Genomic DNA, 56,757 nt, shown 5'->3' with positions numbered 1-56,757 from the left:
GCAGAGCTGGAAGAGCATCCTGCCCCTGGTCGAGGACACCGGGGCCGATGGCATCGAACTGAACTTCGGCTGCCCGCACGGCATGAGCGAGCGCGGCATGGGCGCCGCCGTGGGCCAGGTGCCCGAGTACATCCAGATGGTCACGGCCTGGTGCAAGCACTACAGCCGCCTGCCGGTGATCGTCAAGCTCACGCCCAACATCACCGACGTGCGCCACCCCGCGCGCGCGGCCAAGGCGGGCGGGGCCGATGCGGTGTCGCTGATCAACACCATCAACTCCATCATGGGCGTGGACCTGGACCGCATGACCATGAGTCCCAGCACCGACGGCTGGGGCTCGCACGGCGGCTACTGCGGCCCGGCAGTCAAGCCCATCGCCCTGAACATGGTGGCAGAGATCGCGCGTGACGCGCAGACCGCAGGCCTGCCCATCAGCGGCATCGGCGGCATCACCACCTGGCGCGACGCGGCCGAGTACATCGCGCTGGGCTGCGGCACGGTGCAGGTGTGCACGGCGGCCATGGTGTACGGCTTCAAGATCGTGCAGGACATGTGCGACGGGCTGTCCAACTTCATGGACGAGCGCGGCTACAAGACCATTGAAGACTTTAAGGGCCAGGCCGTGCCCACCGTCAAGGACTGGAAGAACCTCAACCTCGACCACATCGACAAGGCCGTCATCAACCAGGACGCCTGCATCCAGTGCGGCCGCTGCCACGTGGTCTGCGAGGACACCTCGCACCAGGCCATCACTTTCACCAAGGAAGGTGGCGTGCGCAAGTTCGAGGTCAACGATGCCGAGTGCGTGGGCTGCAATCTGTGCGTCTCCATCTGCCCCGTGCCCGAGTGCATCACGCTGCGCAGCCTCGCGCCCGGCGAGGTGGATGCGCGCACGGGCAAGGTGGTCACAGGCGAGTACGCGAACTGGACGACCCACCCCAACAACCCCCAGCGGGTTGCTGCGTGATGCAGTGCCTGGCGGACAGCGCACCCCGGTGCTGCGCTGCATCTGGCGCAGTGCGCTGTGCGCCGGTAGCATCGCTCGCTTCCCCTGGAGCGTGAACTTGCTCCGTCCCGCCATCTGCCTCCCACCGGAACGCCGGATCCGGCAGCGGCTTGTGTGCAACCCCAAGAAGTAAATATTTCACAGAGGAGTAAAGGCATGAACCACAGTACCGGCAGCGCCGCCCATGGGGCGGGGCACCTGCCCGGCGCAGCGTCCAATCCGCTGGCCAACGAAGATCTGCTCCCCACCACGCAGGCGCAGCGCCACTGGGCGTGGAAGGACTATGCCGCCCTGTGGGTGGGCATGGTGGTCTGCGTGCCCACCTACACCATGGCCAGTTCCATGCTGGACCAGGGCTTCACCTGGCAGATGGCGGTGTGGCTGGTGTTTTTGGCCAATTGCATCGTGCTGATTCCCATGGTGCTCATCGGCCGCGTGGGGCCGCGCTACGGCGTGCCGTTTCCGGTGCTGGCGCGTGCCTCCTTCGGCGTCAAGGGCGCCAACCTGCCGGCCGTGCTGCGCGGGCTGGTGGCCTGCGGCTGGTTCTCGATCAACTGCTACTTCGGCGCGCTGGCGCTGCACGGCTTCCTGAACATCCTGGGCATGGGGCTCGCGGGGCCGGCCGAGGGGCAGACCATCAGCACCTCGCAGTTCATGTGCTTCCTGGCGTTCTGGGCGGTGCACCTCTGGTTCATCTGGAAGGGGCCCGAATCCATCCGCCTGCTGGAGGTGATCGCCGCGCCGCTGATGGTGGGCGCCTCGCTGCTGCTGGTCGTGGTGCTGATGATGAAGGTGCCCGCTGGTCAACTGTTCAACCTGCCCGCCAAGGTGGTGGAGGGCGGGCCCAAGACCTGGGCGGCGCTGACCGGGCTGGTGGGCTTCTGGGCCACGCTGGCCCTGAACATCCCCGACTTCACGCGCTTTGCGCGTTCGCAGAAGGACCAGGTCATCGGCCAGGCCATCGGCCTGCCCATTCCCATGGCTCTCTTCTCCATGGTGGGCGTCATCGGCTTCTCGGCCTCGGCCATCCTCTACGGCAAGGCGCAGTTGTTCCCTGACGGCCTGCTCACGCAGATGGGCAGCGTGGCCGCCGGCATCGGCCTGCTGGTCATCCTGCTGGCCAACCTCACCACCAACGTGGCGGCCAACCTGGTCTCGCCCTCGTACGACTTCAGCCAGATCGCGCCATCGAAGATCAGCTTTCGCATGGGCGGCATGATCGCCGCGCTCATAGGCCTCTTGTTCATGCCCTGGAAGCTGCTGGCCACCTCGGGCGGCTACCTGTTCACCTGGCTGGGCGGCTACGGCACGCTGCTGGGCGCCATCGCCGGCATCCTGCTGGTGGACTACTACCTGGTGCGCAAGGGCGAGCTCAAGGTGGACGACCTGTACCGCCGTGGTGGCGAGTACGAGTACAGCAATGGCTGGAACATCCACGCCCTGGTGGCCTTCTTCCTGGGCGTGCTGCCCTGCCTGCCCGGTTACCTGGCGGTGTCGGGCGTGCTTGACAAGGGCTCCGTCCCGGGCCTGCTGCAGTCGCTGTTCGACTTTGGCTGGTTCTTCAGCCTCGCCGTCGCCGGCACCTATTACTACCTGACCGCGAAGAAGAAATGACGACCCGCCCTGCAGCGGCCTCACCCGGCCTGCTGCGGGCCTGCGGCCTCGGCCACCCCAGCAACCCCTGAAGGAGAACCCCATGAGCCAAGCCCTTGTGATCCGCGGTGGCACCGTGGTCAATGCAGACCGCGAGCAGCGCGCAGACGTGCTGTGTGTGGATGGCCGCATCGTGGCCGTCGGGGAGGGGGCGGCCGCGCAGGCGCCTGCGGGCGCGCAGGTGCTCGACGCCAGCGGCCAGTACGTGCTGCCCGGCGGCATCGATCCGCACACCCACATGCAGCTGCCGTTCATGGGCACCGTCACCATGGACGACTTCTTCACCGGCACGGCCGCGGCCCTGGCGGGTGGCACCACGAGCATCATCGACTTCGTGATCCCCGACCCGCAGGAGTCGATCATGGACGCCTACCGCAAGTGGCGCGGCTGGGCCGAAAAGTCGGCGGCCGACTACAGCTTCCACGTCGCCATCACCTGGTGGAGCGAGCAGGTGCGCGCCGACATGGGCACGCTGGTGCAGGAGGAGGGCGTGAACAGCTTCAAGCACTTCATGGCCTACAAGAACGCCATCATGTGCGACGACGAAACCCTGGTGAACAGCTTCAAGCGCGCGCTGGAGCTGGGCGCCATGCCCACGGTGCATGCCGAGAACGGCGAGCTCGTGTACCTGCTGCAGCAGGAGGTGGCCAAGATGGGCATCACCGGCCCTGAGGGCCATCCGCTGTCGCGCCCACCCATGGTCGAGGCCGAGGCCGCCAACCGCGCGATTGCGATTGCCGACGTGCTGGGGGTGCCCATTTACGTGGTGCATGTGAGCTGCATGGAATCGGCTGACGCCATTGCCCGTGCCCGCGCGCGCGGCCAGCGGGTGTATGGCGAAGTGCTGGCCGGCCATCTGTTGATCGACGACAGCGTGTACCGCGACCCCGACTTTGCCAAGGCCGCCGCCTATGTGATGAGCCCGCCGTTTCGCCCCAAAGGGCACCAGGAGGCGCTCTGGCGCGGTCTGCAGTCGGGCCAACTGCACACCACGGCGACGGACCACTGTACCTTTTGCGCCGCTCAGAAGGCCATGGGCAAGGAAAGCTTTGCCAAGATCCCCAACGGCACGGGCGGTGTGGAAGAGCGCATGGCCGCCATCTGGGATGGCGGCGTCAACACCGGGCGCTTGACGCCCAGCGAGTTCGTGGCCATCACCTCGGCCAACGCGGCCAAGCTGTTCAACATCTACCCGCGCAAGGGCTTCATCGGCGAGGGCGCCGACGCCGACCTGGTGCTGTGGAACCCCGAGGGCACCAAGACCTTCTCGGCCAAGACCCAGCACAGCAAGGGCGACTTCAACATCTTCGAGGGTCGCACCGTGCGCGGCATTCCGAGCCACACCGTGAGCCAGGGCCGCGTGGTGTACGCCAACGGCGACCTGCGCGCCGAGCAGGGCCAGGGCCGTTACCTCAAGCGCCCGGCCTTCGGCGCCAACTTCCAGGCCGTGCAAAAGCGCGCCCAGGACCTGGCACCCACTGCGGTGGCCCGCTGACAGAACCGATCCGGAGAACACCATGGACACCAAAGTCAAGACTGACATCGACAGCCTGCGCATCAACGGCGAGCGCCTGTGGGCCTCGCTCATGGAGCTGGCGCAGATCGGCGCCACGCCCAAGGGCGGCGTGTGCCGCCTGACGCTGACCGACTTGGACAAGCAGGGCCGCGACCTCGTCACGCGCTGGGCGCGCGAGGCCGGCATGGCGGTCACCATCGACCAGATCGGCAACGGCTTCATGCGCCGCCCGGGGCGCAACAACAGCCTGCCGCCCATCATGACCGGCAGCCACATCGACACCCAGCCCACGGGCGGCAAGTTCGATGGCAACTACGGCGTGCTGGCCGGCATCGAAGTGGTGCGTACTTTGAACGACCACGGCATCGAGACCGAGGCGCCGATCGAGGTGGCCTTCTGGACCAACGAAGAAGGCTCGCGCTTCGTGCCGGTGATGATGGGCTCGGGCGTGTTCGCCAAGGCCTTCACGCTGGAGCATGCCTACGCCGCCACCGATACCGAGGGCAAGACCGTCAAGGGCGAGCTCGAACGCATCGGCTACATCGGCGAGCAGGTACCAGGCGACCACCCCATCGGCGCCTACTTCGAGACCCATATCGAGCAGGGCCCGGTGCTGGAGGACCACGACAAGACCATCGGCGTGGTCACCGGCGTGCTCGGCATCCGCTGGTACGACTGCACCGTGACCGGCATGGAGGCCCATGCCGGCCCCACGCCCATGGCCCTGCGCAAGGATGCGCTGCAGGTCGCCACGCACCTGATGCAGGAGGTGGTGGCCTGCGCCCACCGCCACCCGCCGCACGGGCGCGGCACCGTGGGCATGGTGCACGTGCACCCCAACAGCCGCAACGTGATCCCGGGCCAGGTCAAGTTCAGCATCGACCTGCGCAACGCCACCGATGCGCTGTGCGAGAGCATGGACCAGGACATCCGCGCCGTGGCCGCCAGGCTCAGCGCCGACACCGGCCTGCCGATCGTGATCGAGCAGGTCTCGGCCTACCCGGCGCAGGTGTTCCACGCCGACTGCGTGGACGCCGTGGCGCGCGCTGCCGCCAAGCTGGGCTACTCCAACATGCCTGCCGTTTCGGGCGCGGGGCACGACGCCGTCTACATGGCGCGCCTGGCGCCCGCCGGCATGGTGTTCATTCCGTGCAAGGACGGCATCAGCCACAACGAGATCGAGGATGCCAAGCCGGAACACATCACGGCAGGGTGCAACGTGCTGCTGCATGCCATGCTGGAGCGCGCAGGCACCTGAGCATGCCCACCCTCGCCCGCGTTGTGGCTGCGCGACACGCCGGGCGGGTTTTACATTTGTCGTTGGAGCGGGCCCCGGTGGGAGGCTGCCTGGCCTCCTGCCCCGGTGCCAGCGGCTTGCGCAGGCAGAGGCGCCTGCCGTGCAAATGTGACAAAACCGTGACAAATCGAGGTTTTGATTAAAAATCGGGCAGCGCGGGTGTATCTTCTGGTTACGTCTTGTTCCGTATCCTGAGAGAGAAAGCCTGCCCATGAAATTGCGAACCCGAATCCTATGGCTGTGCGCGGCCACCCTGCTGGGCCTGGTCGTGCTCTCCGCCGTGGCCTTGACCACGCTGTACCAGTCGATGATGAAGGAGCGCACGGCGCAGCTGTCCAACCTGGTGGTGCTGGCCCATGCGGCGGCGCAAAATGCCCATGACCAGGAAAAGAGCGGGGCCCTTTCCAAGGAGGACGCGCAGAAGGAAGCCAAGCGCAACATCGGCAGCTTCGTCGACAAGGACAAGTACTTCTTCGTGCGGGGCTTCACCGACGACGTGAATTACGTGCACCCCAACCCCAAGCGCATCGGCATCGTCGATGAAAAGGGCGGCAAGGAAGCCGGCGTGCGCTACCGCGCCGCGTTGCAGGGCAAGACCATCGGTACGGTGATCGCCAAGGGCACGCGCCCCGGTGCCAAGGACGAGGTGGAAAAGCTCTACGCCATCATCAAGTTCGAGCCCTGGGACTGGACCATCGGCTTTGGCGACTACATCGACGACATCGACCAGGCCTTCTGGCGCAACACGGCCATCCTGCTGTCCATCGGCGCGGTGCTGATGCTCATCGTCGCGCTCATGGCCTGGCAGATGCTGCGCACGCTGGTGCACCAGCTCGGCGGCGAGCCGCAGTATGCGGCCGACGTGGTCACGCAGATCGCCGAGGGCAACCTGGCCGTGGAGGTCATCACCCAGCCAGGCGACCAGACCAGCATCCTGCACGCCATCCGCGCCATGCGCGACAACCTGGCCCACTTGGTGCGCCAGGTGCGCGACAGCACCGATTCGATCAACACCGCCTCGGCCGAGATCGCTGCCGGCAACGGCGACCTCTCGGGCCGCACCGAATCACAGGCGAGTGCCTTGCAGGAGACGGCGGCATCGATGGAGCAGCTGACCTCCACCGTGCAGCAGAACGCGGCCAACGCACGCCGCGCCGATGAGCTGGCACGCGCCGCCTCCGACATGGCTGTGCGTGGTGGCGACGTGGTGCAGCAGGTGGTGGGCACCATGGGCTCCATCGACCAGTCCTCGCGCAAGATCGTGGACATCATCAGCGTCATCGACGGCATCGCCTTCCAGACCAACATCCTGGCGCTCAACGCCGCAGTGGAAGCGGCCCGAGCCGGTGAGCAGGGCCGGGGCTTTGCCGTGGTGGCCAGCGAAGTGCGCAGCCTGGCGCAACGCAGTGCCGCCGCCGCCAAGGAGATCAAGGGCCTGATCGACGACTCCGTGGCCAAGGTCGGTGTGGGCACCCAGCTCGTGGAGCAGGCCGGCTCCACCATGCGCGAGGTGGTCGACGGTGTGAAGAACGTGACCACCATGGTGGCCGAGATCAGCGCTGCCAGCGCCGAGCAGAGCGCCGGTATCGCCCAGGTGAACCAGGCCATTTCGCAGATGGACCAGGGCACGCAGCAGAACGCGGCGCTGGTCGAGGAGGCCCTGGCGGCGGCCCAGTCGCTGAGCCAGCAGGCCGTGGCGCTGGCGCAGACCGTGGGGCAGTTCCGCGTGGCCTGATCCGGGGCAGGCCCTCACAAAGGCAGGGTTCGCCCTGCCTTTATTCGTTTCCAGGTGCTATGCGGGCCGGGCGGAGCCGGTCAGCCCCAGAAAATGGTCCAGCATGTGGAAATGGTCCTCGAAGAACTCCTCTTCCATGCCCGCCAGTTCGGCAATCGGCGTCCACTGCACCTGCTGGGCGTCGTCATCGGCCTGCACGGTGGGGAACGGGGCCTGGCCCAGGTCGAAGTAGTGTGCGTGGGTCAGGGTGCGTCCGCGCTGGCTGCGGTCGGGGTGGTCGAACACGGCCACGGCCTGCAGCGCGGTGCGCATGCTGGCCTCGGGCAGTTGGCAGTGGGTTTCTTCCACCAGTTCGCGCAGGCACGACTGCCACACCGTCTCGCGCTGCTCGATGAAGCCGCCGGGCACGGCCAGCTGGCCCTTGCCTGGTGCATGGGCGCGGCGGATCAGCAGCACATGGTCCTGGCAGCGCAGCACGGCGTCCACGGTCACGAACACGGGCGGGTAGGGTGCTGCGGACCAGGCCTCGCGGTAGCGGCGCAGCATGCGCCATTCTTCCTGCAGCGCTTCGAAGTGGGGCGTCAGTGCAAAGCTTTCAAGAAAGTCCAGCGTGCTTGCAGGCATCTCACCCGCCAGATCGTCGAGCTCTGTGCGCACGGTGGTCGGCGTGGCGCCGAAGTAGGCGTCGCGGATGGCGGTGGCGTCGATGCGGCCCTGGCGCTCCATGTTGATCAATTCCCAACCTGGGAAGGCGCCCAGGTAGCTGCTGGTGGCGTCCTTGAAGTGGCCCACCAGGCCGATGCGGCCGGCCGCAGGCGCAATGCGGGCGACGCCCTCGCGCACAGCCTGCACCCACACGGCTTCGTTGTAGTAGTCGCGCACCGGCAGCACCTGCACACGGGCACGGTCGGCCTCGGGCAGGGCCTCGCGCAGCATCTGCTCGCGCTCGGCGGCGGTGAAGGGGTTCTTGGGCGAGCGGGCCTGCCAGGCCGAGCCCATGACCACGATGACCTGGCGCGCGCTGTCCAGCGCGCGCTGCAAAAGGGCCATGTGGCCCTGGTGGACGGGCTCGAAGCGGCCGATATAGAGGGCGGTGTCGTACATGGGGTGTATTGGATCAGACGTAGCGGGCAGCGATCGGCATCTGCCGCCCGCTGCCGAAGGCGCGCGCACGCACGCGCACGATGGGGGGCGCCTGGCGGCGCTTGTATTCGTTGCGGGCGACCATCATGCGCACGCGCTGCACCAGCGTGCGGCCGTCGTCACCCTGTTCGAGCTGCTGTACGAAGGCCAGGGCGGCATCGTACTCGGCAGGTGCCAGGCGGTCGCCCTCGATCAGCATCTTGAGGACCTCGTCGAGCACCGGGTAGGGCGGCAGGCTGTCCACGTCGCGCTGGTTGGGGGCCAGCTCGGCCGAGGGCTCCTTGTCGATGATGGCCTCGGGTATCAGTTCGCGGCCCGCATTCGCGTTGATGTGGCGCGAGAGGGCGAAGACCTCGGTTTTGTACAGGTCGCCGATCAGCCCCAGGCCACCGTTGGTGTCGCCGTAGAGCGTGCAGTAGCCCACCGATATCTCTGATTTGTTGCCCGTGGTCAGCAGCAAGTGGCCGAAGGCGTTGGAATACTCCATCAGCACCGTGCCGCGGATGCGCGCCTGCAGGTTCTCGAGCGGCAGGCCTTGCAGCACCTGACCAAAGCTGGCCTCGAACTGCTGCGCATAGACGGCCACCAGGTCGGCGATGGGGTGGTTAAGCAACTGCACGCCCAAGTTCTCGCACAGGGCCACGGAGTCGTCCACCGAGCCGCTCGATGAAAACCGCGAGGGCATGGTGATGCCCACCACGTTCTCGGGCCCCAGCGCCTGGGCGGCGAGCGCCAGCGTGAGCGCGCTGTCGATGCCGCCCGAACTGCCCACCACCACCTGCTTGAAGCCGCAGCGCCGCGCATAGTCCGACAGGCCCAGCACGATCTGCTGGCGGTAGAACTCCATGGTGGGCAGGCCCTGCGCGGGCACGGGCTCGGGCGTCTCCCCTTCGGCGGTGAGGAAGCGGCCGTTGTCGAACTGCAGGGTGCGCACGTCCTCCACAAAGCGGCTGGCTTCGAAGACGATGCCGGCCTCGGGCTCCACCGCGAACGACGCGCCGTCGAACACGATCTGGTCGTGCCCACCGATCTGGTTCACGTACAGGATGGGCAGGCCGTTGCGGCGCGAGGCATCGCCGAAGATCTGGTGGCGCTGCTCGCGCTTGGCGATGTGGCTGGGGCTGGCATTGATGCTCACCACCAGGTCGGGGGCAGCGTCGCGCATGCGGTCGAAGGGGTTGGTCGCGTAGTCGGCGCCGCCGTCGTTCCAGCCGTCCTCGCAGATCAAGAGGCCCACCTGGGCATTGCCGATGCGCAGCACCTTGGCCACGTCGGGGCCGGGCTCGAAGTGGCGGCGCTCGTCGAAAATGTTGTAGGTGGGCAGGAGCTGCTTGGCATAGCGCAGGCGCACCTCGCCGGCTTGCAGCACCAGCAGGCTGTTGTGCAGCCGCTTGCCGGGCCCCTGCGCGGGCGTGGGCGCGCCCACCACCCAGTGCAGGCCGGGCAGCTCGGCCGAGGCCTGCTGCAGCGCGGCCAGCCCGGCGGCCACGCGCTGCTGGAAGGCGCTTTCGTCGAGCATGTCGCCCGGGTAGTAGCCGCACAGCGCGAGCTCGGTGAAGACCACCAGATCGGCCTGCTCGCTGGCGGCCTGGCGCGCGGCGGCGACCATGCGCGCGACATTGCCTTCGATGTCGCCGACGGTGAAGTTGAGTTGGGCAAGGGTGATGCGGAGCATGGAAAATCCTCGGGATTGCTTACGCTTTCACGTTGAAAACCTGGCGGAGATAGGCAAGGAAGGTCTCATCGTCGCACAGCGTCTTGCCGGGCGTGTCCGACAGCTTGGCCACGGGCTGGCCGTTGGCGCGCGTGAGCTTCATCACGATGTTCAGCGGCGTCTGCCCCATGTCGTTGGTGAGGTTGGTGCCGATGCCGAAGCCCAGTTGCGTGCGGTCGCCGAAGTGCTGGTACAGCGCCAGGGCGCGCGGCAGGTCCAGCCCGTCGGAGAACACCAGGCGCTTGGTGTGTGCGTCGATGCGCAGGCGCGCATAGTGGGCCAGGGCCTTCTCGCCCCAGGCCACCGGGTCGCCCGAGTCGTGGCGCAGGCCATCGAACAGCTTGGCGAAGTACAGGTCGAAGTCGGCCAGGAAGGCGTCCATGCCCACGGTGTCGGTCAGCGCGATACCGAGGTCGCCCCGGTATTCCTGCACCCACTCTTCGAGGGCCGTGTTCTGGAAGTCGCGCAGCCGCACGCCCAGGGCCTGGTAGGTCTGCAGGTACTCGTGGGCCATGGTGCCGATGGGCACCAGGTTCAGGTCGCGCGCCAGCAGCACGTTGGATGTGCCCTTGAACCACTGCGGTGTTTCCTGGGCGAAGGTCTGCACCACCTCGCGCTGCCAGGCGCCGCTGTAGCGCCGGCGCAGGCCGAAGTCGAACAGCTCGAACGGGTGCTGCCGCGTGGCCTGCTGTGCCAGGTCCTTGAGTGTCTGCACCTTGGCGGCCAGGCGGCTGCGGCCTTCGGCGAGGGCCGCGTTGGGGTCAAAGCGGCGAAAGTACAGCTCGTTGACGATGGCCAGCACAAAGATCTCGAAGCCCATCACGTGCACCTGCGGGCCGCGTGCCACGATGTGCAACTGCCCGTCCTCGGCAGACGCCTCGATGAAATTGCGCTGGAACTGGAAGATGCGCAAAAAATCGATGAAGTCGCTCTTGATGTAGCGCAGCCCGCCCACGTAGGCCAGTTCGTCGGGCGCGAAACGCAGCGTGCACAGGTGGTCGAGTTCGGCGTTCACGTCGGCCAGCAGATCGGTGAGCGGGTAAGCGCTCTGGTTGCGGCAGACGAAGCGGTACTCGCTCTGCGTCTGCGGGTGGCCGTGCAGCAAGGCCTGCCACATGGTGAACTTGTAGAGGTCAGTATCGAGCAGGCTGTGGATGACGTGGCTCATGGTGGTTCCTCGGGAATGGGGGCGCTGGGGTCTAAAGGGCGTCGGTGCTCTGCGCCAGCCGCACACCCTGTGCGCGCATGGCATCGAGAAAGGCCGTGTGCTGCGCCTCGAAGCCGCCCACGGGGCTCATGCAGTCGGTCAGCAGGGTGATGCGCGCGGGCGCCCAGCCTGGCTGCAGCCGCGGCAGGTGCTGCACGATGTGTTCGGTGGTGGCGCGCACGCAGTGGCTGCTGGCCTCGCCGGCAATGAACAGCCGGTCGGCCGTGCCCAGCGCTGCAAGCAGGCGGGTGTTCAGGGCCGTGTCCGGGTCGCTCGCATCGGGCACCTCGGCTTCGATGGCGCTGTAGTGCTCGGTGAAGGGATTGGTGCCCTTGAACACGTTGCGCACCGCGCGCTGGCGTTGCAGCTGCCACTCGCCGCAGGCAGCCAGCACTTCGGCATGTATGCCATGGCCCCAACTGCCGATCTCGCAGTGCACGGGCCACACCATGTGGGTATAGCGGCCTTGCCGTTCTAGCGCGTCCAGGTACTGCAGGGTGCGCGGCAGCAGAGCACCATTGCGGGGCGCGAAGGCGCCGGCGCGCACCTGGGCTGCCGTGATGGGCGTGAACGCCGCCACGGCCCGCCCATCCGTCTGCTGCCAGTACCCGGGGTGGGCGATGTCGAACTGCTGGTGTGAATCGAGGGTGACGGTGATGCCGTCAAGCAGTGCACCGCAAGCACGAACGAAGGCGGCCGTGCGCTGCATGTCGGCATGGGCGCCCGCGACCGGCAGCGAGGGGGCGCTGCGCATGCCGGTGACCGGGTGGGCGGGTTGCCAGGCAGCGGGCAGGTCGCAGAAATCGTTTTGCGGGTCGATCACCAGAAGCTGGGTGGTGTGTGCCATGGTTCTTGTCCTTGTCTGTCGGTGGCGCCAGTGTAAATCAGTTAATTCAACCGTGCAACTAAGTTGTTGGAAGCCAATGGTGGATGCGTGGCCAGATGACCGGATTGCGCCCCAGGGTGGAGAGGGTGTTCCACCCAGCACGCCCCTGGGCGAATTTCATTGGACCGGGCGTGCAAAATCTGGCACAAACGAAAACTTTGTGTCTTGTTGCAATGGGCCTTTCGGTCCTGGGATGGGCACGACACCACCACGATGGGGTGCGCCGCGGCTGCCAAGGCTTGCTTGCCATCCGTCATACATGCTGGCTACAGTCGGCTACGAGGGTTATCCATGTCATTGCGGCTCAAATTCAATCTGGTGCTGGCCTGCGTGCTGCTGGTGGCGGCGGCAGGCACGGGCCTGTACGTGCACCGCTTTCTGCAGAAGACGGCCATCGAGGAGGTGCAGCACAACTCGCAGCTCATGATGCACGCTGCCATGGCCATCCGCGACTACACGACCGAACTGGTCAAGCCGCACCTCGATGTAACGCTGGCCGAGCAGTTCCTGCCGCAGACGGTGCCGGCCTTTGCCGCCACCGAAACGCTGCGCCGGCTGCAGAACCGCTTTCCGGGCTACGAGTACAAGGAGGCGGTGCTCAACCCCACCAATGTGCGCGACCGTGCCAACGAGTGGGAGGAGCGCATCGTCAAGGATTTCCGCGAAGGCCGTGCAGACCTCAAGAAGGAAGTGACCGGTGAGGTGGGCGAGGGCATGCACCGCACGCTGTACGTGGCGCGCCCCATCACGATCAAGCAGGCGCAGTGCCTGGCCTGCCACAGCACGCCCGCTGCTGCGCCCCCAACCATGCTCAAGATCTACGGCGACAAGAACGGCTTTGGCTGGCAGATGAATGAAACCATCGGCATCCAGGTGGTGCGGGTGCCCATGTTCTACCCGCTCGAGAAGGCGCGCACGACCTTCAACACCGTGATGACGGCGCTGGCGGGCAGCTTTTTGCTGCTGTTCGCGATACTGAACCTGTCGCTGTCGTCGCTGGTGATCGAGCCCATGGCACGCCTGAACCGCAAGCTCGAAGACCTGGCGACCAAGGACTTTCTGACCGACCTGGTGAACCGCCGCAAATTCTTCGAGCGGCTGGAGGCCGAGATGGCCGACACGCGCATCAAGAAGAGCAGCCTCTCGGTCGTGATGTTCGACATCGACTTCTTCAAGCGCATCAACGACACCTTCGGCCACGATTCGGGCGATGTGGTGCTCAAGGCCACGGCCTTGCGGGTGCGCGAGCTGCTGCGCTCGTCCGATTGCGCGGCGCGCTTCGGTGGCGAGGAGTTCATTTTGCTGCTCAAGGAAACGCCGGTTGACGCTGCCATGGCCATGGCCGAAGCCGTGCGCGCACGCATCGCCACCGTGCCTTTCGACGCGGTGGGCCATGTGAGTGCCAGCTTCGGTGTGGCCGCCTGGAACCAGGTGGAAGATGCGCATGCGCTGATCAAGCGCGCCGACACGGCCCTGTATGTGGCCAAGTCCAGCGGCCGCAACTGCGTGGTGCAGGCCAAGGACGCGGTCTGAAACCAGGGCTCGCAGCGCCACGGCCAGATTAGGCCGTGGCTGCCTTGGCCTCGTCGTAGTCGGTCAGGTAGTCGCCAGCGAGCGAGATCTTCTGCTTTTCGGTCAGCAGCTTGCCGGCCATCTGGAAGAAGCGGTGTTCCTCTTCCTTGAGATGGTGCTCCACCTTCTCGGCCAGTTTTTTCGCCAGAGGCAGCCAGGCAGGGGTGGCGGGGTCGGCTTCTTCCAGGGATTCCACCAGTTCATCGATCTGGTGGTGCTCCGAAATCGCGTGGCGCGACAGGTCCATGCCGGCGTCGAGCTGCATCAGCGGCGCATAGAAATTCCGGTCTTCGGCCAGCTCGTGGGCTGCCAGTTCGGTCTTGAGCTGCAGGAACAGTTCCTGCCGTTCGGGCGTATCGCCACTGGTTTCTGTCAGGCGGCGGTACAGGTCGCGCTGCAGCTCGTGGCTCTCGCGCAGGGCTTCAAAGATATTCTGTTGGCTCATGGGGATCCTTGGCAGTGAGGGGTGCAGGCAATGCGGCTTACTTGAGGGCCTTGCGGGCCGCACCGACACCGATGGCCGCCAGGACCACGAAAATCACGGCCAGCCCCAGGAACAACACGAACAGGATCTTGGCAATGCCTGCCGTGCCCGCCGCCACGCCGGTGAAGCCCAGTGCACCGGCAACCAGCGAGATCAGGGCAAAAATGATGGCGTACTTGAGCATGTTGGTTCCTTGCAGTAGGGGCAGCATCTGCTGCGAATTAGATGTGACTGAAAGATACCGGAGTGGCCGTGCTGGGAGCGTCGGCAGGTGCGGAGTGTGGGTGTAGGAGAGCGCCGATCCGATGGAGCTCGGGCCCGGAAACGACAAAGCCGCAGCGCGGTGAGCGCTGCGGCTTTGTTTTACAGAAGTTTCCCGAAGAGGGGGAGCGCCGGGCATACAGCCCTGCTGCTGCACGCAGTGCAGCAGCCTTGTCCGTACTTTGGTCTGCGTTCACATCGCTTACGCGATATGAACTTCGCCCGAAGACCGAAAAACCGCGCTATTTGCGCGGCGGGCTTACAGCCCGGCTGCTGCGCGAAGCGCAGCAGCTTTGTCGGTCTTTTGGTCTGCGCTCACATCGCTGGCACGATATGAGCTTCGCCCACGTGCGGAAAGCCGCGCTGGTGCGCGGAGGGCTTACAGCCCTGCTGCTGCACGCAGTGCAGCAGCCTTGTCCGTACGTTCCCAGGTGAACTCGGGTTCTTCGCGGCCGAAGTGGCCGTAGGCGGCGGTCTTTTCGTAGATCGGGCGCAGCAGGTCCAGCATCTGGATGATGCCCTTGGGGCGCAGGTCGAAATGCTCCTGCACCAGTGCGGCAATCTTGTCGTCGGGGATCACGCCCGTGCCTTCGGTGTAGACGGTCACATTCATGGGGCGTGCCACGCCGATGGCGTAGGCCACCTGGATCTGGCACTGGCGCGCCAGGCCGGCGGCGACGATGTTCTTGGCCACGTAGCGTGCGGCGTAGGCGGCCGAGCGGTCCACCTTGGTTGGGTCCTTGCCGCTGAAGGCGCCGCCGCCGTGGGGGCAGGCACCGCCGTAGGTGTCGACGATGATCTTGCGGCCGGTCAGGCCGCAGTCGCCTTGCGGGCCGCCGATGACGAAGCGGCCGGTGGGGTTGATCAGGTACTTGGTGTCCTTGAGCCACTCGCTGGGCAGCACGGGCTTGATGATCTCTTCGATCACGGCCTCGATGAAGCTGGCCTTCATGGTCTTGGCGGTTTCGCTCTGGTCGGGGTGGTGCTGGGTGGAGAGCACCACGGTGTCGATGCTGTGTGGCTTGCCGTCCACATAGCGCATGGTCACCTGGCTCTTGGCATCGGGGCGCAGGAAGGGCAGGCGCCCGTCCTTGCGCAACTGGGCCTGGCGCTCCACAAGGCGGTGCGCATAGTAGATAGGCGCGGGCATCAGCTCGGGCGTTTCGTCGCAGGCGTAGCCGAACATCAGGCCCTGGTCGCCGGCACCGGTGTTCAGGTGGTCGTCGCTGGCCTGGTCCACGCCCTGGGCGATGTCGTTCGATTGCTTGTCGTAGGCCACGAGCACGGCACAGCCCTTGTAGTCGATGCCGTAGTCGGTGTTGTCGTAGCCGATGCGCTTGATGGTGTCGCGCGCTACCTGGATGTAGTCCACGTGGGCGTTGGTGGTGATTTCACCCGCCAGCACCACGAGGCCGGTGTTGGTCAGCGTTTCGGCGGCGACGCGGCTGCGGGGGTCCTGCTTGAAGATCGCATCGAGGATCGCATCCGAGATCTGGTCGGCCACTTTGTCGGGGTGGCCTTCGGAGACGGATTCCGAGGTAAAAAGAAAGTCGTTCGCCATTTGAATAAACTCCTGTGTTCCGGCATTTGGGGCGTTGCCCTCACCCCGAAGGAGCTTTGGCGAACGCTTTAGCAGATTTATTTAACGTCGCCCTGCAAGTTGCTCATTTAACTCAGCGACCCCGTCATTTTAATGCCATCTTTGTTCCGTCTCTTTTCCGTGTTGCCACTGTGGCTGCTCCATGGCCTGGGCGCGGCCATGGGCTGGGTGGCATTTCTGGCCTCTCCCATCTACCGCAGGCGCTTTCGGGCCAATGCGTCGCAGGCCGGCTACCGCTTCGGTGATGTGAGCGCCGCCGTGGGCCATGCAGGCCGCATGGTGGCCGAGTTGCCGCGCCTGTGGCTGGGGGCCCCGCTGCCGTTTCGCATCGAGGGCGGGGCCTGCGTGGAGGCGGCCTATGCCCAGGGCCGTGGCATCCTGTACCTCACGCCCCACCTGGGCTGCTTCGAGTTCTCGGCCCAGGCGGCCGCCCTGCGCTGGAGTGCCGACCACGGCCCCATCACCGTGCTCTACCGCCCTGCGCGCCAGCCCTGGCTCGCCAAGGTGATGGAGACTGCCCGCAACCGGCCGGGAATGCAGGCCGTGCCCACCAACCTCTCTGGCGTGCGCCAGATGATCAAGGCGCTGCGCCGGGGCGAGGCCGTGGGCCTGCTGCCTGACCAAGTGCCGCCACAGGGCCAGGGCCAGTGGAGCCCTTTCTTCGGCAAGGACGCCTACACCATGACGCTGGCCGTGCGCCTTGCCCACCAGACGGGCGCGGTGGTCGTCCTGGCGCGCTGCGAGCGCCTGTCCTGGGGCCGTGGCTACGTGGTGCATTTCGAACCCCTGCCCGCCGCACCGCTGGCGCAGGACGCCGACGCAGCACTGCTGCAGATCAACAAGGCCATGGAACATCTGATACGACAATCCCCCGGCCTGTACCTCTGGGGCTATGGCCGCTACAAGCAGCCCCGTGTGGAAGCCGCTGCCGCTGCTGCAACGCCTGCCGGAGGTGCCGCATGACCGGGCGCCTGGGGGTGTTGTTCATGCGCCTGCTGGCCTTGCTGCCGCTGCGCGTGCTGCGGGGCATGGGCTGGTTCATCGGCCAGGCGCTGTACCTGGTGGCGGCGCCGCGGCGCAAGGTGGCGCTGCGCAATCTGGCGCTGTGCTTTCCCGATGCCACCGAAGCCCAGCGGCGCCAGTGGGCGCGCGAAAGCTTTGTGGGTTTCTGCCAGACCTGGCTGGACCGCAGCTGGCTGTGGTTCGCCCCGCGCGAGGTGGTGCTGGACCGTGTGAAGCTGCAAGGCGCGCTGGACGAGTTGCTGGGGGACACGCCGACCATCATCTTTGCGCCGCATTTCTACGGCATGGATGCCGGGGGCTCCGCGCTCACCTTGCACACCGACCGGGCCTTCACCTCCATCTTCACGCCCCAGCCCGATCCGGCGGTGGATGTCTGGATCCGCAACGGGCGCCAGCGCTTTGGCAATGTGCGCATGCTCAACCGGGGCGATGGCGTCAAGCCCATCCTGAGCGGGCTGCGCAAGGGCGGCCTGCTGTACCTGTTGCCCGACATGGATTTCGGACGCAACGATTCGCTGTTCGTGCCCTTTTACGGCGTGACAGCAGCCACGGTGCCGTCGCTGTCGCGCTTCGCCCGGCTGGGGCGTGCCAAGGTGATCTCCATGGTCACGCGCATCACGCCCGCGGGCTATGTGGCCGAGCTGTCGCCCGCCTGGCCCGGATACCCCACCGACGACGCCGAGGCCGACACGGCGCTGATGAACCAGTACCTGCAGTCGTACATCGACGTGACGCCGGGGCAGTACTACTGGGTACACAAGCGCTTCAAGACCCGGCCCGAGGGCGAGCCTTCGATCTATTGAAGCGAAGCGGGGGCTCAGCCTCCGCGCAGAAAGCCCGCGAGCGCGCTCGCTACCCGATCCGGCTGCTCATGCACCACCCAGTGCGATGCGCCTTCGATCTTGTCGATCTGCAGTTGGGGAATCCAGCCCGGCAGGCCATCGAGCAGTCCGGGCAGCAAAGCGGGGTCGTCCATCGCCCAGACCACCAGGGTGGGCACCGACACGGTGAGCATGCTGTCGGGCAGGGTGATGTTGGCGATGGTGTTGTCGTCGCCTCGCGGCGGTCGCAGGGGGCTGGCGCGGTAATAGTTGCAGGCGCCGGTCAGGCCCTGCTGCCACAGGGTGCGGTATTGCGCGCGCACCCCGTCGGTCAACCACTGCGGCGCCCGGCCTTCGGGATCGTCGAAAAACGCGAACAGGCGCGCGAAATCATTCTCGGCCAGCAGGGCTTCGGCGTCCGGCCGGCACAGGAAATGCATGTACTGGCTGCTGGCCTGTTGCGCGGCGTTGTGCTGCAGTTCGCGCAGGAAGGTGCCGGGATGGGGTGAGTTGACGATGGCCAAGCGCTTCATGCGCTGCGGCTGTTGGTTGGCCAGATTCCAGGCTACTGCCCCGCCCCAGTCGTGGGCCACCAGGCATTCGAGCGGCTGGCCGGGGCTCACGATCTCGATCAGTGCCGCAAGATCCTGCACCAGGTGCTTGGCCCGGTAGGCATCGACGGCTGCGGGGCTGCTCGATTCGCCAAACCCGCGCAGATACGGGGCCACGCAGTGGTAGCCGCCGTTTTCGGGCAGCGCGAAGTGCGACAGCATGGCATCCCAGATGAAGGCGCCTTCGGGAAAGCCGTGCAGGAACAGCAGCACGGGCCGCCCGGCGGCGCCGCTTTCGCGGCAGTGCAGGGTCGTGCCGTGGGACAGGGGAATGGTGCGGTTGCTGATCATGGCGCTATTGCTATCGTTTGTGTAGCAGCCAGCGCGCATGGGTCCAGCACTGGCGTTCAATCTTCCTCGGGTTCCTGGTCGTCGGCGCTGTCGGCGTCCGGCGCAGGTTCGTCGCCCTGCGCCAGCTCGGCACCAGGCACCGGGTGTGCCCACTGCCACAGCAGTTGGGCCACCTCGTCTACCCCCTGCTTTTTGAGGGCAGAGAACATCTTGACGTCGCCGCCGCCGGCGTGCAGTCGCGTGATCGACAGTATCTTGGCCTGCTCTGCACGGGTGAGCTTGTCGGCCTTGGTGAGCACGATGAGGAACTTGAGCCCTTCCTCGACCCGGGGGCGCACCACTTCGAGCAGCGCTTCGTCGAGCCCCGTGAGGCCCAGGCGGGGGTCGCACAGCAGCACGATGCCCGTGAGGCCCGGGCGGCTAACCAGGTAATTGACCATCACCTGTTGCCAGCGCACCTTGTCCGAGCGCGAGACGGCGGCATAGCCATAACCGGGCAAATCGGCCAGCACGGCGTCCATCACCCCCTGTTTTCCCAGGGAAAACAGGTTGATGTGCTGGGTGCGGCCAGGCTTCTTTGAGGCGTATGCGAGCTGTTTTTGCTGTGTCAGCGTGTTGATGCAGGTGGATTTGCCCGCATTGGAACGGCCCACGAAGGCAATCTCCGGCACCACGATGGGGGGCAGGTGGTGCAGTTGCGCCGCCGTGGTGAGGAATCTTGCCGTGTGCATCCAGCCCATGGCGACTTTGGCGTCGGGTGCGGGCGGGAGAGAGCCAGCAACTGGCGCAGAAGGAGTGGTCGTCATGGGGGGTTGAGGTGCTTGCGGGGCCTCATTGTAGAATCGTGCGGTTTCGCGCACATAAACACAGACCCTCGATATGAAGTTGCTCGCCTCTATGCTGATGGCTGCCGTGCTGGCAGTGCCCGCTTTCCCGGCTTTTTCTGCGGGCGAGACTCCCGCTGCGCCACCCAAGGCTGCCAAGCCCGACCTTGTCAAAGGCGAGGCCAGCTTCACTGCGGTGTGCGCTGCCTGCCACGGCGCGGACGGCAACTCGGCGATCGCGGCCAACCCCAAGCTGTCGCAGCAGCACCCCGAGTACCTGGTCAAGCAACTGCAGGAATTCAAGTCCGGCAAACGCAACGATCCCGTGATGAAGGGCTTTGCTTCGGCCCTGTCGGACGAGGACATGAAGAACATTGCGTACTGGGTGACCGCCAAGGCGGCCAAGCCCGGCTTCGCCAAGGACAAGGCCTTGGTCTCCATGGGCGAGCGCATCTACCGCGGCGGCATTGCCGACCGCCAGATCGCCGCCTGTGCCGGCTGCCACAGCCCCAATGGCTCCGGCATCCCGGCCCAGTACCCGCGCCTGTCCGGCCAGCATGCCGACTACACCGCGACGCAGCTCGTCGCCTTCCGCGATGGCAAGCGCGCCAACAGCCTGCAGATGACGCAGGTGGCTGCCAAGCTGAACGACCGCGAGATCAAGGCTGTGGCGGACTACATCGCCGGCCTGCGCTGATGAATCGACTGAACGACTGATCTTTCTCAAGCAAGGCCCACACAGCGCGGGCCGACCGGAACCAACCGCCAATAACAAACCCAAAAAGGGCGGGTCCATCGAGCAGATGGTCCCGTCCTTTTTCTTTGCCTGCCCCATCGCCCCTCTTTCCTCCATGTCTGACAACACCCAAGGCGTTCGCGTCCAGTACGGCTCCAAGGCCTTGCGCGCCGTGATCGAGATGCTGTCTTCGATGCGCTTCGCGATCTCGCTGCTGACGGTGATCTGCATCGCCTCGGTGATCGGCACCGTGCTCAAGCAGCACGAGCCGGCGGCGAACTATGTGAACCAGTTCGGCCCCTTCTGGGCAGCGCTGTTCAGCGCCATCCAACTCAATGCGGTGTACAGCGCCTGGTGGTTCCTGCTGATCCTGGCGTTTCTGGTGCTGAGCACCTCGCTGTGCATCGCCCGCAACACGCCCAAGATCCTGGTGGACATCCGGGTGTACAAGGAAAACATCCGCGAGCAGAGTCTCAAGGCCTTCCACCACAAAGCCGAGGCCGATCTGCCCGAAGGCCCCGAGGCCGAGGCCAAGCGCATCGGCGCCCTGCTGGCCGGTGGCGGTTGGAAGGTGCGCCTGCAGCAGCGCGATACACCGGCTGGCGCTGGCACGGGCTGGATGGTAGCGGCCAAGGCCGGCGCGGCCAACAAGATCGGCTACATCGCTGCGCACAGCGCCATCGTGCTGGTGTGCGTGGGCGGGCTGCTCGATGGGGACCTGATCGTGCGTGCGCAGATGCTGCTGGGCGGCAAGACGCCCTATACCGGTGGCGGACTGATCGCGGACGTGAAGCCCGAGCACCGGCTGTCCGAGCGCAACCCGACCTTTCGTGGCAACCTGCTGGTGGCCGAGGGCACGCAATCGAGCACGGCCCTCCTGAACCAGTCCGATGGCGTGTTGCTGCAGGACCTGCCGTTCGCCATCGAGCTCAAGAAATTCATCGTCGAGCACTATTCCACGGGCATGCCCAAGCTGTTTGCCAGCGAGATCGTCATCCACGACAAGGCCACGGGCGAGAAGACGCCGGCGCGCGTGGAGGTGAACCACCCGGCCAGCTACAAGGGCGTGGAGATCTACCAGTCGAGCTTCGACGACGGCGGCTCACACCTGAAGCTGCGCGCCGTGCCCATGGCGCCGGGCGCCAAGGCCTTCGACGTCGAAGGGGTGGTGGGTGATTCGACCCAACTGACCAACAAGGGCGGCGCGGCGGGCAGCGACACCATGACGCTGGAGTTCACGGCGCTGCGCACCATCAACGTCGAGAACTTCGGCGGTGCCGGCCCGGGCGCCACGGGTGTGGACGTGCGCAAGGTCGACCTGCGCGAGGCCGTGGAGTCGCGCCTGGGCGCCGCCAACAAGACTGTGACCAAGAAGGAACTGCGCAACGTGGGCCCGAGCGTGAGCTACAAGCTGCGCGATGCGGCAGGCCAGGCGCGCGAGTTCCACAACTACATGCTGCCCGTGGACACAGGCGATGGCGTGCCGGTGTACCTGCTGGGTGTGCGTGAGATGCCGGCAGACCCGTTTCGCTACCTGCGGGTGCCTGCCGATGACCAGGGCGGGATGGACGGATTCCTGCGCCTGCGCGTGGCGCTGGCCGACCCGGCGGCGCGCGAACAGGCGGTGCGCAGCTATGTGGCGCAGGCCATCGATCCATCGCGGCCCGACGTGGGCGAGCAATTGGCGCAATCGGCCTTGCGCGCGCTGGCGCTGTTTGCCGGCAATGGCATCGTGGACGGCAAGCCCACGGGCGGGTTGCAGGCGATTTCCGACTTCATGGAATCCAACGTGCCGGAGGCCGAGCGGGGCCGCGCAGGCGAGGTGCTGATCCGCATCCTGAACGGCACCCTGTTCGAGCTGGCGCAACTGTCGCGCAAGAATGCGGGCCTGCAGCCCCTGCCGCCGGACGACAAGACGCGCGGCTTCATGACCCAGGCCGTGCTGTCGCTGAGCGACGCGCAGATCTACCCGGCGGCCATTGCCTTCGAGCTCAAGGACTTCACGCAGGTGCAGGCCAGCGTGTTCCAGGTGGCCCGCGCGCCCGGCAGGAACATCGTCTACCTGGGCTGCGCCTTGCTCATTCTGGGCGTTTTTGCCATGCTCTACATCCGCGAACGCCGCATCTGGGTCTGGGTGGCGCCGCAGGGTGATAGGGCGCATGCCATGATGGCGCTCTCGACGAATCGCAAGACCATGGACGGCGACCGGGAGTTTGTAGAGCTCGCAGAAAAACTGATCGGGGCACCGCCCCTGCAAGGCAACCCATGAACACGGCCACCCGCAACACCACGATCACCCTGAACGAAGGGTTCTTCTCCCGCCGCAACTGGCTGGACTGGGCCTTTGCGGCCATCGTCGCTGTGGGGGCGCTGTATGCGCTGCAGCGCTATGGCAACTTCATGGATGTGTACGAAAAGGGAATCCTGCTCGGGGCCATTCCCTCGACCATCTGGCTGGGCTGGTTTTGGCGCCCGCTGCGCACGCTGATGCTGGTGGTGACCGCGGTGGCGTTGATGGCCATCGGCCTGTACCAGGTCGATGGGGCGGGCAGCCTGGCGCGCGCCGACACGGTGTTCGGGCTCAAGTACTTCCTGTCGAGCCAGTCGGCCATCCTGTGGATGAGCATGCTGTTCTTCATGAGCACGGCGTTCTACTGGATTGGCATGTTCGCGCGGGGCGAGGGCCACACCATGAACCTGATCGGCTCGCGCCTGGCCTGGGTGGCCGTGGGCATGGCACTGATCGGCACTCTGGTGCGCTGGTACGAGAGCTACCTGATCGGGCCCGACATCGGCCACATCCCGGTGAGCAACCTGTACGAGGTGTTCGTGCTGTTCTGCTGGATGACGGCTGCCTTCTACCTGTACTACGAAGCCCAGTACAAGACACGCGCCCTGGGTGGCTTCGTGATGCTGGTGGTGAGTGCGGCCGTGGGCTTTCTGCTGTGGTACACGGTGGTGCGCGAGGCGCACGAGATCCAGCCGCTGGTGCCTGCGCTCAAGAGCTGGTGGATGAAGCTGCACGTGCCGGCCAACTTCATCGGCTACGGCACGTTCGCGCTGTCGGCCATGGTGGCGTTTGCCTACCTGATCAAGCAGCAGGCCAAGGAGACGCGCTGGTACAAGCTGGCGCCGCTGTGGCTGCTGGGCGTGGTGCTGTGTTTCGAGCCCATCGTGTTCCGCCAGGGCGCGACGGAGAACGGCGGCAGCTACTGGATGGTGTACTTCGGCATCTCGGCGCTGATCGTGGCCGGCATCCTGCTGGGGCGCAAGCGCATCGCCGAGCGCCTGCCTTCGTTCGAGATCCTGGACGATGTGATGTACAAGGCCATCGCCGTGGGCTTTGCGTTCTTCACCATTGCCACGGTGCTGGGCGCGCTGTGGGCGGCCGAGGCCTGGGGCGGCTACTGGAGCTGGGACCCCAAGGAGACCTGGGCGCTGATCGTCTGGCTCAACTACGCCGCCTGGCTGCACATGCGCCTCATGAAGGGCCTGCGTGGCACGGTGTCGGCCTGGTGGGCTCTGGTGGGCCTGGCGGTCACGACCTTCGCCTTCCTCGGGGTCAACATGTTTCTGAGCGGGCTGCACAGCTACGGTACGCTGTAGGACGAGCACGCGAGGCGCAGGATACGGGGAGCGGGTCCTGCAAAGATTGCATCCACGGTGTAACCTGATCCGTATTTGGAACGAACTAGGGGTGGTATCGCTCTACCCGTAGACGATTCCATCACCGCCTGACCGGAGCCCCACATGCCATTTCACTCCCGCGACTCGGGTTTCAACCACCCGCATTCCTCCGACATCACGCCGCGCGCAGCCTACGAAGGGCGCCGCGACATACTGCGCCTGATGGCCGGTGGTGCAGCCGGTGCGGCAATGGCCGCCTGGGCCGGCCGCGAAGCCCTGGCGCAGGCCCCCGCCCGGCCCGGCAAGCTGACAGCGCTGGCGGGCAGCAAATCGTCCGTGGCGGGCGCGGTGTCGATGGAGAAGGTAACCGACTACAAGGACGCCAGCACCTACAACAATTTCTACGAGTTCGGTACCGACAAGGCCGACCCGGCGCGCAATGCGCACACCCTCAAGACCTCGCCCTGGACAGTGGAAGTGGAGGGGCTGGTGAAGAAGCCGGGCAAGTACGGCATCGAAGACCTGCTAAAGCTGAGCGCGCAGGAAGAGCGCATCTACCGCCTGCGTTGCGTGGAGGGCTGGTCGATGGTGATCCCGTGGGTGGGCTATTCGCTGGCCGAACTCATCAAGCGCGTGGAACCGCAGGGCAGCGCCAAGTACGTGGAGTTCGTCACCCTGGCGGACAAGGCCACCATGCCTTTTGTGGGCTCGCGCGTGCTCGACTGGCCCTATGTGGAAGGCTTGCGCATGGACGAGGCCATGCACCCGCTGACCCTGCTGGCCTTCGGCATGTACGGCGAAGTGCTGCCCAACCAGAACGGCGCGCCGGTGCGCCTGGTGGTGCCATGGAAGTACGGCTTCAAGAGCGCCAAGAGCATTGTCAAGATCCGCTTCACGGACAAGGAACCGGGTACGGCCTGGAACAAGGCGGCGCAGCAGGAGTACGGCTTCTATTCAAACGTGAACCCCACGGTAGACCACCCCCGATGGAGCCAGGCGACCGAGCGGCGCATTGGCGAGGATGGGTTGTTCGCCAAGAAGCGCAAGACGCTGATGTTCAACGGCTACGAGGCCCAGGTCGGCCAGCTGTACGCGGGCATGGACCTCAAGAAATTTTTCTGAACCCGCCTGTGACCGACCCCTTCGCCGCCATGCGAAAGTTCCTGCTCCACCCCTTGGCCAAGCCTGTGGTGTTCGTGCTGTGCCTGCTGCCGCTGGCGTGGCTGGTGTATGCCACGGTGGCCAACCAACTGGGTGCGAATCCGGCCGAGGCGCTGATCCGCGCCACGGGCGACTGGACCCTGCGTGCGCTGTGCCTGGTGCTGGCGGTGACGCCTGTCCGCGTCATGACGTCCACACCCCAATTGGCGCGCTTTCGGCGCATGCTGGGGGTGTTCGTGTTCTTCTATGCGCTGCTGCACCTGCTGAGCTACAGCTGGTTCGACATGGGCTTCGAGGTAAACGACATTGCCGTGGATATTGCCAAGCGGCCTTTCATCCTGGTGGGTTTCCTGGCGTTCGTGCTGCTCTCCCTGATGGCGGGCACCTCCTTCAACCGCGCCATCCGCGCGCTGGGTGCCAAGCGCTGGCAGGTGCTGCACCGCACGGTGTATGCCGTGGCGGGCCTGGCGATCCTGCACTTCTTCTGGATGCGCGCTGGCAAGAACAACTTCGGCGAGGTGGCGGTGTACGCGGCCATCCTGGCGGTGCTGCTGGGCTGGCGGGTGTGGCAGGCCTTGCGCAAGCGGGCAGCCAAGGCGGCTGCCGGCATCGCAGCAGCGCGGCAAGGTGCCGCTACGCAGCGCTAGCGGCGTCTCAGCCGACGGCACGCAGCGCAGGCCGCATCTGCCGGGTGACGGGGTCGATGAAGGCCGTCGGGATCTGGTATGCACGGTCGTCGAAGAGGTCGATGCCGCACATCAGGTTCTCCACCCAGTCGAAGAAGTCGTTGATGGCCTTCTTGCCCAGGATGGGGGCGCCATGCTGCGGCACGAGCATGGCAATGTCCAACTGCCGCGCCATGCGCACCCACAGCCGCAGGATCTTGTTTGAGACCATGTAGCGGCGGTGGAAGCCCTCCATGCGCGGAATGTGCGCAGCCAGATCGGTGACGGGAATGCCGGCTTCCGCACCCGAGGTCATCGATACGGCCAGGTCGCCCGTGAACAGGATGCGGCTGATGGGGTCGTAGAAGTGGAAATTGCCTTCGGAGTGCAGGAAATGCGCGGGCAGCAGAATCAGCTCGCTGCGGCCCAGCGGCAGCCGGCCGCCGCTGTCGGGCACGCCGATCACCCGGTTCTCGGTCTTGCCGACCTTGGTGAAATGGGGCGCGAAGCGCTCCCAGACGCGCGAGATCACCAGCGAGGCCTTGGTGCTGGTCATCCAGCGGTCCAGCGAGGCGATGATGTCCGGGTCGGCGTGCGAGGCGATCAGGTAGGACAGCTTGTGCGGCGGGAAGTGCTGGGTCATGCCCATGAACAGCTCGTTGAATGCGAGGTTGCCGCCGGGGTCGATGATGGCCCCGGTGCCGTCGTCGACGATCAGGAACTGGTTGGCCTGTACCGCCTGGCCATCCTCCTCGATCAGATCGGTGAACATCAGGCAGGCGTGGTTCTTGTCTCGGTACAGTTCGATGGCCATGGCAATGCTGCAGTGCAGTGAAAAACCGACTGTAGGACGGCGCATGGCCAGGCGGCTTGATGGAAATCAAGCCATGGGCAATGAGAGGCCGGGAGCGCCCGGCTCCCGAAGCCCCGGGTCAGCGTGCCGTGGAAGCGGGTGCCTGGGGCGCTGACGTGGCGGTCGATGGGCTGGCGCCAGGCGTGAGGGTTTCGGGCAGAGTGGCGCGCTGCGCGGCCGCGGGACCGGAGGGCAGGAACAGCGGGCCGCGCTGACCGCAACCCACGATGGCCGCCGCACTGGCAGCAAGGACAAGCGTCCTGACTAGAATTTGGGATGCTTTCAACATGCGCGAATTGTAATGACTGACCTTGAATTTCAGGACCATGCCGAGAAACTGCTGGCGGCCGTTGAGCGCAGTTGCGATGAACTCAATGACACCACAGACGCCGACATCGACAACCAGCGCTCGGGCGGCATGATCACGTTGAGCTTCGCGAACCGCAGCCAGATCGTCATCAACCTGCAAAAACCGCTGCACGAGGTGTGGATGGCCGCGAAGTCCGGCGGCTACCACTACAAGTTCGATGGCTCGGCATGGCAGGACACCAAGGGGGGTGGCGAGTTCTTTGCGCGGCTGACCGAGGATGCGCGCACCCAGTCGGGGATGCCGCTGGCCTTTTCCGCCTGACGCGCGCGAACCAGCCGCGCGCAATGGGAAAGGGCCGCACGCGGCGGCCCTTGATCTCAAGCGGTGGCTATCAATTGCGAAACAGGTCGAGGATGCGGTTGCGCTCTTCCGTCGGTGGCTGCGCATGCGGCGCCACATCGGGTCCACCGCTGGTGCGCTGCTGCTCTTCCAGTCCCACGCTGGCAATGCCTGCGTTGCGCGCATATTCCTCGTAGAACCATTCTCCGCCGACGTTCACCACACCGGGCGGCACGACCGGTTCGCTCACTGGAACGCCCTTGAGCGCGCGTTCCATGAAGCTGATCCACACCGGAAGGCTCAGGCCGCCGCCGGTTTCGCGGCTTCCCAGGTTGCGCGGCGTGTCGTAGCCGATCCAGGTCACTGCGGCGATGGTCGACTGGTAACCGGCGAACCAGGCATCCACCGAATCGTTGGTGGTGCCCGTCTTGCCGCCGATGTCCGGGCGCTTCAGCGTGCCCTGCGCGCGCGCGGCGGTGCCGGAGCGGGTGACCTCCTGCAGCAGGCTGTTCATCACGAAGGCGTTGCGTGCGTCGATGGCGCGCGGCAATTCGGACACTGCTGGTGGCGTGACTTCAGAGATGACGCGGCCCTTGTGGTCCGTGACCTTGGCGATCAGCCAGGGGTTCACGCGGTAGCCGCCGTTGGCGAACACCGAGTAGGCCGAGGCCATCTGCAGTGGTGTGACCGAGCCCGCGCCCAAGGCCATGGTCAGGTAGGCGGGGTGCTTCTCGGCATCGAAGCCAAAGCGCGACACCCATTCCTGCGCGGTCTTGGGGCCCACGGCCTGCAGGATGCGGATGGAGATCATGTTCTTGGACTTCGCGAGGCCCGTGCGCATGGTCATGGGGCCGTCGTACTTGCCGTCGTAGTTCTTGGGTTCCCAGGGCTGGCCGCCGGTGGTGCCCGCGTCAAAAAACAGCGGGGCGTCGTTGATCACCGTGGCAGGGGTGAAGCCCTTTTCCAGCGCCGCCGAGTAGATGAACGGCTTGAAGCTGGAGCCGGGCTGGCGCCAGGCCTGGGCCGCATGGTTGAACTTGTTCTTGTCGAAGTCAAAGCCACCCACCAGCGCGCGGATGGATCCATTGCGGGGGTCGAGGGCGACGAACGCACCCTCGACCTCGGGCAACTGGGTGATCTCCCAGGCGCCCTTGGGGGTCTTGACCACGCGGATCACGGCGCCGCGGCGGATCTTGATATTGGGCGGTGCCTTGTCGCTGAGGCCAGACTGGGCTGGCTTCAGGCCGTCACCCGTGATCTCCAGATTGTCGCCATTGGCTCTGGCGGCAACGATCTTGCGCGGCCCGGCTTCCAGAACCACGGCTGCCAGCACGTCACCGTTGTCGGGGTGGTTGGCCAGTGCATCGTCCACGGCATCTTCGACTTCCTGGGCGGCGGTGGGCAGTGCCACGAACTTTTCGGGGCCGCGGTACTGCTGGCGGCGCTCATAGTCCATGATGCCTCGGCGCAGCGCGGTGTAGGCAGCTTCCTGCTCCCCCGCATTCAGGGTGGTGTACACGTTCAGGCCCCGGGTATAGGCCTCGTTGCCATACTGCGTGAAAATGAGTTGGCGCGCCATTTCGGCCACGTACTCGGCATGGATGCGGGTGGCATCCGGGCCGCTGCGGATCTTGAGGTCTTCCTTCTTGGCGGCGATGGCTTCCTGCGCGGTGATGAAGCCGTTTTCTTCCATGCGCTCGATGATGTACAGCTGGCGCGAGCGGGCACGCTTGGGGTTGCTGATGGGGTTGTAGGCTGAAGGCGCCTTGGGCAGGCCGGCTAGCATGGCTGCTTCGGCAATCGAAATGGATTTAAGTGGTTTGCCGAAGTAAGCCTCTGCAGCCGCAGAAAATCCATAGGCGCGGTTGCCCAGGTAAATCTGGTTCATGTAAATCTCAAGGATCTGGTCCTTGGTCAACATATGCTCCAGCTTGAATGTCAGTAATATTTCGTAAATTTTGCGAGTAAATGTTTTTTCTGAGGACAGATAAACATTGCGCGCCACCTGCATTGTGATAGTCGAAGCCCCTTGGCTTTTGACGCGGCCCAGATTGGCCAGAGCGGCGCGAATCACACCCTTGTAGTCCACACCCCCATGCTGGAAGAAGCGCGAATCTTCAATGGCCAGCACCGCGTCCTTCATGACCTTGGGGATCTCCTGGATGGGCGTGAGGTTGCGTCGCTCTTCGCCGAATTCACCCAGCAACGCGCCCTCGGAGGAGTAGACCCGCAGAGGCAGTTTGGGGCGATAGTCCGCCAGATCGGAGATGTCCGGCAGGTTGGGGTAGGCCACCGACAGCGCCACCGCAATGGTCAGCAGCAGCCCGAGCACGCCCGCGACGGCGAGACCCGTGGTCCACAGCACGAAGCGAATCAACCAGCGAAGCCAGGTGGGGCGGGAGGGCGCGGAAGCGGCAGTCGAAGGGTCGGTTGGCTTTTGCTGAGAAGAAGAGGGCGGCGGCATATCGCTCCGATTGGTGGAGCCTGCATTATAAAAATGTCGGAGCCTCTTTCAGTGCAAACGACCAAAAGGCCCCGACCAACGGTCATGGCGGCCGCTTTGCGGTCTTGCAATTGCGCAGAAGCCACTCAGGAGATCGTGTGGTTTTGGCAACGCTTCGAACAGATCAGATGGGGAAAATTCTTTGCCGGTGAACTATCTTACTGATAGCATTCATGTGAAGTGTTAAGTTTTGTTGCGTCATTTAGACAAGTTACAGGGGACCCATCTTGATCTCAACGGGATCTTTGTTCAGTCGCCAGGCTGCGCCTCTGCTGGGTATCGACATCAGCTCATCCAGCGTCAAGTTGGTCGAGTTGGGGCGGGACAAGGCGGGAGGCCTGGTCCTTGAGCGCTGCGCCATCGAGCCGCTGGAACGCGGCTGGATCACCGATGGCAATATCGAAAAATTCGACGAAGTGGCGGAAGCCCTGCGTCGCCTCGTCAAGAAAAGCGGCACCCGCACCAAAAATGTGGCGCTCGCTTTGCCGCCCTCGGCCGTGATCACCAAAAAGATCACGCTGCCCGGCGGCATGACCGAGCAGGAGCTGGAAGTACAGGTGGAGTCTGAAGCAAATCAGTACATTCCTTTCTCTCTGGACGAGGTGAGTCTGGACTTTTGTGTCATAGGACCCAGCAAGAGTTCCCCGGGTGATGTGGAAGTGCTCATTGCCGCATCCCGCAAGGAAAAAGTGCAGGACCGGCAGGGGCTGGCAGAAGCCGCCGGACTCAAGCCGGTGGTGGTGGACATTGAATCGAATGCCTCCCGCCTGGCGGCCAGCCGCCTGATCGAAGCCTTGCCCAACAAGGGTACTGACGCCCTGGTGGCACTGTTCGAGGTGGGCGCCGTGACCACCAGCATGCAGGTCATTCGCAATGACGAGGTGGTGTATGACCGCGACCAGGCATTCGGCGGTGCGCAACTGACCCAGCTGATTGTCCGGCAGTATGGTTTTTCAGTGGAAGAGGCTGAGAACAAGAAGCGCAATGGCGATCTGCCCGAGGATTACCAGGCGGCCGTGTTGCGCCCCTTTGTGGACAACATGGCCCAGGAAATCGCCCGGGCATTGCAATTCTTTTTCACCAGCACGCCGCACAACCGCATCGATCACATCGTGTTGGCAGGCGGTTCTGCTCCGCTGCCCGGCTTGACGGAAGCGGTCACCCAGCAAACAGGCTTCGCCTGCAGTCTGGCCAATCCTTTTGATGGCATGGAAATCGGAAGCTCGGTACGGCTCAAGAAAATGGTGCGCGAGGCGCCGTCCTATCTGACATCGTGCGGCCTTGCCATGCGGAGGTTCCTGCAGTGATATTGATTAACTTACTCCCCCACCGGGAAGCCGCCAGAAAGCGCCGCCGCGAAGGATTTCAGGCGACGATGGTGGCCTCTGCCATCGTTGGCCTGCTGATCGCTGGGCTGATTTACTGGGTTTTGCAAACACTGATTGCGGACCAACAAGCCAAAAATGGGGTTCTCAAGGCTGAAATTCAGGTGCTTGAGGGCCAGATCAAGGAAATCGCCACGATCGAAGAAGAAATCGCTGCGCTGCGCGCCCGCCAGAAGGCTGTGGAAGACCTGCAGGCAGACCGCAATCTGCCGGTTCACTTGTTGACGGAGCTGGTCAAGCAACTGCCTGACGGGGTGTATGTGACAAGTTTGAAGCAGACCAACCAGTCGATCGAAATCAAGGGCGTTGCGCAGTCCAATGAGCGCATCTCGGAAATGCTGCGCAATCTTTCCAACAACACGCCCTGGTTGTCCAAGCCTGAGTTGGTGGAGATCGTGGCGAGCAACGTGGCACTGACTCCACGGGATACGCGCAGGGTGGCGTCATTCAACCTTCGCTTCCAATTGGTGAAATCCAGCGAAGCCCGCAAGGCGATGGAAACAGCGGCAAGCTCTGCTAAAGGCTGACCCATGGCAAAAAACAAAGTTCAAAAAGTCGACGTGTCTGAGCAGTTTGCAAATCTGCAGCGCCAGTTCACCAATCTGGATACCAAGGACCCTTCGCTGTGGCCGCCGCTTCCGCGGGCTATCCTTTGTCTGTTCATTGCTGTAGCGGTTGCTGCCGCGCTTTGGTTCATCAAGTTGACGGACTATGAGACGGAATTGCAAACGGAAAAAGCGACCGAGCTGACGCTGCGCGAGGATTACAAAAAGAAGCTCCAAAAAGCAGTGAGCCTGGATGCGTTAAAGAAGCAGCGCGAGCAGGTTCAGCAGTACGTTATCCAGCTGGAGAAGCAGTTGCCAAGCAAGGCGGAAATGGCGGCGCTTCTCTCCGATATCAACCAGTCTGGTTTGGGGCGCAGTCTGCAATTTGAACTCTTCCGCCCAGGGCAGGTTGTCGTGCGTGAATACTATGCAGAGTTGCCCATTGCTGTTCGGGTGACTGGGCGTTACCACGACATGGGGGCATTCGCCTCGGACATTGCGCATTTGTCGCGCATCGTCACTTTGAACGACGTGGCGATTGCCGCACCGCAAGGGGTAGGCAAGGAGCGGGATATAGCCAATGGTGTTTTGGTGATGGATGCCACAGCGCGGACCTTCCGCTATCTCGACAACGAGGAAATTCAAGCACAGCGCAATACGGCTGCGAAGGGGGCTGCAAAATGAGAGCTCTGAAAAGCGGTCTGATGTTTGCATGCGTTGCGGTCCTGACTGGCTGTGTGGCTTCGGGTGAGGATGAGGTGCGGCAGTGGATCAGCGAAGAGCGCGCACAGGCCAAGTCCCGCGTCACACCGATCACGGAGCCCAAACAATTCAAGCCTGAGGCCTATACGGCTGATGCGCAGTTGGAGCCTTTCAATCCCCTGAAGCTGACACAGGCTTTGCGCAGGGACTCGGCGCAGCTCGCTTCCAACGCGGCATTGATTGCACCGGAAATGGCTCGCCGCAAAGAGCCCCTGGAGGCGTACCCGCTTGACGCCATCAAGATGGTTGGCAGCCTGCAAAAGAAGGGTCAACCCGCCGCCTTGGTCACCGCCGACAAGTTGCTTTACCAAGTCACTGTAGGCCAATACCTTGGACAAAGTTATGGACGGATCACTTCCATCAATGAAACAGCCATTCAACTGCGTGAGATCGTGCAGGATGCGACTGGGGACTGGATTGAACGTACGACGTCGCTTGAGTTGCAAGAAGGGGTAAAAAAATGAAGCAGAACAGTTTTGGGATGGTGCGATTTTTCAATCGAAGCGTACTTTTCGCGGCGTCGGTTGCAGCATCTTCGCTGGCATGGGCGCAAGGCTCCATTGAAAATATATCGGGTGCAATGCAAGGCGGAGTCGAGATTGTCCGCATTGATTTTTCAGAGCCTGTGGCAGCATTGCCCACCGGCTTCGTGATTCAGTCGCCTGCTCGCATTGCCTTAGATTTCCCGGACACGACCAGTGCCTTGGGTAAATCGACAGTCCAGATCAACCAGGGAAATATCCGTTCGGCCAATTTGGTCCAGGCTCCCGGACGGTCAAGGGTGGTATTGAATCTGAAGCAGGCGTCCTCTTACCGTACGGAACTCCAGGGCAAGTCTGTTCTGGTCTATCTAGATGCCGCCGCTGCTCCCATGGCCGCCACTACTGCGCAGCCCGTGAGTTTTGCAGAAAGCGCAAATGCCGAAGTGATGGCCATCAAGGACGTCGATTTTCGCCGTGGCGCGGATGGCTCTGGCAGGGTGGTCGTCACGCTGCCAAGCAATCAGGTTGGCGTAGATCTGCGGCCCATTGGCAAGGGTTTGACGGTTGATTTCCTGAAATCTTCCCTGTCCGAAGGCTTGCGCAGGCGCTTGGATGTCACGGACTTTGGAACTCCCGTACAGATCATATCGACCACCCAGCAGGGTGAGCGTGTCCGCATGGTGATCGAACCTGTGGGAGAGTGGGAACACAGTGCATACCAGAGCGACAATCAGTTCGTGATCGAAGTGCGTCAGAAAAAGGTCGATTTGACCAAACTGACGCAGGGGCCAGGCTATAGCGGCGAAAAGTTGTCGCTCAATTTCCAAAATATCGAAGTGCGGTCTTTGCTGCAGGTAATTGCGGATTTCACCAATTTCAATATTGTGACTTCAGACACGGTAACAGGTGCGCTGACGTTGAGATTGAAGGATGTGCCATGGGATCAGGCGCTGCAAATCATCATGGATGCCAAAGGCTTGGGCATGCGAAAGAATGGCTCGGTACTTTGGATTGCCCCAAAGGACGAGATCGACGATAGGACCAAGAAGGATTTTGAGGCCGCATTGGCTATTCAGAAGCTGGAACCTCTGAGAACCCAGGCTTTTCAAATGAACTATGCTAAAGCGACGGATATGGTGGTGCAACTTTCCTCTACTTCCAGTGGCGGTACTGCCAATCGCTTTCTGAGTGAGCGTGGTAGTGCCATCGCAGAACCCCGTACCAATCAGTTGTTTGTGACGGATACAGCAAACAAGCTGGAAGAGGTGCGCCAGCTCCTGGCCACTTTGGACGTGGCGGTTCGGCAAGTGATGATTGAAGCACGCATCGTGGAAGCATCTGATACGTTTGGGCGCTCCCTCGGTGTAAGGCTGGGTGCCACAGACCTCCGTGCATCGCGTGGGGGGGATGGCGGGTACTCTCTGGGTACCAGTGGAAACCGGATTGGCTTCGGAACAAACTACAGCAACGCGGTTGCATCAACGTCCGCTGGTGGAGCAATCAATACAAACGGTAACTTTGTCAATCTTCCAGCAACAGCGATTGGAGGTTACGATCCGTCCAGCTTTGCGATTTCTATTTTCAACTCGGCCGCGAACCGATTTTTGAACTTGGAAATTTCTGCTCTGGAAGCGGATGGGAAAGGGAAGATTGTTTCTAGCCCGCGGGTCGTGACAGCGGATCAGACAAAAGCTTCTATTGAGCAGGGTACGGAGTTCCCTTACCCGGTGACAGCTCCAAACGGCGGTACAGTGATCGCTTTCAAGAAGGCAGTGCTCAAGCTGGAGGTATTGCCTCAGATCACTCCCGAAGGAAATATCATTCTTGATCTAGATGTCAATAAGGATAGTCCTGGCGAAGTTCTGAACAACGTTCGAGCTATCAATACCAAGCATATCAAGACTCAAGTGCTGGTGGAGAATGGCGGAACCGTGGTGATTGGTGGTATTTTTGAGCTCTTTGAGGATAACAATGAAACTAAGGTGCCTATTCTTGGTGATATTCCAGGGGTTGGGAACCTGTTCAAGACCCGTACAAAATCGGCTAACAAGCAGGAAATGTTGATTTTCATCACGCCCAAGGTTATTACTGATCGCTCGGCATTCCGTTAAAGTTTTTTGAAATGGGAAAGAAAATGAAGAAATTATGGAAAGCCTTTCTCCTCTCGTCTGCCGCACTGTTGGCTGCATGTGGCGGCGGTGGGGGGAGTGGAGGGGAATCTAATCTCCAGTACCGCATCACTTTGACTACAGCCAAGTCACAGTTGCCCATTAATATCGCTAACGTTCCGGCTGGAACTGGCGCCTTTGCTCCATACACCACAACTTTATATGTGGATGCACGCGTTGGTTCTAATCCTATTCCTGGCGGGGAAGCGATTTTTGGGTGTAATGTTGTCCAAGGGCTGGATTCCGGGGCTTTGTATTATATTGATGGTGATGAAGAGCATCAGGACGACAACGGTAACCCGTCGGCGTTCCGCTCTATAGTTCTTGGTGCCAACTCTGGCGGAGCCTCATTTCATTTTCACTCTTCTGACCAAGCTGGCACAGCCCGTGTGGTTTGCTCTGTGACTGATCCGCGCGATAGTAAGGTTTACAGCGCAAGTGTGGATATCGTAGTGGGCGCGGCGACCGGCAAGGTGAGTAGTGTGGTCGGTATTATCGATGCGCCTGGCGTTCTGCTCTCGCGGGATGTTCCTTCGCGGTTGCCATACCGAAATTCCATCGGTATCCAAGCATTCGTTATGGATGACGCCAATCAACCTATACCCGCACCTTCAGCTCCTAATCTGCAGGTCAGCATTCGTTCGATGGGCCCGGCTGCTGTGGGCGCTCGCCTGCTTCAGGGAAATCAGTCAGGCAGTGTGTTGCAAGTGCGCACCATTGGCGGTGTCGGTCTGTTCTCGTTGGCAAGCGGTGCCAGTAGCGGTTCGATCGTGCTTGAATATGTCACTGATCGTTTTGACAATGACGTCACGAATGGTATCCAAGACCCGGTGACGGCTCTCTATGCCGTACCGGTTAATAACAGCGTAGCTTCGGCGCCGCTGTCTCTGCCTGCTCTGGCTGATCAGGACGCAACCGTTGGTTTCCCATTTGCCTCTGTATTCTCGGTCCAAGGTGGTGTTGCGCCCTATACCTGGTCTGCTATAGCACTGCCAGGTGGCTTAACCATCAGCAATGATGGCATCGTAAGTGGCGTGCCCCAACTTGCCGGTGCGTATAGCGGAGTGATTACGGTGGTCGATGCTCAAGGCACCAAGGTATCGGGTAATGTGAAATTCACGGTGTCTAACGGTGGGGCGGTAGTTCCCAACCCCCTGACGGTGAACGGCTGTGTCAGCAATGGCACCTCCGTGTGCTCCCTGCCCGCTGCTAATGTCGGCGAAGCCTACTTGTACAGTCTGTCGGTGACTGGTGGAAATACGACAGACCCAGTGGTATGGACCTTCGCTCCCGCCACCCTGCCTGCAGGTTTGAGGGGTAGCAGCACGGGTAACACCGGTGTGATCAGCGGTACTCCCACCGCCTCGTGCAATGCCAGGTTCCTGGTGACAGCGACCCGCGGTACGGTGACCGTGACCCAGCAGGTGTCTGTGCAGATCGGTGCCAACACGGCTGCTTGCGCTTCGTAGTTTGCAAGAGGGGGTTCGGCGAGGGTCGGTTTCTCAGACCTGTTGAGCCCATCTCTGCTGAATTCAAAAAACCCCTTGGGTCCTGGATCCAAGGGGTTTTTCCTTTTGACCGCTTCTCGGCATGCTGTCACCTTGGTGGTCCCAGCACCATTCTGCGTAAACTAGGGCCCTATGTCTGAAACAGTAGTTGATCTTGTCCAAGCTTCGCGGTCTGCATCCCCTGCAGAGATCGCCTCGCACAGAGTCTCCATCGATCTGGATGATCGCAGCTACGGCATCGAAATCGGTGCGGGTCTTCTCGGCCGCCTCCAAGAAGGCTTGGCGCTCCCCAGTGGAACTTCGGCGCTGGTCGTCACCAACGATACCGTGGGTCCTTTGTACGGGGCACAGGTGGTGCAGGCATTGCGCAAGCGCTACCCCGTCGTGCACACGGTGCAACTGCCCGACGGCGAGGAGTTCAAAGTATGGGAAACCCTGCAGCGCATTTTCGACGCCCTGCTCACCCATGGCTGCGACCGCAAGGCGGTGCTGTTTGCACTCGGTGGTGGCGTCATCGGCGACATGACCGGCTTTGCCGCTGCGACCTACATGCGCGGCGTTCCCTTCGTGCAGATCCCCACCACCTTGCTCGCGCAGGTGGATTCCTCGGTGGGGGGCAAGACAGCCATCAACCACCCGCTGGGCAAGAACATGGTGGGTGCGTTCTACCAGCCCCGGCTGGTGGTGTGCGACCTGGCCACGCTCGACACCCTGAGCGCGCGCGAGATGAGCGCTGGGCTGGCTGAAGTGCTCAAGTACGGGCCCATTGCAGACATGGAGTTCATGCAGTGGCTGGAATCCTCTGTGGATGCGCTGCGCGCCCGTGACCGGGTCGCGCTGGCCCATGCTGTGCGCCGTAGCTGCGAGATCAAGGCCTGGGTGGTCAGCCAGGACGAACGCGAAGGAGGCCTGCGGGCCATCCTGAATTTCGGCCACACTTTTGGCCATGCCATCGAGGCGGGCATGGGCTATGGCGTGTGGCTGCATGGCGAAGGCGTGGGTGCCGGCATGGTGATGGCAGCCGAACTCTCCCTGCGGCTTGGCCTGGTTGACGATGCATTCGTGCAGCGGCTCGTCGCACTGATCGAGCGGGCGGGTCTACCCACCAGGGGCCCGGTGCTCGATGCGGCGGACAATGCCGGCCGTTACCTGGAGCTCATGCGCATCGACAAAAAATCCGAGGCGGGTGAAATTCGCTTCGTGCTCATCGATAGCCCCGGCAAGGCGATTGTCCGCCCCGCTCCCGACAAGTTGGTCCGGGAGGTGATTGATGCGTGCTGCCGGTAACGGCGTGGCGGGCCTCTGTCCTGTCCGCGCAGCTGCACCATTACCTATCAAGTGGCAACAGGCACTTTGACCAGTACAGCCGGCCTTGCCGCCTATGCCAGCCTGTCGTCGCAGAGCAGGGGGCGGCGGTATCCGGAGGCGCCGGCACCGACCCGCACGGAGTACCAGCGCGACCGCGACCGCATCGTGCATTCCACGGCGTTTCGCCGGCTGGTCTACAAGACCCAGGTCTTCCTCAACCACGAAGGCGATCTGTTCCGCACGCGCCTGACACATTCGCTGGAAGTCGCTCAACTGGGCCGGTCGATTGCGCGCTCGCTGCGCATCGACGAAGACCTCGTCGAGGCCATCTCGCTGGCCCACGACCTGGGCCACACGCCCTTTGGCCATGCCGGGCAGGACGCATTGCACGGCTGCATGGCCGACCACGGTGGATTCGAACACAACCTGCAAAGCCTGCGGGTCGTGGACAAGTTGGAGGAGCGCTACCCCCAGTTCGACGGCCTGAACCTCAGCTTCGAGACACGCGAGGGCATTCTCAAGCACTGTTCGCGTGCACACGCACAGCAGCTCGAAGACGCGGAACCCGGTGGGGTCGGTGGGCGTTTCCTGCGCCGCGAGCAGCCCAGCCTGGAGGCCCAGCTGTGCAACCTCGCCGACGAGATCGCCTACAACGCCCATGACATCGACGACGGAGTGCGTTCTGGCCTCATCACCCTGGAACAACTGCGCGAGGTGCCGCTCTTCGACCAGTACCGCCATGCGGCCCAGGCCGCGCACCCGCACCTGAATGATGCCGCCATGCACCGCCGCCTGCTGTTTGAGGCCATCCGCCTCATGCTCAGCGCCCAGGTGTACGACGTGATAGACGCCACCTCTGCGGCGCTGGTGCAGGCGGCGCCGGACAGTGCCGACGCGGTGCGGCGGTCTGCGCCGCTGGTGATGTTCAGCGACGCCATGCGTGAGCAGTCCACGGTGCTCAAGCGCTTTCTGTTCAAGAACCTGTACCGCCATCCCCAGGTGATGGAGACCACCGGGCGTGCGCAGCAGATCGTGCGGGACCTCTTCGCCACCTATGTGCAGGCGCCACAGGAGATGAACCCCGCCTTTGCGCAGCAGGCCAGCACCAGTGACGGCACGGTCAAGGCGCGTGCGATTGCCGACTTCATCGCGGGCATGACGGACCGCTTCGCCGCGCGCGAACACGAGCGCCTGACGGGACAACGCCTGCTCGACTGATGGGTGGGCGCTGGATCGGGCCAAAAGGCGCGCCAAAAGACCCGGCCGGGTCTCGCCCGTTAAAATTGCCAGCCACCCCACGCGCGCGCCCAGCGCCTTTGCATGAACTCTCTTTCTTCTGCGGCCTCGCCATCGACCGAGGTCCCTTCGTCCCTTGCCGCGCACCCGGTCGTTCGCGACACGGTGCAATGGCTGGAACGCGCCGTCATCGGCCTGAACCTGTGTCCTTTTGCCAAGGGTGTGCACGCCAAAGGGCAGATCCACTATGTGGTGAGTGCCGTCGTCGATGCACAGCAGCTGCTGGCCGATCTGCGTGAAGAGCTGCTTGCTTTGGCGAGGATGGAGGCTGCCGTCCGGGACACGACCTTGCTGGTCGTGCCCACGCCGCTGCTGGCGGATTTCCTGGATTTCAACGACTTTCTCGGCGAGGCAGACGTTCTGCTCGAAGAACTCGAACTCGACGGCACGCTGCAGATCGCCAGTTTCCATCCACAGTTCCAGTTTGCCGGCACCAGCGTGGATGACGTGACCAACTGCACCAACCGCTCCCCGTACCCCACACTGCATCTGCTGCGCGAAGAAGGCATCGACCGCGCGGTGGAAGTCTTTCCCGAGGCCGAGACCATCTACGAACGCAATATCGAAGTGCTTGAAAAACTGGGCATGCCGGGGTGGGGGGCTCTGCAGGTTGGTGCCGGCTGCGCCGCTGCCCCAGCGGTGGGAGGTGCCGCATGAACGCGCTCCGCAACAAGCAAAGTGCAAAGCCTGCGGGCAAGGGGGCCGCGTCGCCGCAAGCGGATCTGCTTTCCGAACTGCGTCCAGGCCAGTCGATCGAGCTGCTGCAGGAGCTACACATCCTCACGCGCGATGGGCGGCTCAACCAGGATTCGCGGCGCAAGCTCAAGCAGGTGTACCACCTGTTCAACTTCATCGAGCCTCTGCTTACCGAGTTGTCGACCGAAGGGCATAGCCCCAGCCTGGCCGATCATGGCGCGGGCAAGTCCTACCTGGGCTTCATCCTCTACGACCTGTATTTCAAGGCGCTCTCGCGCGGCCATATCTATGGCATCGAAACGCGCAGCGAGCTGGTGGACAAGTCGCGCGTGCTGGCCCAGCGGCTGGGCTTCGGGCGCATGTCCTTTCTGAACCTGTCGGTCGCCGAATCCGCCGATGCCGCCGAATTGCCCGCCCAGGTCGACGTGGTCACCGCCCTGCACGCCTGCGATACCGCCACCGACGATGCCATCGCCTTCGGCCTGCAAAAGCGTGCTCGCGCCATGGTGCTGGTGCCTTGCTGCCAGGCCGAGATGGCCGCCTGCCTGCGCCAGGGCAAGGCGCTGCAACTGGCGCGCACGCCCCTGGCCGAGCTGTGGCGCCACCCCTTGCACACGCGCGAGCTGGGCAGCCAGGTCACCAACGTGCTGCGCTGCCTGTACCTGGAGGCCAGTGGCTACCAGGTCACGGTGACCGAGCTCGTCGGATGGGAGCACAGCATGAAGAATGAGCTCATCGTCGCGCGCTACACCGGCCAGAAGAAGCGCAGCGCGGCCGAGCGGCTGCGCGCCATCCTGCGCGAAATGGGGCTGGAGCAGGCGATGGCCGGGCGGTTCGGGCTGCAGCCCCTGGCCGAGGCACAGGTGGATAGCGCCGAAGCTGCTGCGCCTTAGCGCCTCGCCGGATGCCCGTGGAGCGCGGGCATCGTCGGCCAGTTGGCGGCCCTCGCGGCATGGCGACGGAAATGGGGACAGGTATATCATGCCTATCCCGCACCATCCTTTCGACCATCTGCCTTCCATGGCCCGCCTTCCCCGACTGACACTGCCCGGCTTTCCCCACCATGTGATCCAGCGGGGCAACAACCGCCAGGCGATCTTCCTGGACCGGGCCGACTTCGAGGCCATGCTGGTACTCCTGGACGAAAACGCGCGCAAGTTCCAGGTGGCCCTGCATGCCTATGTGCTCATGGACAACCACTTCCACCTGCTGGCCACTCCGTCCACTGGCGACGGTCTGCCACAGATGATGCAGTCCATCGGCCGCAGCTACGTGCGCTATTTCAACCAGCGCCATGGCCGCACGGGCACCTTGTGGGAGGGGCGCTACCGCTCCACCGTCATCCAGTCGGAGCGCTACCTGCTGGCCTGCATGGTCTACATCGACCTCAACCCCGTGCGCGCCGGCATGGCTGCGCGCGCAGCGGACTACCCCTGGTCCAGCCATGGCCACTGGCTGGGGCTGCGCACCGACAAGCTGCTCACCACCCATGCGTTGTACTGGGCGCTGGGCAACACGCCTTTCGCGCGTGAAGCTGCCTACGCAGCGTTGGTGCAGTCGGGCCTGGGCGACAAGCAGATCCAGTCCATCACGCAATCCGCGCTGAGCGGCTGGGCCCTGGGCGAGCCCGACTTCGTGGCCGACCTGCAAAAGCTGACTCCCCGCAGGGTGGCCAAGGCCAAGCCGGGTCGACCCGCGATGTCATCAGATTCCGAGGCAGCCTGAGCCTGCCCGCCAAGGCGCTCACCTCCATTCGCATCCTTGTATTTTGATATGTCCCCAATTAAATCCGACTTATTCAGTTGGTTAATTTAATAAGAATCTGACCCTAATTAATATGCTTGCCTTGCATGTTGCAATGCACTAATCTTGTACTCCCTGCGAAAATTCATGAGGAGTGCGCCATGACCACGGCTGCCGAGATCCAGCATCTCCAACAAAACGGTTTGTATTCATCGTCCAACGAACACGACGCCTGCGGCCTCGGTTTCGTCGCCCATATCAAGGGCGTCAAGCGCCACGACATCGTGACGCAGGCCTTGAAGATCCTGGAGAACATCGACCACCGTGGCGCCGTGGGTGCCGACAAGCTCATGGGCGACGGCGCAGGCATCCTGATCCAGATCCCCGACGCGCTATACCGCGAAGAGATGGCCAAGCTGGGCGTCACGCTGCCTGCGGCCGGCGAGTACGGCGTGGGTATGATCTTCCTGCCCAAGGAGCATGCCTCGCGCCTGGCCTGTGAGCAGGAGATGGAACGCGCCATCAAGGCCGAAGGCCAGGTGCTGCTCGGCTGGCGCGATGTGCCGGTGAACGTCGACATGCCCATGTCGCCCACCGTGCGCAAGAAGGAGCCCATCCTGCGCCAGGTCTTCATCGGCCGTGGCAACGACGTGATCGTGCAGGACGCGCTGGAGCGCAAGCTGTACGTGATCCGCAAGACCGCCAGCGCCGCCATCCAGAACCTCAAGCTCAAGCACAGCAAGGAATACTACGTTCCCAGCATGTCCAGCCGCACCGTGGTCTACAAGGGCCTGTTGCTGGCCGACCAGGTGGGCACCTACTACATGGACCTGCAGGACGAGCGCTGCGTCTCGGCCATCGGTCTGGTGCACCAGCGTTTTTCCACCAACACCTTCCCCGAATGGCCGCTGGCCCACCCGTACCGCTACGTGGCGCACAACGGTGAAATCAACACCGTCAAGGGCAACTACAACTGGATGAAGGCGCGCGAAGGCGTGATGGCCTCGCCCGTGCTCGCGGCCGACCTGCACAAGCTCTACCCCATCAGCTTCGCCGACCAGTCCGACACCGCCACGTTCGACAACTGCCTCGAGTTGCTGACCATGGCCGGCTACCCCATCAGCCAGGCCGTGATGATGATGATCCCCGAGCCCTGGGAGCAGCACACCACGATGGACGAGCGCCGCCGCGCCTTCTATGAATACCATGCCGCGATGATGGAGCCCTGGGATGGCCCGGCCTCCATCGTCTTCACCGATGGCCGCCAGATCGGCGCCACGCTGGACCGCAACGGCCTGCGCCCCTCGCGCTACTGCATCACCGACGACGACCTGGTCATCATGGCCTCGGAATCGGGCGTGCTGCCCATCCCCGAGAACAAGATCGTGCGCAAGTGGCGCCTGCAGCCCGGCAAGATGTTCCTGATCGACCTGGAGCAGGGCCGCATGATCGACGACGAGGAGCTCAAGGCCAACGTCGTCAACACCAAGCCCTACAAGCAGTGGATCGAAAACCTGCGCATCAAGCTCGACAGCATCGACGCCGCAGCCGACGCGCCTGCGCCCGAAGCCTCCACGCTGCCACTGCTTGACCGCCAGCAGGCCTTCGGCTACACGCAGGAGGACATCAAGTTCCTGATGGCCCCCATGGCCCGCAATGGCGAGGAGGGCATCGGCTCCATGGGCAACGACAGCCCGCTGGCCGTGCTCTCGGGCAAGAACAAGCCGCTGTTCAACTACTTCAAGCAGCTGTTCGCCCAGGTGACCAACCCGCCGATCGACCCGATCCGCGAAGCCATCGTGATGTCGCTCAACAGCTTCATCGGCCCCAAGCCCAACCTGCTGGACATCAACCAGGTCAACCCGCCCATGCGGCTCGAAGTGAGCCAGCCCGTGCTCGACTTCGCCGACATGGCCAAGCTGCGCGACATCGAAAAGTACACGCAGGGCAAGTTCAAGAGCGCCACCATCGACATCACCTACCCGCTGGACTGGGGCCGTGAGGGCGTGGAAGCCAAGCTCGCCTCGCTGTGCGCGCAGGCCGTGGACGCCATCAAGGGCGGCGCCAACATCCTGATCGTCAGCGACCGCGCCGTGAGTGCTACCCAGGTGGCCATCCCCGCACTGCTTGCCCTGTCGGCCATCCACCAGCACCTGGTGGGCGCTGGCCTGCGCACCACGGCCGGCCTGGTGGTCGAGACCGGTACTGCGCGCGAAGTGCACCACTTTGCCGTGCTGGGCGGCTACGGCGCCGAAGCCGTGCACCCCTACCTCGCGATGGAAACCCTGGCCGAGATGCACAAGAACATGCCCGGCGACCTGTCGCCGGACAAGGCCATCTACAACTATGTCAAGGCCATCGGCAAGGGCCTGTCCAAGATCATGTCCAAGATGGGCGTGAGCACTTACATGAGCTACTGCGGCGCTCAGCTGTTCGAGGCCATCGGCCTGAACACCGACACCGTGGGCAAGTACTTCACGGGCACCGCCAGCCGCGTTGAAGGCATCGGCGTGTTCGAGATCGCCGAGGAAGCCATCCGCATGCACAAGGCCGCCTTCGGCGACGACCCGGTGCTCGAAACCATGCTCGACGCCGGCGGCGAATACGCCTGGCGCGCCCGTGGCGAAGAGCACATGTGGAGCCCCGACGCCATTGCCAAGCTGCAGCACTCCACGCGTGCAAACAACTGGAATACGTACAAGGAATACGCGCAGATCATCAACGACCAGAGCAAGCGCCACATGACGCTGCGCGGCCTGTTCGAGTTCAAGATCGACCCTGCCAAGGCCATCCCCGTGGACGAGGTCGAGTCCGCCAAGGAAATCGTCAAGCGCTTCGCCACTGGCGCCATGTCGCTGGGCTCCATATCCACCGAGGCGCATGCCACCCTGGCCGTGGCCATGAACCGCATCGGCGGCAAGAGCAACACCGGCGAAGGCGGCGAGGACGCCGCGCGCTACCGCAACGAACTCAAGGGTATCCCGATCAAGCTCGGCGACACCTTGAAGAGCGTCATCGGCGCCGAGAACGTCGAAGTCGACCTGCCCCTGCAGGACGGCGACTCCCTGCGCAGCCGCATCAAGCAGGTGGCCTCGGGCCGCTTCGGCGTCACGGCCGAGTACCTGTCCTCGGCCGACCAGATCCAGATCAAGATGGCCCAGGGTGCCAAGCCCGGCGAAGGTGGCCAGCTGCCCGGCGGCAAGGTCTCCAACTACATCGGCAAGCTGCGCCACAGCGTGCCCGGCGTGGGCCTGATCTCGCCCCCGCCGCACCATGACATCTACTCCATCGAAGACCTGGCGCAGCTCATCCACGACCTGAAGAACGTGGCACCGCACGCCAGCATCAGCACCAAGCTGGTGTCCGAAGTCGGTGTGGGCACGATTGCTGCAGGCGTCACCAAGTGCAAGAGTGACCACATCGTGATCGCCGGGCACGACGGCGGCACGGGTGCATCGCCCTGGTCGTCCATCAAGCACGCAGGCGGCCCCTGGGAAATCGGCCTGGCCGAAACCCAGCAGACCCTGGTGCTCAACCGCCTGCGCGGCCGCGTGCGCGTGCAGGCCGACGGCCAGATGAAGACCGGCCGCGACGTCGCCATCGGCGCGCTGCTCGGAGCCGACGAATTCGGCTTTGCCACGGCGCCTCTGGTTGTCGAGGGCTGCATCATGATGCGCAAGTGCCACCTGAACACCTGCCCGGTGGGCGTGGCCACGCAGGACCCCGCGCTGCGCGCCAAGTTCTCGGGCAAGCCCGAGCACGTGGTCAACTACTTCTTCTTCATCGCCGAAGAAGTGCGCCAGATCATGGCCCAACTCGGCATCCGCAAGTTCGACGACCTGATCGGCCGCTCCGACCTGCTGGACACGCGCTCTGGCATCGCCCACTGGAAGGCCCGCGGCCTCGACTTCGGCCGCCTCTTCGCCCAGCCCAACGTGCCCGCCGACGTGCCGCGTTTCCACGTGGACGTGCAGGACCACAACATCGAGAACACGCTCGACCGCAAGCTCATCGAGCGCAGCCGCCCGGCCATCGACAAGGGTGAGCGCGTGCAGTTCATCGAGGTGGCGCGCAACGTCAACCGCTCCGTGGGCGCCATGCTCTCGGGGGCCGTGACGCGTGCCCACCCCGAAGGCCTGCCAGACGACACCATCCGCATCCAGCTCGAAGGTACGGGCGGCCAGTCCTTCGGCGCCTTCCTCACGCGCGGCATCACGCTGTACCTGATCGGCGACGCCAACGATTACACCGGCAAGGGCCTGTCGGGCGGCCGCGTCGTCGTGCGCCCCAGCATCGACTTCCGGGGCGATTCGGTGCGCAACACCATCGTGGGCAACACGGTGATGTACGGCGCCACCACGGGTGAAGCCTTCTTCAGCGGCGTGGCCGGCGAACGCTTTGCCGTGCGCCTTTCGGGTGCCACGGCGGTCGTCGAAGGCACGGGCGACCATGGCTGCGAATACATGACCGGCGGCACCGTGATGGTGCTGGGCAAGACCGGCCGCAACTTCGCGGCTGGCATGAGCGGCGGCGTGGCCTACGTCTACGACGAAGACGGCCAGTTTGACACGCGCTGCAACATGTCCATGGTCACGCTCGAACGCATCCTGCCCTCGTCCGAGCAGGAATCCACCGTGCCGCGCGCCATCTGGCACAACGGCCAGACCGACGAAGCCCAGCTCAAGAAGCTGCTGGAAGACCACAACCGCTGGACGGGCAGCAAGCGCGCGCGCGAACTGCTCGACAACTGGGCGGCATCGCGCAGCAAGTTCGTCAAGGTCTTCCCGACCGAGTACAAGCGCGCGCTGGCCGAGATTTATGAACGCAAGGTGCTCGAGGAGCCTGCCACCCCCGCGGTGGCCCCGGCCTCCAAGAACGTGGCCGTGCCCGCCAAGTAAGGCGCTGCCCCACCGAACACCTGCACAGCATTCATAGACAAGGACACGCAATCATGGGAAAGACCACCGGCTTCATGGAGTACGAGCGCATCGATGAGGGCTATAAGCCCGTCGGCGAGCGCCTGAAGCATTACAAGGAATTCGTCATCGGCCTGGATGAATCCCAGGCCAAGGTGCAGGGCGCGCGCTGCATGGACTGCGGCACGCCGTTCTGCAACAGCGGCTGCCCTGTGAACAACATCATTCCGGACTTCAACGACCTGGTCTACCAGGCCGACTGGAAGAGCGCCATCGCCGTGCTGCACAGCACGAACAACTTCCCCGAGTTCACCGGCCGCATCTGCCCCGCACCTTGCGAGGCCGCCTGCGTGCTCAACGTGAACGACGACGCCGTAGGCATCAAGTCCATCGAGCACGCCATCATCGACCGCGCCTGGGAAGAAGGCTGGGTCAAGCCCCTGCCGTCCAAGCACAAGACCGGCAAGAAGGTTGCCGTGATCGGTGCCGGCCCGGCCGGCATGGCCGCCGCACAGCAACTGGCGCGCGTGGGCCACGACGTGACCCTGTTCGAGAAGAACGACCGCATCGGCGGCCTGCTGCGCTACGGCATCCCCGATTTCAAGATGGAGAAGACGCACATCGACCGCCGTGCCGACCAGCTCAAGGCCGAAGGCGTCACCATCCGCACCAGCGTTTTCGTCGGCGCGGCCAAGGACGGCCTGGGCAAGGGCTCCAAGGTCACCAACTGGGCCAAGGAAACCGTCACCCCCGAGCAGCTGCAGGCCGAGTTCGACGCCGTGCTGCTGACCGGCGGCGCCGAGCAGAGCCGCGACCTGCCCGTGCCAGGCCGCGACCTCGACGGCATCCACTTCGCCATGGAGTTCCTGCCCCAGCAGAACAAGGTCAACGCCGGCGACAAGCTCAAGAACCAGCTGCGCGCCGATGGCAAGCACGTCATCGTGATCGGTGGCGGCGACACCGGCAGCGACTGCGTGGGCACCAGCAACCGCCATGGCGCGGTCAGCGTCACGCAGTTCGAACTCATGCCCCAGCCGCCCGAAGTCGAGAACCGCCCCATGACCTGGCCCTACTGGCCGATCAAGCTGCGCACCAGCTCCAGCCATGAAGAGGGCTGCGAGCGCGAGTTCGCCATCTCCACCAAGGAGTTCATCGGCGAGAAGGGCAAAGTCACCGGCCTCAAGACCGTGCGTGTCGAGTGGAAGGACGGCAAGATGGTCGAGGTCGCCGGCTCCGAGCAGATCCTCAAGGCCGACCTGGTGCTGCTGGCCATGGGCTTCGTGAGCCCCGTGGCGGCCGTGCTCGAAGCTTTCGGTGTCGACAAGGACGCCCGTGGCAACGCCCGCGCCACCACCGAGTTCGACGGCGGCTACGCCACCAGCGCCCCCAAGGTGTTTGCCGCAGGCGACATCCGCCGTGGCCAGTCCCTGGTGGTCTGGGCCATCCGCGAAGGCCGCCAGGCCGCGCGTTCGGTCGATGAGTTCCTCATGGGCTACTCGGATCTGCCGCGCTGATTGCTGGCAAGGCAACGGCTGAGAGCGGCGCCCCGGTGGCGCCGTTTTTCATGGCGTGCAGCAGGGTGCCCATCCAGGAAAGACCGTTGCGCACGCGCGACGCTGGATATAGGCACAATTGGAAGCAATGTCTCTCCGGGAATACCAGACACTGGTGTACTGGACAGGTCTGCACAACCCGTATCGGGAAAGTGCAAACATACATGCATGTATGTTTGCGGATTCGGCTACCATCGCTGCTGTATTGCGCGCGGGGATTGCCGTGCGCGCGGACCATCGTTTCTGCATACCACCCCTTTTTTCTTCTGCATGCCTGAGCCCTCGCCCTTTGCCGAATTGCGCAACGTCACGTTCTCCTACGGTGACCGTGCCATCCTGCGCGACGTGTCGCTGACCGTGCCGCGCGGCAAGGTCACGGCGCTCATGGGGGCCTCGGGCGGGGGCAAGACCACGGTGCTGCGCCTCATCGGTGGGCAGCAGCAGGCGCAGCAGGGCGAGGTGCTGTTCGATGGCCAGAATGTGGGGAAGATGGACGCGGCCGGCCTTTATGCAGCGCGGCGGCGCATGGGCATGCTGTTCCAGTTCGGTGCCCTGTTCACCGACCTCGATGTGTTCGAGAACGTGGCCTTTCCGCTGCGCGAGCACACCGATCTGCCCGAGGCGCTGGTGCGCGATGTTGTGCTCATGAAGCTCAATGCCGTGGGCCTGCGCGGTGCGCGCGACCTCATGCCCAGCGAGATATCCGGCGGCATGGCCCGACGCGTGGCGCTGGCCCGTGCCATCGCGCTCGACCCCGAACTCGTCATGTACGACGAGCCCTTTGCCGGGCTTGATCCCATTTCGCTGGGCACTGCCGCCCAACTCATCCGCCAGCTCAACGATGCCATGGGGCTGACCAGCATCGTGGTCTCGCACGACCTGGAGGAGACCTTCCGCCTGGCCGACCACGTGATCATCCTCGGAGAGGGCGTGGTCGCCGCGCAGGGCACGCCCGACGAGGTGCGTGCCAGCAAGGACCCGCTGGTGCACCAGTTCGTGCACGCGCTGCCCACCGGGCCCGTGCCCTTCCATTACCCGGGGCCGACGGCGGAGCAGGACTTCGGCCCTGCCGGGGGGATAGGCCTGTGAGCTGGTACCAACCTTCCGATGTGGGCCTGGCCGTGCGCCAGCAGCTGGCCGACATCGGCGCTGCGGCGCACCTGTTCGTGCGCCTGGTGCGACTGTTCGGTGCCACCTTTTTGCGGCCGTCGTTGGTGCGCGACCAGGTGCACTTCCTGGGCAACTATTCGCTGGCCATCATCGCCGTCTCGGGCCTGTTCGTGGGCTTTGTGCTCGGCCTGCAGGGCTACTACACGCTGCAGCGCTACGGCTCGTCCGAGGCACTGGGCATGCTCGTGGCGCTGTCGCTGGTGCGCGAGCTCGGGCCCGTGGTCACGGCGCTGCTGTTTGCAGGACGTGCAGGCACCTCGCTCACGGCCGAGATCGGCCTCATGCGTGCGGGCGAGCAGCTCAGCGCCATGGAGATGATGGCCGTGGACCCGGTGCGGCGCATCCTGGCGCCGCGCTTCTGGGCGGGTGTCATCACGATGCCGCTGTTGGCCGCCGTGTTCAGCGCCGTCGGTGTGATCGGTGGCTGGGTGGTCGGCGTGGTGCTGATCGGCATCGACCCCGGCGCCTTCTGGAGCCAGATGCAGGGCGGGGTGGATGTGTGGAAGGATGTCGGCAACGGCGTTCTCAAGAGCGCGGTGTTCGGTGTCACCGTCACCTTCGTGGCGCTGCTGCAGGGCTATGCCGCCAAGCCCACGCCCGAGGGCGTGTCGCGCGCGACCACACGCACGGTGGTGATGGCATCGCTGGCAGTGTTGGCGTTGGACTTCCTCCTCACCGCCCTGATGTTCAGTATCTGATGCCGGGCAACCACCGGCAGACGAAGAAAAGAGACCTTAACGATGCAACGCTCCAAGAATGATGTCTGGGTAGGCCTGTTCGTGATGCTGGGCATCGCGGCGCTGGTGTTCCTGGCCCTGCAGTCGGCCAACCTGCTGACCCTCAATTTCCAGCGCGGCTACCAGCTCACCGCGCGCTTTGACAACATTGGGGGCCTCAAGCCCCAGGCGGCCGTGCGCAGCGCCGGCGTGGTCGTGGGCCGGGTCGAGTCCATCGCCTTCGATGACAAGACCTACCAGGCGCGCGTCACGCTGGCGATGCAGGACCGCTATGCGTTCCCCAAGGACAGCTCGCTCAAGATCCTCACCAGCGGCCTGCTGGGCGAGCAGTACATCGGCATCGAGGCTGGCGGCGACGAGAAGAACCTCGCGGCGGGCGACATGATCACCGCCACACAGTCCGCCGTGGTGCTCGAAAACCTGATTGGACAATTTCTTTACAGCAAAGCCGAAGACGGCAGTAAGCCCGCAGGGGCAGGTAGCAAAAAATGATGAACAGGACGCAAGCGGGCACGGCCCGCGACGATGAAAGCCACCCCGCGAATGGCGCCGCAACGCTGCGTCGTGCCGGCCGGGCCCTGGTGGCCGTGCTGGGGCTCGCCTTGCTGGTCGGCTGCGCGAGCGGTCCCCGCAACGACCCGCGCGACCCGCTGGAACCCTATAACCGTGGGGTCACCAAGTTCAACGAACAGGTCGATGCCCTGGTGCTCAAGCCCGTGGCCACGGCCTACAAGGAAGTCACGCCCGCTCCGGTGCGCACCGGGGTGAGCAACTTCTTCGCCAACCTGACCGACGTCTGGTCCTTCGTAAACAATGTGCTGCAATTCCGGCTCGAAGGTGCCGCTTCCAGTTTCATGCGCGTGAACGTGAACACCTTTCTCGGCCTGGGCGGCGTGCTGGATGTCGCCAGCGAGCTGGGCATCGACCGTTACCGCCAGGACTTCGGCCTGACGCTGGGCCGCTGGGGCGTGGACACAGGTCCCTATGTGGTGCTGCCCATTCTCGGGCCCTCCACGGTGCGCGATACCTTTGCCCTGCCGGTCGACATGATGGGCAACCCCGTGCGCTACGTGGACCCGACCTCGGCCCGCAATTCGCTGTATGCCTTGCGCGCGGTGGATGTGCGTGCCAACCTGCTGCGTGCGGGTTCCGTGCTCGACAGTGCTGCGCTCGACAAGTACAGCTTCACGCGCGACGTGTTCCTGCAGGTGCGCAGCCAGGCCGGCGAGGCGCCGTACGACAAGGACAAGGATGATGGCGCCCAGGACTCCAAGGACGGCATGCTGCCCGAGGAGCCCCCTGCGGACGCCAAGAAGCGCTGATTTTCCCGCCGGCTGGGTGTTGCACTTGCTTGCACACCGCAACCTGGCAGAAGCACATGGATGGCCCCTCGGGCCCACAATGAAATGAAGGGTGCCTTGCCCGCCCCAATGAAAGCAGATGACATGATGATGAATCGACGACTCGTGGGCCATATCGCCCTGGCCCTGGCGGCCACCGCAACGCTGGGACTGCCCCTGTCGGCCCTGGCCGCAGATGAAGCCCCCGACGCCTTGATCAAGCGCCTGTCCACCGACGTGCTCAACACCGTCAAGGCGGACAAGGCCATCCAGGGCGGAGACCTGTCCAAGGTGATCGCGCTGGTGGACAAGACGGTCATGCCGAACGTGAACTTCCGCCGCATGACCGCCGCCGCCGTGGGCCCGGGCTGGCGCCAGGCCACGCCTGAGCAGCAAAAGCGCTTGCAGGACGAATTCAAGATCCTGCTGGTGCGCACCTATGCGGGTGCGCTGGCCCAGGTGAACGACCAGACCATCCAGGTCAAGCCCCTGCGCGGCGATCCTGCCGACAAGGACGTGGTGGTGCGCACCGAGATCGTGGGCCGCGGCGACCCGATCCAGCTCGACTACCGTCTGGAGAAGACCCCGGGCGATGGCGCCGGCTGGAAGATCTACAACCTCAATGTGCTCGGCGTGTGGCTGGTGGAAACCTACAAAGGCCAGTTCGCGCAGGAAATCAACGCCAAGGGCGTGGATGGCCTGATTGCCTCGCTGGAAGCGCGCAACAAGTCCAATGCCGGCACCAAGGGCTGACACAAGGCCTTCCACCGTGCCCGTCCTGGTCCTTCCGCAGGAACTGACGCACCGCCAGGCACCGGCGTGCCTGCGCATGCTGCTGCAGGGCCTGAAGGTGCACAAGGAGGCGGGCGTAGTGGTGGATGCCCAGGCGCTGTCCGTGTTCGACACCTCCGCGCTGGCGGTGCTGCTCGAATGCCGGCGCGAGGCGCTCTCGGACCGCAAGACCTTTGCCGTACAGGGACTGCCCGCAGCGCTGACCAGCATGGCTGGGCTGTACGGCGTTGCAGATCTGCTGCCTGCAGCCTGACCCGTCTGGCAGGGGCTACCGGGGCCGGCGCAGCAGGTTTGTGCACCAGGCCTTAAAATCAGCGGCTCATGCCCGCAGTCTCATTCCAAGCCGTTTCCAAGACCTTTGATACGCCCAAAGGCCCTTTCCAGGCACTCAACCAGGTCAGCCTGGACATCGAGGAAGGGGAGTTCTTCGGACTCCTCGGCCCCAATGGTGCCGGCAAGACCACCCTGATCAGCATCCTCGCCGGCCTGGCCCGGCCCAGCAACGGCCGTGTGCTGGTGCAGGGCAGCGACGTGCAGGCGCAGTTCGCCCAGGCCCGGCGCAAGCTCGGCGTGGTGCCGCAGGAGCTGGTGTTCGACCCCTTCTTCAACGTGCGCGAGGCGCTGCGCATCCAGTCAGGCTACTTCGGTGTGAAGAACAACGACGCCTGGATCGACGAGTTGCTGCACCACCTGGGCCTCACGGACAAGGCCAACGCCAACATGCGCCAGCTTTCGGGTGGCATGAAGCGGCGCGTGCTCGTGGCCCAGGCCCTGGTGCACAAGCCGCCCATCATCGTGCTTGACGAGCCCACCGCCGGGGTCGACGTGGAGCTGCGCCAGACCCTGTGGCAATTCATCGCCCGCCTGAACAAGGAAGGGCACACCGTGCTGCTCACCACGCACTACCTTGAGGAGGCCGAGGCCCTGTGCAACCGCATTGCCATGCTCAAGACCGGGCAGGTGGTGGCCCTGGCCGATACCAGCGAACTGCTCAAGGCCGCTTCGGGCAATGTGCTGCAGTTCAAGGCCGACGTGGAGCTGCCGCCCGCACTGGCGCGCCTGGCGCGCGTCACCGGCCGCATCGTACAGATGCCGGCGCACGACGCGCGCGAGATCGAGGAGCACCTGGCCGCGCTGCGCGTGGCGGGTGTGGAGGTGCATGACATGGAGATCCGCCGCCCCGACCTGGAGGATGTGTTCCTGCAGGTGATGGCCGGCACATCGGCGTCGCACCCGCCGCCTGCGGCCTCTGCCGCTCCCGCAGCCCTGGGAGCCCACGCATGACCGGCTGGCAAACCCTGTTCTACAAGGAACTGCTGCGCTTCTGGAAGGTGGGCTTTCAGACCGTGGCCGCGCCGGTGCTCACCGCCGTACTGTACCTGCTGATCTTTGGCCACGTGCTCGAAGACCATGTGAAGGTCTATGACCGCATCAGCTATACGGCCTTCCTGGTGCCCGGCCTGGTGATGATGAGCGTGCTGCAGAACGCCTTCGCCAACAGCTCGTCGAGCCTGATCCAGAGCAAGATCATGGGCAGCCTGGTGTTCGTGCTGCTCACGCCCCTGTCGCACTGGGCCTGGTTCGTGGCCTATGTGGGCTCCTCCATCGTGCGCGGGCTGGCCGTGGGGCTGGGGGTGTTCATCGTCACGGTCGCCTTCGCGCGACCGGAGTTCGCAGCGCCGTTGTGGATCATTGCATTTGCCGTGCTGGGGGCGGGCCTTCTGGCCACGCTGGGGCTCATCGCCGGGCTGTGGGCCGACAAATTCGACCAGATGGCCGCGTTCCAGAACTTCGTGATCGTGCCGATGACCTTCCTGTCCGGCGTGTTCTACTCCATCCAGTCCCTGCCGCCGTTCTGGCAGATCGTGAGCCACCTGAACCCGTTCTTCTACATGATCGACGGTTTCCGCTACGGTTTCTTCGGCCAGAGCGACACCTCGCCCTGGCTCAGCCTCGGTATCGTGGGTTTGGCCTGGCTCGCGGTCAGCTGGCTGGCCGTGCACCTGCTGCGCACCGGCTACAAGATCCGCCATTGACCGATATTGAACCGCCCGGGAGCGGTTCGCGGTACCCTTGCCGCCCGCCCCGGATGCAGACAACCACGCCCCACCCATGACCGCCGACCAACTCCAAGACCTCATCGCCGCCGGCCTGGCCTGCGAGCACATCGACCTGCAGGGCGATGGCCGCCACTGGTACGCCACCATCGTCTCGGCCGAGTTCGAGGGCAAGCGCCTCATCCAGCGCCACCAGCGCGTGTACGCCACGCTGGGCACGCGCATGCAGACGGACGAGGTGCATGCCCTGTCCATGAAGACCTTCACGCCCGCCGAATGGGCAGCGCAGCCGCGCTGAGCCGCTGCTACCCCGGCACCTCCCACTACTTTTTCACTGGTTTCGTGATGGACAAACTCCTCATCCGTGGTGGCCGCACCCTGCAGGGCGAGGTGCTGGTCTCCGGCGCCAAGAATGCCGCGCTGCCCGAACTTTGCGCCGCGCTGCTCACGGCCGAGCCGGTCACCCTGCTCAATGTGCCCCAGTTGCAGGACGTGAGCACCATGCTGACCCTGATCCGCAACATGGGCGTGGCGGCCGAGCGTGCACCCGACGGCACCGTGCGCATCGACGCCAGTGGCCTGAACACGCCCGAGGCCCCGTACGAGCTGGTCAAGACCATGCGCGCCTCGGTGCTCGCCCTGGGCCCGCTGCTGGCGCGCTTCGGCGAGGCCACGGTGTCGCTGCCCGGCGGCTGCGCCATCGGCTCGCGCCCGGTGGACCAGCACATCAAGGGCCTGGCCACCATGGGGGCCGAGATCGTGGTCGAGCACGGCTACATGATCGCCAAGCTGCCCGCCGGCGCCACGCGCCTGAAGGGCGCGCGCATCACCACCGACATGGTCACGGTGACCGGCACCGAGAACTTCCTCATGGCCGCGGCGCTGGCCGAGGGTGAGACGGTGCTGGAAAACGCCGCGCAGGAGCCCGAGATCATCGACCTGGCCGAGATGCTGATCGCCATGGGCGCGAAGATCGAAGGCCACGGCAGCAGCCGCATCCGCATCCAGGGCGTGGAGCGTCTGAACGGCTGCACCCACCGTGTGGTGGCCGACCGCATCGAGGCCGGCACCTTCCTGTGCGCGGTGGCCGCCACCGGCGGCGACGTGGTGCTGCGCCATGGCCGCGCCGACCACCTCGATGCCGTGATCGACAAGCTGCGCGAGGCCGGCGTGCAGGTGCAGGCTGTGGATGGCGGCATCCGCGTGCAGAGCCCCGGCGCCGGCAAGCTGCGCGCCCAGGGTTTCCGCACCACCGAATACCCGGGCTTTCCCACCGACATGCAGGCCCAGTTCATGGCACTCAACTGCGTGGCGCAGGGCACCTCCACGGTGACGGAGACCATCTTCGAAAACCGCTTCATGCATGTGGACGAGCTGGTGCGCCTGGGTGCCCGCATCCAGACCGATGGCAAGGTGGCCGTGATCGAGGGCCTGGGCAACGCCGAGGCCGTGAATCCACCCCTGTCGGGCGCCACCGTGATGGCCACCGACCTGCGTGCGTCGGCCAGCCTGGTGATTGCCGGCCTGGTGGCCGACGGCGAGACCGTGGTGGACCGCATCTACCATCTGGACCGTGGCTACGATTGCATGGAAGCCAAGCTGCGCGGCATCGGAGCGGACATCGAGCGGATGTCCTGACCGCCACACCGCCCGCGCCCCCTTTCAGAGAACCCGTATGACCATGATCACCCTCGCCCTGTCCAAGGGCCGCATCTTCGACGAGACCCTGCCGCTCCTGGCCGCTGCCGGCATCAAGGTGCTCGAAGACCCCGAAAAATCGCGCAAGCTCATCCTGCCCACCAACCAGCCCGACGTGCGCGTGGTGCTGGTGCGCGCCACCGACGTGCCCACCTACGTGGAGTACGGCGGCGCCGACATCGGCGTGACCGGCAAGGACACCCTCATCGAGCATGGCGGCCAGGGCCTGTACCAGCCGCTGGACCTGCAGATCGCCAAATGCCGCGTGAGCGTCGCCGTGCGCAACGACTTCGACTACGAGCGCGCCGTCAAGCAGGGCTCGCGCCTGAAGGTGGCCACCAAGTACACCTCCATCGCGCGCGACTTCTTCGCCACCAAGGGGGTGCACGTGGACATGGTCAAACTCTATGGCAGCATGGAGTTGGCGCCGCTGATCGGCCTGTCCGACGCCATCGTCGACCTGGTGTCCACGGGCAATACTCTGAAGGCCAACCACCTCGTGGAGGTCGAGCGCATCATGGACATCAGCTCCTACCTGGTCGTCAACCAGGCCGCGCTCAAGCTCAAGCAGGCCCCGCTGCGCCGCATCATCGATGCCTTTGCTGCGGCCACCGCAGCGCGCGCCTGAACGAATCACCGATTTCCCACAGCGACAGAGACCCGAAAGCCATGCAAGCCAAGCCCGTACGCCTGAGCACCGATAGCGCCGATTTCGAAGCCGCCTTCCGCGATCGCCTGCATTGGTCCGCCGACACGGATGCGG

51 protein-coding genes (2 of these 51 running past the window's edge) are annotated in these 56,757 nt (G+C 64.2%); 39 read left to right on the top strand and 12 right to left on the bottom strand.

The window, feature by feature from the left end; all coding sequences use genetic code 11:
- The 5 genes from preA to ASE28_RS05380 all read left to right on the top strand — a co-directional run.
- Nucleotides 1-967, top strand: partial view of an NAD-dependent dihydropyrimidine dehydrogenase subunit PreA gene (gene preA / locus ASE28_RS05400; protein ID WP_057265243.1) — the 3' portion only. It extends 341 nt beyond the left edge of the window; only the last 967 of its 1,308 coding nucleotides appear in the window; its start codon lies off the left edge, out of view; it ends in the stop codon at nt 965-967.
- Nucleotides 968-1,162: 195 nt separating this feature from the next.
- Complete coding sequence (locus ASE28_RS05395) at nt 1,163-2,620, top strand: NCS1 family nucleobase:cation symporter-1 (protein ID WP_057265242.1); 1,458 nt, start codon at nt 1,163-1,165, stop codon at nt 2,618-2,620.
- Nucleotides 2,621-2,702: 82 nt separating this feature from the next.
- Nucleotides 2,703-4,154 carry a dihydropyrimidinase gene (hydA, locus tag ASE28_RS05390; RefSeq protein WP_057265240.1) on the top strand — a complete coding sequence of 484 codons (1,452 nt, stop codon included), beginning with the start codon at nt 2,703-2,705 and terminating at the stop codon, nt 4,152-4,154.
- A gap of 22 nt (nt 4,155-4,176) precedes the next feature.
- A complete protein-coding gene (locus tag ASE28_RS05385; protein ID WP_057265237.1) occupies nt 4,177-5,433 on the top strand; it encodes a Zn-dependent hydrolase in 1,257 nt (418 codons plus the stop codon).
- A 250-nt stretch (nt 5,434-5,683) separates the two neighbouring features.
- Nucleotides 5,684-7,207 (top strand): methyl-accepting chemotaxis protein, encoded by a 1,524-nt coding sequence (locus tag ASE28_RS05380; protein WP_057265236.1) that lies wholly within the window; start codon nt 5,684-5,686, stop codon nt 7,205-7,207.
- A gap of 57 nt (nt 7,208-7,264) precedes the next feature.
- Here ASE28_RS05380 and ASE28_RS05375 read toward each other — a convergent pair whose 3' ends face one another.
- From ASE28_RS05375 to ASE28_RS05360, 4 genes are read right to left on the bottom strand one after another with little or no spacing between them, the layout of a single operon-like run.
- A complete protein-coding gene (locus ASE28_RS05375; protein ID WP_057265233.1) occupies nt 7,265-8,311 on the bottom strand; it encodes a bifunctional nicotinamide-nucleotide adenylyltransferase/Nudix hydroxylase in 1,047 nt (348 codons plus the stop codon).
- A 13-nt stretch (nt 8,312-8,324) separates the two neighbouring features.
- Entirely contained in the window at nt 8,325-10,025 is a 1,701-nt protein-coding gene (locus ASE28_RS05370) for an NAD+ synthase (protein WP_057265231.1), read from the bottom strand.
- Nucleotides 10,026-10,044: 19 nt separating this feature from the next.
- Nucleotides 10,045-11,232, bottom strand: coding sequence for a nicotinate phosphoribosyltransferase (gene pncB, locus ASE28_RS05365; RefSeq protein WP_057265229.1), 1,188 nt, complete (start codon nt 11,230-11,232; stop codon nt 10,045-10,047).
- 31 nt (nt 11,233-11,263) lie between these two features.
- Complete coding sequence (locus ASE28_RS05360) at nt 11,264-12,118, bottom strand: hypothetical protein (protein WP_057265227.1); 855 nt, start codon at nt 12,116-12,118, stop codon at nt 11,264-11,266.
- 330 nt (nt 12,119-12,448) lie between these two features.
- On the opposite strand from ASE28_RS05360, the gene ASE28_RS05355 reads away from it, so the two are divergent.
- A complete protein-coding gene (locus ASE28_RS05355; protein ID WP_057265223.1) occupies nt 12,449-13,690 on the top strand; it encodes a diguanylate cyclase in 1,242 nt (413 codons plus the stop codon).
- 28 nt (nt 13,691-13,718) lie between these two features.
- Here the strand turns inward: ASE28_RS05355 and ASE28_RS05350 are convergent, their stop codons facing one another.
- The 3 genes from ASE28_RS05350 to metK all read right to left on the bottom strand — a co-directional run bounded on the left by ASE28_RS05350 (nt 13,719) and on the right by metK (nt 16,035).
- The gene (locus tag ASE28_RS05350) at nt 13,719-14,174 is read right to left on the bottom strand and encodes a hemerythrin domain-containing protein (RefSeq protein WP_057265221.1); all 456 of its coding nucleotides are present in this window, start codon (nt 14,172-14,174) and stop codon (nt 13,719-13,721) included.
- Nucleotides 14,175-14,211: 37 nt separating this feature from the next.
- A complete protein-coding gene (locus ASE28_RS05345; protein ID WP_057265313.1) occupies nt 14,212-14,397 on the bottom strand; it encodes a DUF1328 domain-containing protein in 186 nt (61 codons plus the stop codon).
- A gap of 456 nt (nt 14,398-14,853) precedes the next feature.
- Entirely contained in the window at nt 14,854-16,035 is a 1,182-nt protein-coding gene (gene metK, locus ASE28_RS05340; protein WP_057205150.1) for a methionine adenosyltransferase, read from the bottom strand.
- Between the two features lie 132 nt (nt 16,036-16,167).
- Between metK and ASE28_RS05335 the strand changes: the two genes are divergently transcribed.
- Both ASE28_RS05335 and ASE28_RS05330 read left to right on the top strand, forming a co-directional pair.
- The gene (locus tag ASE28_RS05335) at nt 16,168-17,037 is read left to right on the top strand and encodes a lysophospholipid acyltransferase family protein (RefSeq protein ID WP_057265219.1); all 870 of its coding nucleotides are present in this window, start codon (nt 16,168-16,170) and stop codon (nt 17,035-17,037) included.
- On the top strand, nt 17,034-17,900 hold the full coding sequence (locus ASE28_RS05330; RefSeq protein WP_057205145.1) for a lysophospholipid acyltransferase family protein: 867 nt from the start codon (nt 17,034-17,036) through the stop codon (nt 17,898-17,900). The genes ASE28_RS05335 and ASE28_RS05330 overlap by 4 nt, the downstream gene beginning before the upstream one ends.
- Before the next feature lie 14 nt (nt 17,901-17,914).
- On the opposite strand, the gene ASE28_RS05325 is transcribed toward ASE28_RS05330, so the two are convergent.
- Together ASE28_RS05325 and yihA are read right to left on the bottom strand one after the other, a co-directional pair.
- Nucleotides 17,915-18,820, bottom strand: coding sequence for an alpha/beta fold hydrolase (locus ASE28_RS05325; RefSeq protein ID WP_057205143.1), 906 nt, complete (start codon nt 18,818-18,820; stop codon nt 17,915-17,917).
- A gap of 56 nt (nt 18,821-18,876) precedes the next feature.
- Complete coding sequence (gene yihA, locus ASE28_RS05320) at nt 18,877-19,626, bottom strand: ribosome biogenesis GTP-binding protein YihA/YsxC (protein WP_057265217.1); 750 nt, start codon at nt 19,624-19,626, stop codon at nt 18,877-18,879.
- Between the two features lie 73 nt (nt 19,627-19,699).
- Here yihA and ASE28_RS05315 point away from each other — a divergent pair, with 73 nt between their 5' ends.
- The 5 genes from ASE28_RS05315 to ASE28_RS05295 all read left to right on the top strand — a co-directional run bounded on the left by ASE28_RS05315 (nt 19,700) and on the right by ASE28_RS05295 (nt 25,815).
- Nucleotides 19,700-20,341, top strand: coding sequence for a cytochrome c (locus ASE28_RS05315; RefSeq protein ID WP_057265215.1), 642 nt, complete (start codon nt 19,700-19,702; stop codon nt 20,339-20,341).
- A 154-nt stretch (nt 20,342-20,495) separates the two neighbouring features.
- The gene (locus ASE28_RS05310) at nt 20,496-22,649 is read left to right on the top strand and encodes a cytochrome c biogenesis protein ResB (protein ID WP_057265207.1); all 2,154 of its coding nucleotides are present in this window, start codon (nt 20,496-20,498) and stop codon (nt 22,647-22,649) included.
- The gene (ccsB, locus tag ASE28_RS05305) at nt 22,646-23,986 is read left to right on the top strand and encodes a c-type cytochrome biogenesis protein CcsB (protein WP_057265205.1); all 1,341 of its coding nucleotides are present in this window, start codon (nt 22,646-22,648) and stop codon (nt 23,984-23,986) included. The genes ASE28_RS05310 and ccsB overlap by 4 nt, the downstream gene beginning before the upstream one ends.
- A gap of 144 nt (nt 23,987-24,130) precedes the next feature.
- Nucleotides 24,131-25,129 (top strand): protein-methionine-sulfoxide reductase catalytic subunit MsrP, encoded by a 999-nt coding sequence (gene msrP / locus ASE28_RS05300; protein WP_057205132.1) that lies wholly within the window; start codon nt 24,131-24,133, stop codon nt 25,127-25,129.
- 29 nt (nt 25,130-25,158) lie between these two features.
- Complete coding sequence (locus ASE28_RS05295; RefSeq protein WP_057265311.1) at nt 25,159-25,815, top strand: sulfite oxidase heme-binding subunit YedZ; 657 nt, start codon at nt 25,159-25,161, stop codon at nt 25,813-25,815.
- Between the two features lie 7 nt (nt 25,816-25,822).
- On the opposite strand, the gene ASE28_RS05290 is transcribed toward ASE28_RS05295, so the two are convergent.
- The gene (locus tag ASE28_RS05290) at nt 25,823-26,647 is read right to left on the bottom strand and encodes an MBL fold metallo-hydrolase (protein ID WP_057265203.1); all 825 of its coding nucleotides are present in this window, start codon (nt 26,645-26,647) and stop codon (nt 25,823-25,825) included.
- A gap of 118 nt (nt 26,648-26,765) precedes the next feature.
- Entirely contained in the window at nt 26,766-26,975 is a 210-nt protein-coding gene (locus tag ASE28_RS31160; RefSeq protein ID WP_082607917.1) for a lipoprotein, read from the bottom strand.
- A 12-nt stretch (nt 26,976-26,987) separates the two neighbouring features.
- Between ASE28_RS31160 and cyaY the strand changes: the two genes are divergently transcribed.
- Nucleotides 26,988-27,317 (top strand): iron donor protein CyaY, encoded by a 330-nt coding sequence (cyaY, locus tag ASE28_RS05285; RefSeq protein ID WP_057205126.1) that lies wholly within the window; start codon nt 26,988-26,990, stop codon nt 27,315-27,317.
- 70 nt (nt 27,318-27,387) lie between these two features.
- Here cyaY and ASE28_RS05280 read toward each other — a convergent pair whose 3' ends face one another.
- Nucleotides 27,388-29,799: a penicillin-binding protein 1A gene (locus ASE28_RS05280; RefSeq protein WP_057265201.1), complete on the bottom strand. Its 2,412-nt coding sequence runs from the start codon at nt 29,797-29,799 to the stop codon at nt 27,388-27,390.
- A 266-nt stretch (nt 29,800-30,065) separates the two neighbouring features.
- Between ASE28_RS05280 and ASE28_RS05275 the strand changes: the two genes are divergently transcribed.
- From ASE28_RS05275 to hisD, 25 genes are all read left to right on the top strand, one after another.
- Entirely contained in the window at nt 30,066-31,145 is a 1,080-nt protein-coding gene (locus tag ASE28_RS05275; protein WP_057205121.1) for a pilus assembly protein PilM, read from the top strand.
- The gene (locus ASE28_RS05270) at nt 31,142-31,750 is read left to right on the top strand and encodes a PilN domain-containing protein (RefSeq protein ID WP_057205118.1); all 609 of its coding nucleotides are present in this window, start codon (nt 31,142-31,144) and stop codon (nt 31,748-31,750) included. The genes ASE28_RS05275 and ASE28_RS05270 overlap by 4 nt, the downstream gene beginning before the upstream one ends.
- A 3-nt stretch (nt 31,751-31,753) precedes the next feature.
- Nucleotides 31,754-32,452, top strand: a complete 699-nt coding sequence (locus ASE28_RS05265) for a type 4a pilus biogenesis protein PilO (RefSeq protein WP_057265199.1) — start codon at nt 31,754-31,756, stop codon at nt 32,450-32,452.
- Complete coding sequence (locus ASE28_RS05260) at nt 32,449-32,994, top strand: pilus assembly protein PilP (RefSeq protein ID WP_057265197.1); 546 nt, start codon at nt 32,449-32,451, stop codon at nt 32,992-32,994. The genes ASE28_RS05265 and ASE28_RS05260 overlap by 4 nt, the downstream gene beginning before the upstream one ends.
- Nucleotides 32,991-35,123 carry a type IV pilus secretin PilQ gene (gene pilQ, locus ASE28_RS05255; RefSeq protein WP_200963905.1) on the top strand — a complete coding sequence of 711 codons (2,133 nt, stop codon included), beginning with the start codon at nt 32,991-32,993 and terminating at the stop codon, nt 35,121-35,123. Before ASE28_RS05260 ends, pilQ begins: the two co-directional genes overlap by 4 nt.
- A gap of 11 nt (nt 35,124-35,134) precedes the next feature.
- Entirely contained in the window at nt 35,135-36,649 is a 1,515-nt protein-coding gene (locus tag ASE28_RS31155; protein ID WP_235516045.1) for a putative Ig domain-containing protein, read from the top strand.
- Nucleotides 36,650-36,820: 171 nt separating this feature from the next.
- Nucleotides 36,821-37,975: a 3-dehydroquinate synthase gene (gene aroB, locus ASE28_RS05250; RefSeq protein WP_082607914.1), complete on the top strand. Its 1,155-nt coding sequence runs from the start codon at nt 36,821-36,823 to the stop codon at nt 37,973-37,975.
- Nucleotides 37,976-38,041: 66 nt separating this feature from the next.
- On the top strand, nt 38,042-39,214 hold the full coding sequence (locus ASE28_RS05245) for a deoxyguanosinetriphosphate triphosphohydrolase (RefSeq protein ID WP_157421876.1): 1,173 nt from the start codon (nt 38,042-38,044) through the stop codon (nt 39,212-39,214).
- A gap of 102 nt (nt 39,215-39,316) precedes the next feature.
- Nucleotides 39,317-39,949: a DUF1415 domain-containing protein gene (locus tag ASE28_RS05240; RefSeq protein WP_082607913.1), complete on the top strand. Its 633-nt coding sequence runs from the start codon at nt 39,317-39,319 to the stop codon at nt 39,947-39,949.
- The gene (locus ASE28_RS05235) at nt 39,946-40,881 is read left to right on the top strand and encodes an SAM-dependent methyltransferase (protein ID WP_057265194.1); all 936 of its coding nucleotides are present in this window, start codon (nt 39,946-39,948) and stop codon (nt 40,879-40,881) included. Before ASE28_RS05240 ends, ASE28_RS05235 begins: the two co-directional genes overlap by 4 nt.
- 127 nt (nt 40,882-41,008) lie before the next feature.
- Nucleotides 41,009-41,713 (top strand): transposase, encoded by a 705-nt coding sequence (locus tag ASE28_RS05230; protein ID WP_057265305.1) that lies wholly within the window; start codon nt 41,009-41,011, stop codon nt 41,711-41,713.
- Nucleotides 41,714-41,892: 179 nt separating this feature from the next.
- Nucleotides 41,893-46,629: a glutamate synthase-related protein gene (locus ASE28_RS05225; RefSeq protein ID WP_057265193.1), complete on the top strand. Its 4,737-nt coding sequence runs from the start codon at nt 41,893-41,895 to the stop codon at nt 46,627-46,629.
- A gap of 53 nt (nt 46,630-46,682) precedes the next feature.
- Entirely contained in the window at nt 46,683-48,161 is a 1,479-nt protein-coding gene (locus ASE28_RS05220; RefSeq protein ID WP_057265191.1) for a glutamate synthase subunit beta, read from the top strand.
- Between the two features lie 309 nt (nt 48,162-48,470).
- Nucleotides 48,471-49,289 carry an ABC transporter ATP-binding protein gene (locus tag ASE28_RS05215; protein ID WP_057265189.1) on the top strand — a complete coding sequence of 273 codons (819 nt, stop codon included), beginning with the start codon at nt 48,471-48,473 and terminating at the stop codon, nt 49,287-49,289.
- Entirely contained in the window at nt 49,286-50,068 is a 783-nt protein-coding gene (mlaE, locus tag ASE28_RS05210) for a lipid asymmetry maintenance ABC transporter permease subunit MlaE (protein WP_057265187.1), read from the top strand. The genes ASE28_RS05215 and mlaE overlap by 4 nt, the downstream gene beginning before the upstream one ends.
- A 42-nt stretch (nt 50,069-50,110) precedes the next feature.
- Nucleotides 50,111-50,599, top strand: a complete 489-nt coding sequence (mlaD, locus tag ASE28_RS05205; protein ID WP_057265185.1) for an outer membrane lipid asymmetry maintenance protein MlaD — start codon at nt 50,111-50,113, stop codon at nt 50,597-50,599.
- Nucleotides 50,596-51,429, top strand: a complete 834-nt coding sequence (locus tag ASE28_RS05200; RefSeq protein WP_082607911.1) for a VacJ family lipoprotein — start codon at nt 50,596-50,598, stop codon at nt 51,427-51,429. Before mlaD ends, ASE28_RS05200 begins: the two co-directional genes overlap by 4 nt.
- A gap of 123 nt (nt 51,430-51,552) precedes the next feature.
- On the top strand, nt 51,553-52,200 hold the full coding sequence (locus tag ASE28_RS05195; RefSeq protein ID WP_057265301.1) for a phospholipid-binding protein MlaC: 648 nt from the start codon (nt 51,553-51,555) through the stop codon (nt 52,198-52,200).
- Nucleotides 52,181-52,492 carry a lipid asymmetry maintenance protein MlaB gene (locus tag ASE28_RS05190; protein ID WP_057265183.1) on the top strand — a complete coding sequence of 104 codons (312 nt, stop codon included), beginning with the start codon at nt 52,181-52,183 and terminating at the stop codon, nt 52,490-52,492. The genes ASE28_RS05195 and ASE28_RS05190 overlap by 20 nt, the downstream gene beginning before the upstream one ends.
- A gap of 68 nt (nt 52,493-52,560) precedes the next feature.
- Nucleotides 52,561-53,523: an ABC transporter ATP-binding protein gene (locus ASE28_RS05185; protein WP_057265181.1), complete on the top strand. Its 963-nt coding sequence runs from the start codon at nt 52,561-52,563 to the stop codon at nt 53,521-53,523.
- Complete coding sequence (locus tag ASE28_RS05180) at nt 53,520-54,275, top strand: ABC transporter permease (protein WP_057265180.1); 756 nt, start codon at nt 53,520-53,522, stop codon at nt 54,273-54,275. Before ASE28_RS05185 ends, ASE28_RS05180 begins: the two co-directional genes overlap by 4 nt.
- 76 nt (nt 54,276-54,351) lie before the next feature.
- Entirely contained in the window at nt 54,352-54,594 is a 243-nt protein-coding gene (locus ASE28_RS05175) for a BolA family protein (protein ID WP_057265178.1), read from the top strand.
- Nucleotides 54,595-54,641: 47 nt separating this feature from the next.
- Nucleotides 54,642-55,934, top strand: coding sequence for a UDP-N-acetylglucosamine 1-carboxyvinyltransferase (gene murA, locus ASE28_RS05170; protein WP_057265299.1), 1,293 nt, complete (start codon nt 54,642-54,644; stop codon nt 55,932-55,934).
- Between the two features lie 43 nt (nt 55,935-55,977).
- On the top strand, nt 55,978-56,622 hold the full coding sequence (gene hisG / locus ASE28_RS05165) for an ATP phosphoribosyltransferase (protein WP_369818120.1): 645 nt from the start codon (nt 55,978-55,980) through the stop codon (nt 56,620-56,622).
- Nucleotides 56,623-56,663: 41 nt separating this feature from the next.
- Nucleotides 56,664-56,757: the 5' portion of a histidinol dehydrogenase gene (gene hisD / locus ASE28_RS05160; protein WP_057265174.1), read on the top strand. Its footprint extends 1,289 nt past the window's final position; only the first 94 of its 1,383 coding nucleotides appear in the window; it begins with the start codon at nt 56,664-56,666; its stop codon lies beyond the right edge, outside the window.

The sequence above is a fragment of the Acidovorax sp. Root219 genome, from assembly GCF_001428665.1.
GTDB lineage: Bacteria > Pseudomonadota > Gammaproteobacteria > Burkholderiales > Burkholderiaceae_C > Acidovorax.
Note: the sequence above shows the minus strand (reverse complement) of the source record. Positions and strands in the feature narration are given on the sequence as shown.

Excerpts from the sequence above, each read along its gene's own strand:
- ASE28_RS05225 (WP_057265193.1), top strand. The coding sequence starts at position 41,893 with ATGACCACGGCTGCCGAGATCCAGCATCTCCAACAAAACGGTTTGTAT.
- ASE28_RS05195 (WP_057265301.1), top strand. The coding sequence starts at position 51,553 with ATGATGATGAATCGACGACTCGTGGGCCATATCGCCCTGGCCCTGGCG.
- ASE28_RS05345 (WP_057265313.1), bottom strand. The coding sequence starts at position 14,397 with ATGCTCAAGTACGCCATCATTTTTGCCCTGATCTCGCTGGTTGCCGGT.
- pilQ (WP_200963905.1), top strand. The coding sequence starts at position 32,991 with ATGAAGCAGAACAGTTTTGGGATGGTGCGATTTTTCAATCGAAGCGTA.
- ASE28_RS05295 (WP_057265311.1), top strand. The coding sequence starts at position 25,159 with ATGCGAAAGTTCCTGCTCCACCCCTTGGCCAAGCCTGTGGTGTTCGTG.
- ASE28_RS05325 (WP_057205143.1), bottom strand. The coding sequence starts at position 18,820 with ATGATCAGCAACCGCACCATTCCCCTGTCCCACGGCACGACCCTGCAC.
- ASE28_RS05350 (WP_057265221.1), bottom strand. The coding sequence starts at position 14,174 with ATGAGCCAACAGAATATCTTTGAAGCCCTGCGCGAGAGCCACGAGCTG.
- ASE28_RS31160 (WP_082607917.1), bottom strand. The coding sequence starts at position 26,975 with ATGTTGAAAGCATCCCAAATTCTAGTCAGGACGCTTGTCCTTGCTGCC.
- ASE28_RS05280 (WP_057265201.1), bottom strand. The coding sequence starts at position 29,799 with ATGCCGCCGCCCTCTTCTTCTCAGCAAAAGCCAACCGACCCTTCGACT.
- ASE28_RS05315 (WP_057265215.1), top strand. The coding sequence starts at position 19,700 with ATGAAGTTGCTCGCCTCTATGCTGATGGCTGCCGTGCTGGCAGTGCCC.
- ASE28_RS05385 (WP_057265237.1), top strand. The coding sequence starts at position 4,177 with ATGGACACCAAAGTCAAGACTGACATCGACAGCCTGCGCATCAACGGC.
- hydA (WP_057265240.1), top strand. The coding sequence starts at position 2,703 with ATGAGCCAAGCCCTTGTGATCCGCGGTGGCACCGTGGTCAATGCAGAC.
- ASE28_RS05310 (WP_057265207.1), top strand. The coding sequence starts at position 20,496 with ATGTCTGACAACACCCAAGGCGTTCGCGTCCAGTACGGCTCCAAGGCC.
- ASE28_RS05290 (WP_057265203.1), bottom strand. The coding sequence starts at position 26,647 with ATGGCCATCGAACTGTACCGAGACAAGAACCACGCCTGCCTGATGTTC.
- ASE28_RS05220 (WP_057265191.1), top strand. The coding sequence starts at position 46,683 with ATGGGAAAGACCACCGGCTTCATGGAGTACGAGCGCATCGATGAGGGC.
- ASE28_RS05395 (WP_057265242.1), top strand. The coding sequence starts at position 1,163 with ATGAACCACAGTACCGGCAGCGCCGCCCATGGGGCGGGGCACCTGCCC.
- pncB (WP_057265229.1), bottom strand. The coding sequence starts at position 11,232 with ATGAGCCACGTCATCCACAGCCTGCTCGATACTGACCTCTACAAGTTC.
- ASE28_RS05215 (WP_057265189.1), top strand. The coding sequence starts at position 48,471 with ATGCCTGAGCCCTCGCCCTTTGCCGAATTGCGCAACGTCACGTTCTCC.
- ASE28_RS05180 (WP_057265180.1), top strand. The coding sequence starts at position 53,520 with ATGACCGGCTGGCAAACCCTGTTCTACAAGGAACTGCTGCGCTTCTGG.
- ASE28_RS05330 (WP_057205145.1), top strand. The coding sequence starts at position 17,034 with ATGACCGGGCGCCTGGGGGTGTTGTTCATGCGCCTGCTGGCCTTGCTG.
- ASE28_RS05355 (WP_057265223.1), top strand. The coding sequence starts at position 12,449 with ATGTCATTGCGGCTCAAATTCAATCTGGTGCTGGCCTGCGTGCTGCTG.
- ASE28_RS05265 (WP_057265199.1), top strand. The coding sequence starts at position 31,754 with ATGGCAAAAAACAAAGTTCAAAAAGTCGACGTGTCTGAGCAGTTTGCA.
- ASE28_RS05335 (WP_057265219.1), top strand. The coding sequence starts at position 16,168 with ATGCCATCTTTGTTCCGTCTCTTTTCCGTGTTGCCACTGTGGCTGCTC.
- ASE28_RS05175 (WP_057265178.1), top strand. The coding sequence starts at position 54,352 with ATGACCGCCGACCAACTCCAAGACCTCATCGCCGCCGGCCTGGCCTGC.
- cyaY (WP_057205126.1), top strand. The coding sequence starts at position 26,988 with ATGACTGACCTTGAATTTCAGGACCATGCCGAGAAACTGCTGGCGGCC.
- ASE28_RS05200 (WP_082607911.1), top strand. The coding sequence starts at position 50,596 with ATGATGAACAGGACGCAAGCGGGCACGGCCCGCGACGATGAAAGCCAC.
- ASE28_RS05380 (WP_057265236.1), top strand. The coding sequence starts at position 5,684 with ATGAAATTGCGAACCCGAATCCTATGGCTGTGCGCGGCCACCCTGCTG.
- ASE28_RS05370 (WP_057265231.1), bottom strand. The coding sequence starts at position 10,025 with ATGCTCCGCATCACCCTTGCCCAACTCAACTTCACCGTCGGCGACATC.
- aroB (WP_082607914.1), top strand. The coding sequence starts at position 36,821 with ATGTCTGAAACAGTAGTTGATCTTGTCCAAGCTTCGCGGTCTGCATCC.
- msrP (WP_057205132.1), top strand. The coding sequence starts at position 24,131 with ATGCCATTTCACTCCCGCGACTCGGGTTTCAACCACCCGCATTCCTCC.
- ASE28_RS05185 (WP_057265181.1), top strand. The coding sequence starts at position 52,561 with ATGCCCGCAGTCTCATTCCAAGCCGTTTCCAAGACCTTTGATACGCCC.
- ASE28_RS05260 (WP_057265197.1), top strand. The coding sequence starts at position 32,449 with ATGAGAGCTCTGAAAAGCGGTCTGATGTTTGCATGCGTTGCGGTCCTG.
- mlaD (WP_057265185.1), top strand. The coding sequence starts at position 50,111 with ATGCAACGCTCCAAGAATGATGTCTGGGTAGGCCTGTTCGTGATGCTG.
- metK (WP_057205150.1), bottom strand. The coding sequence starts at position 16,035 with ATGGCGAACGACTTTCTTTTTACCTCGGAATCCGTCTCCGAAGGCCAC.
- hisG (WP_369818120.1), top strand. The coding sequence starts at position 55,978 with ATGATCACCCTCGCCCTGTCCAAGGGCCGCATCTTCGACGAGACCCTG.
- ccsB (WP_057265205.1), top strand. The coding sequence starts at position 22,646 with ATGAACACGGCCACCCGCAACACCACGATCACCCTGAACGAAGGGTTC.
- ASE28_RS05375 (WP_057265233.1), bottom strand. The coding sequence starts at position 8,311 with ATGTACGACACCGCCCTCTATATCGGCCGCTTCGAGCCCGTCCACCAG.
- ASE28_RS05235 (WP_057265194.1), top strand. The coding sequence starts at position 39,946 with ATGAACGCGCTCCGCAACAAGCAAAGTGCAAAGCCTGCGGGCAAGGGG.
- ASE28_RS31155 (WP_235516045.1), top strand. The coding sequence starts at position 35,135 with ATGGGAAAGAAAATGAAGAAATTATGGAAAGCCTTTCTCCTCTCGTCT.
- murA (WP_057265299.1), top strand. The coding sequence starts at position 54,642 with ATGGACAAACTCCTCATCCGTGGTGGCCGCACCCTGCAGGGCGAGGTG.
- ASE28_RS05230 (WP_057265305.1), top strand. The coding sequence starts at position 41,009 with ATGGCCCGCCTTCCCCGACTGACACTGCCCGGCTTTCCCCACCATGTG.
- ASE28_RS05190 (WP_057265183.1), top strand. The coding sequence starts at position 52,181 with ATGCCGGCACCAAGGGCTGACACAAGGCCTTCCACCGTGCCCGTCCTG.
- ASE28_RS05240 (WP_082607913.1), top strand. The coding sequence starts at position 39,317 with ATGAACTCTCTTTCTTCTGCGGCCTCGCCATCGACCGAGGTCCCTTCG.
- yihA (WP_057265217.1), bottom strand. The coding sequence starts at position 19,626 with ATGACGACCACTCCTTCTGCGCCAGTTGCTGGCTCTCTCCCGCCCGCA.
- ASE28_RS05360 (WP_057265227.1), bottom strand. The coding sequence starts at position 12,118 with ATGGCACACACCACCCAGCTTCTGGTGATCGACCCGCAAAACGATTTC.